The sequence below is a fragment of the Sphingomonas kyeonggiensis genome, from assembly GCF_014196745.1.
Lineage (GTDB): Bacteria > Pseudomonadota > Alphaproteobacteria > Sphingomonadales > Sphingomonadaceae > Sphingomonas > Sphingomonas kyeonggiensis.
Map to the genome: position 1 here is coordinate 1,150,909 of NZ_JACIEH010000002.1, position 57,671 is coordinate 1,208,579.

General features: G+C 67.6%; 40 protein-coding genes (2 of these 40 only partly in view). 32 read left to right on the forward strand and 8 right to left on the reverse strand.

The annotated features are described in order from the left end of the window. Positions 1 to 489, forward strand: the final stretch of a protein-coding gene (locus GGR46_RS13915; protein WP_183998532.1) for an HlyD family type I secretion periplasmic adaptor subunit. It extends 876 nt beyond the left edge of the window; the window shows 489 of its 1,365 coding nt (coding positions 877-1,365); the start codon falls outside the window, past its left edge; it ends in the stop codon at positions 487 to 489. 111 nt (positions 490 to 600) lie between these two features. Here the strand turns inward: GGR46_RS13915 and GGR46_RS13920 are convergent, their stop codons facing one another. Further along, positions 601 to 2,925 (reverse strand): Calx-beta domain-containing protein, encoded by a 2,325-nt coding sequence (locus tag GGR46_RS13920; RefSeq protein WP_183998533.1) that lies wholly within the window; start codon positions 2,923 to 2,925, stop codon positions 601 to 603. Positions 2,926 to 3,576: 651 nt separating this feature from the next. Between GGR46_RS13920 and GGR46_RS25445 the strand changes: the two genes are divergently transcribed. The 4 genes from GGR46_RS25445 (at position 3,577) to GGR46_RS13940 (ending at position 6,694) form a co-directional block, all read left to right on the forward strand. Next, positions 3,577 to 4,071: a TonB family protein gene (locus GGR46_RS25445; protein WP_343058162.1), complete on the forward strand. Its 495-nt coding sequence runs from the start codon at positions 3,577 to 3,579 to the stop codon at positions 4,069 to 4,071. Next, entirely contained in the window at positions 4,068 to 4,670 is a 603-nt protein-coding gene (locus tag GGR46_RS13930; protein WP_183998535.1) for a sigma-70 family RNA polymerase sigma factor, read from the forward strand. Before GGR46_RS25445 ends, GGR46_RS13930 begins: the two co-directional genes overlap by 4 nt. Positions 4,671 to 4,729: 59 nt before the next feature. Continuing rightward, positions 4,730 to 5,770 carry a FecR family protein gene (locus GGR46_RS13935; protein ID WP_183998536.1) on the forward strand — a complete coding sequence of 347 codons (1,041 nt, stop codon included), beginning with the start codon at positions 4,730 to 4,732 and terminating at the stop codon, positions 5,768 to 5,770. 105 nt (positions 5,771 to 5,875) lie between these two features. Beyond that, positions 5,876 to 6,694 (forward strand): helix-turn-helix transcriptional regulator, encoded by an 819-nt coding sequence (locus GGR46_RS13940; protein ID WP_183998537.1) that lies wholly within the window; start codon positions 5,876 to 5,878, stop codon positions 6,692 to 6,694. On the opposite strand, the gene kdsA is transcribed toward GGR46_RS13940, so the two are convergent. The 4 genes from kdsA to GGR46_RS13960 form a co-directional block, all read right to left on the reverse strand. After that, on the reverse strand, positions 6,691 to 7,536 hold the full coding sequence (gene kdsA, locus GGR46_RS13945; protein WP_183998538.1) for a 3-deoxy-8-phosphooctulonate synthase: 846 nt from the start codon (positions 7,534 to 7,536) through the stop codon (positions 6,691 to 6,693). The genes GGR46_RS13940 and kdsA overlap by 4 nt on opposite strands. A 16-nt stretch (positions 7,537 to 7,552) precedes the next feature. Then, positions 7,553 to 8,386, reverse strand: a complete 834-nt coding sequence (locus tag GGR46_RS13950; RefSeq protein ID WP_246426081.1) for a 3-deoxy-manno-octulosonate cytidylyltransferase — start codon at positions 8,384 to 8,386, stop codon at positions 7,553 to 7,555. Beyond that, positions 8,386 to 9,375 carry a KpsF/GutQ family sugar-phosphate isomerase gene (locus GGR46_RS13955; protein WP_246426082.1) on the reverse strand — a complete coding sequence of 330 codons (990 nt, stop codon included), beginning with the start codon at positions 9,373 to 9,375 and terminating at the stop codon, positions 8,386 to 8,388. Before GGR46_RS13955 ends, GGR46_RS13950 begins: the two co-directional genes overlap by 1 nt. A gap of 95 nt (positions 9,376 to 9,470) precedes the next feature. Beyond that, positions 9,471 to 10,133: a secretin and TonB N-terminal domain-containing protein gene (locus GGR46_RS13960; protein WP_183998539.1), complete on the reverse strand. Its 663-nt coding sequence runs from the start codon at positions 10,131 to 10,133 to the stop codon at positions 9,471 to 9,473. A gap of 475 nt (positions 10,134 to 10,608) precedes the next feature. Between GGR46_RS13960 and GGR46_RS13965 the strand changes: the two genes are divergently transcribed. The 9 genes from GGR46_RS13965 (at position 10,609) to GGR46_RS14005 (ending at position 34,596) form a co-directional block, all read left to right on the forward strand. Beyond that, entirely contained in the window at positions 10,609 to 11,412 is an 804-nt protein-coding gene (locus tag GGR46_RS13965; protein WP_183998540.1) for a helix-turn-helix transcriptional regulator, read from the forward strand. Between the two features lies 1 nt (position 11,413). Continuing rightward, the gene (locus GGR46_RS13970; protein WP_183998541.1) at positions 11,414 to 13,111 is read left to right on the forward strand and encodes a ShlB/FhaC/HecB family hemolysin secretion/activation protein; all 1,698 of its coding nucleotides are present in this window, start codon (positions 11,414 to 11,416) and stop codon (positions 13,109 to 13,111) included. Positions 13,112 to 13,137: 26 nt separating this feature from the next. Further along, a complete protein-coding gene (locus GGR46_RS13975) occupies positions 13,138 to 14,913 on the forward strand; it encodes a DUF2341 domain-containing protein (RefSeq protein WP_183998542.1) in 1,776 nt (591 codons plus the stop codon). Between the two features lie 22 nt (positions 14,914 to 14,935). Beyond that, the gene (locus tag GGR46_RS13980; protein ID WP_183998543.1) at positions 14,936 to 15,346 is read left to right on the forward strand and encodes an ExbD/TolR family protein; all 411 of its coding nucleotides are present in this window, start codon (positions 14,936 to 14,938) and stop codon (positions 15,344 to 15,346) included. Positions 15,347 to 15,361: 15 nt separating this feature from the next. After that, a complete protein-coding gene (locus GGR46_RS13985) occupies positions 15,362 to 16,102 on the forward strand; it encodes a hypothetical protein (protein WP_183998544.1) in 741 nt (246 codons plus the stop codon). Positions 16,103 to 16,198: 96 nt separating this feature from the next. Next, positions 16,199 to 18,025 (forward strand): putative porin, encoded by a 1,827-nt coding sequence (locus GGR46_RS13990; RefSeq protein ID WP_183998545.1) that lies wholly within the window; start codon positions 16,199 to 16,201, stop codon positions 18,023 to 18,025. 119 nt (positions 18,026 to 18,144) lie between these two features. Further along, positions 18,145 to 31,188 (forward strand): filamentous haemagglutinin family protein, encoded by a 13,044-nt coding sequence (locus tag GGR46_RS13995; protein WP_183998546.1) that lies wholly within the window; start codon positions 18,145 to 18,147, stop codon positions 31,186 to 31,188. Between the two features lie 42 nt (positions 31,189 to 31,230). Next, on the forward strand, positions 31,231 to 32,691 hold the full coding sequence (locus GGR46_RS14000) for a Hint domain-containing protein (RefSeq protein ID WP_183998547.1): 1,461 nt from the start codon (positions 31,231 to 31,233) through the stop codon (positions 32,689 to 32,691). 63 nt (positions 32,692 to 32,754) lie between these two features. Further along, entirely contained in the window at positions 32,755 to 34,596 is a 1,842-nt protein-coding gene (locus tag GGR46_RS14005) for a tetratricopeptide repeat-containing sulfotransferase family protein (RefSeq protein ID WP_343058187.1), read from the forward strand. Between the two features lie 65 nt (positions 34,597 to 34,661). On the opposite strand, the gene GGR46_RS14010 is transcribed toward GGR46_RS14005, so the two are convergent. Continuing rightward, positions 34,662 to 36,617, reverse strand: a complete 1,956-nt coding sequence (locus GGR46_RS14010) for a type 2 periplasmic-binding domain-containing protein (protein ID WP_183998549.1) — start codon at positions 36,615 to 36,617, stop codon at positions 34,662 to 34,664. A gap of 146 nt (positions 36,618 to 36,763) precedes the next feature. Beyond that, positions 36,764 to 38,755 carry a type 2 periplasmic-binding domain-containing protein gene (locus GGR46_RS14015; protein WP_183998550.1) on the reverse strand — a complete coding sequence of 664 codons (1,992 nt, stop codon included), beginning with the start codon at positions 38,753 to 38,755 and terminating at the stop codon, positions 36,764 to 36,766. Positions 38,756 to 39,362: 607 nt separating this feature from the next. Between GGR46_RS14015 and GGR46_RS14020 the strand changes: the two genes are divergently transcribed. The 12 genes from GGR46_RS14020 to GGR46_RS14075 are packed head-to-tail and all read left to right on the forward strand — an operon-like array spanning position 39,363 to position 51,506. Continuing rightward, positions 39,363 to 41,006, forward strand: coding sequence for a GspE/PulE family protein (locus tag GGR46_RS14020; protein WP_246426083.1), 1,644 nt, complete (start codon positions 39,363 to 39,365; stop codon positions 41,004 to 41,006). Then, on the forward strand, positions 41,006 to 42,217 hold the full coding sequence (locus tag GGR46_RS14025) for a type II secretion system F family protein (RefSeq protein ID WP_183998552.1): 1,212 nt from the start codon (positions 41,006 to 41,008) through the stop codon (positions 42,215 to 42,217). The genes GGR46_RS14020 and GGR46_RS14025 overlap by 1 nt, the downstream gene beginning before the upstream one ends. 17 nt (positions 42,218 to 42,234) lie before the next feature. Further along, positions 42,235 to 42,657, forward strand: coding sequence for a type II secretion system major pseudopilin GspG (gene gspG, locus GGR46_RS14030; RefSeq protein ID WP_221262733.1), 423 nt, complete (start codon positions 42,235 to 42,237; stop codon positions 42,655 to 42,657). Next, on the forward strand, positions 42,641 to 43,078 hold the full coding sequence (locus GGR46_RS14035) for a GspH/FimT family pseudopilin (RefSeq protein WP_246426084.1): 438 nt from the start codon (positions 42,641 to 42,643) through the stop codon (positions 43,076 to 43,078). Before gspG ends, GGR46_RS14035 begins: the two co-directional genes overlap by 17 nt. Further along, positions 43,075 to 43,458: a type II secretion system protein gene (locus GGR46_RS14040; protein ID WP_183998555.1), complete on the forward strand. Its 384-nt coding sequence runs from the start codon at positions 43,075 to 43,077 to the stop codon at positions 43,456 to 43,458. Before GGR46_RS14035 ends, GGR46_RS14040 begins: the two co-directional genes overlap by 4 nt. Before the next feature lie 3 nt (positions 43,459 to 43,461). Then, the gene (locus GGR46_RS14045) at positions 43,462 to 44,148 is read left to right on the forward strand and encodes a prepilin-type N-terminal cleavage/methylation domain-containing protein (RefSeq protein ID WP_183998556.1); all 687 of its coding nucleotides are present in this window, start codon (positions 43,462 to 43,464) and stop codon (positions 44,146 to 44,148) included. Beyond that, entirely contained in the window at positions 44,145 to 45,152 is a 1,008-nt protein-coding gene (locus GGR46_RS14050) for a PilN domain-containing protein (RefSeq protein WP_183998557.1), read from the forward strand. Before GGR46_RS14045 ends, GGR46_RS14050 begins: the two co-directional genes overlap by 4 nt. Continuing rightward, positions 45,152 to 45,703 (forward strand): type II secretion system protein GspM, encoded by a 552-nt coding sequence (gene gspM, locus GGR46_RS14055; protein ID WP_183998558.1) that lies wholly within the window; start codon positions 45,152 to 45,154, stop codon positions 45,701 to 45,703. Before GGR46_RS14050 ends, gspM begins: the two co-directional genes overlap by 1 nt. A gap of 7 nt (positions 45,704 to 45,710) precedes the next feature. Continuing rightward, a complete protein-coding gene (locus GGR46_RS14060) occupies positions 45,711 to 46,175 on the forward strand; it encodes a hypothetical protein (RefSeq protein WP_183998559.1) in 465 nt (154 codons plus the stop codon). Next, positions 46,175 to 48,226 carry a type II secretion system secretin GspD gene (gspD, locus tag GGR46_RS14065; protein WP_183998560.1) on the forward strand — a complete coding sequence of 684 codons (2,052 nt, stop codon included), beginning with the start codon at positions 46,175 to 46,177 and terminating at the stop codon, positions 48,224 to 48,226. The genes GGR46_RS14060 and gspD overlap by 1 nt, the downstream gene beginning before the upstream one ends. Continuing rightward, positions 48,223 to 49,068: a type II secretion system protein GspK gene (locus GGR46_RS14070; protein WP_183998561.1), complete on the forward strand. Its 846-nt coding sequence runs from the start codon at positions 48,223 to 48,225 to the stop codon at positions 49,066 to 49,068. The genes gspD and GGR46_RS14070 overlap by 4 nt, the downstream gene beginning before the upstream one ends. A gap of 26 nt (positions 49,069 to 49,094) precedes the next feature. Then, on the forward strand, positions 49,095 to 51,506 hold the full coding sequence (locus GGR46_RS14075; protein WP_183998562.1) for an O-linked N-acetylglucosamine transferase family protein: 2,412 nt from the start codon (positions 49,095 to 49,097) through the stop codon (positions 51,504 to 51,506). A 14-nt stretch (positions 51,507 to 51,520) separates the two neighbouring features. On the opposite strand, the gene GGR46_RS14080 is transcribed toward GGR46_RS14075, so the two are convergent. Continuing rightward, the gene (locus tag GGR46_RS14080) at positions 51,521 to 52,153 is read right to left on the reverse strand and encodes a cell wall hydrolase (protein ID WP_183998563.1); all 633 of its coding nucleotides are present in this window, start codon (positions 52,151 to 52,153) and stop codon (positions 51,521 to 51,523) included. Positions 52,154 to 52,528: 375 nt separating this feature from the next. Here GGR46_RS14080 and GGR46_RS14085 point away from each other — a divergent pair, with 375 nt between their 5' ends. From GGR46_RS14085 to GGR46_RS14110, 6 genes are all read left to right on the forward strand, one after another. Continuing rightward, positions 52,529 to 53,155, forward strand: a complete 627-nt coding sequence (locus GGR46_RS14085) for a hypothetical protein (RefSeq protein ID WP_183998564.1) — start codon at positions 52,529 to 52,531, stop codon at positions 53,153 to 53,155. Positions 53,156 to 53,538: 383 nt separating this feature from the next. Further along, the gene (locus GGR46_RS14090) at positions 53,539 to 54,009 is read left to right on the forward strand and encodes a helix-turn-helix transcriptional regulator (RefSeq protein WP_221262735.1); all 471 of its coding nucleotides are present in this window, start codon (positions 53,539 to 53,541) and stop codon (positions 54,007 to 54,009) included. A 149-nt stretch (positions 54,010 to 54,158) separates the two neighbouring features. Further along, positions 54,159 to 55,442, forward strand: coding sequence for a glycosyltransferase family 4 protein (locus tag GGR46_RS14095; RefSeq protein WP_183998566.1), 1,284 nt, complete (start codon positions 54,159 to 54,161; stop codon positions 55,440 to 55,442). Further along, positions 55,439 to 56,275, forward strand: coding sequence for an FkbM family methyltransferase (locus GGR46_RS14100; protein WP_183998567.1), 837 nt, complete (start codon positions 55,439 to 55,441; stop codon positions 56,273 to 56,275). The genes GGR46_RS14095 and GGR46_RS14100 overlap by 4 nt, the downstream gene beginning before the upstream one ends. Next, complete coding sequence (locus GGR46_RS14105; RefSeq protein WP_183998568.1) at positions 56,272 to 57,618, forward strand: glycosyltransferase family 4 protein; 1,347 nt, start codon at positions 56,272 to 56,274, stop codon at positions 57,616 to 57,618. Before GGR46_RS14100 ends, GGR46_RS14105 begins: the two co-directional genes overlap by 4 nt. Next, on the forward strand, positions 57,615 to 57,671 hold the 5' portion of the coding sequence (locus GGR46_RS14110) for a polysaccharide biosynthesis/export family protein (protein ID WP_183998569.1). 1,065 nt of this gene lie beyond the right edge of the window; the window shows 57 of its 1,122 coding nt (coding positions 1-57); it begins with the start codon at positions 57,615 to 57,617; its stop codon lies off the right edge, out of view. Before GGR46_RS14105 ends, GGR46_RS14110 begins: the two co-directional genes overlap by 4 nt.

A 57,671-nucleotide genomic window follows, 5' to 3' on the forward strand; every position in this document is an offset into this window, starting at 1 on the left:
CGCGACCAGCTCGAGCGCACCGCCATCCGTGCGCCCGCTACCGGTGCGGTGGTGGGCCTGTCGATCTTCACCCCGGGTGGGGTGATCTCGCCGGGGCAGAAGCTGATGGACATCGTGCCCGAGCATGCCGCGCTCCGCATCCAGGCCCGGATCGCCCCCGACGACGCCGATGACCTCGCGGTGGGGCAGAAGACGCTGGTGCGGTTCAGCGGCCTGCACGAGCGCCGCCTGCCGAGCCTCGAAGGCCGGCTAACCCGATTGTCGGCGGACAGCTTCATCGACGAGAAGACCGGCCAGAGCTTCTTCACCGGGGAAGTCACCGTGCCGCGCGACCAGCTCGGGCTGATCCAGGCGGTGCGGGGCAGCGATTTCGCGCTGCGTGCCGGAATGCCGGTCGAGGTGCTGATCCCGCTGCGCAAGCGGACTGCGCTCGACTATGCGCTCGAGCCGCTCATCGGCAGCTTCTGGTCCTCGTTCCGCGAGCATTGACCGGGATTGGGCCGGCGAAGGGCGCCGGTTTCGTCCGTTCCACCCGCCCCGGCGTGCAGGCGGAAAAGCGGCACCCCGGTCGAGCGCGTGCCCGACCGGGGTGCCAGCGCATCAGAAGCCGTGCGCGAGGTCGTTCGACGTCACGTGCTGAAGCGTGTCCGCAAGCGCACCATTCGCTTCGAGTGTGCCGGCCAGCGCCGACAGATGGTCGAAGATCGAATCGCCGGTGACGATATGGACCTGGCTGGCGTCGCTGACGCCGAGCAGGACCGCAGATCCGCCCAGGCTGAGCTTGAGGACGAGATCGTTGACGCCGTCATTGTTGACGTCCTTGACCTTGGTTTCGGTCACGGTGACGCCGTCGTCGAGAACGATCTGATCCTGGCTCGTGTTGAAGTCGTAAATCGTGTCCCGGCCGCCGAGCCAGCTGAAGTGGAAGCTGTCGTTGCCGGCGCCGCCCCACAGCTGGTCATTGCCGAGGCCGCCGTACAGTGCGTCGTTGCCGGCATCGCCATGGAGCTGGTCCTTGCCCAGACCGCCATACAGCGTGTCGTTCCCGTCACCGCCATTGAGCACGTCATTGCCCAGGCTGCCGTCGAGCAGGTCGTGTCCGCCCTGGCCATTGAGCGTGTCGTTGCCCAGGCCACCCCACAGCGTGTCCTCGCCCGAGGTGCCGTTGAGCGTGTCGTTGTGGATGGTGCCGATACGCACCACGCCGTCCGCAATGCCGGTCACCGTGACGGTCACCGTCGCCGTGCTGGTCAGGCCACCGGCATCGGTCACCGTATAGGTGAAGCTGTCCGTCGCAGTGGCGCCCGGCGCCAGCGCGTCGAACGCATCGGCGTCGGCCACATATTGCAGCGTCTGGTGCGCGGGATCGAACACCACATGGCCGAGCGTGCCGCTGGTGTTGATCGCGCTGATGGTGAGCGGCTGGCCCTCGGGATCGGCGTCGTTGCCGAGCAGCGTGGTCCACAGGTTCGCCGTCGTCGCATCCTCGTTGACCGACGCCGCGTCGGCATGCGCAACGGGCGCCTGGTTGGGATGGTCGTCATTGACGATCGTGCCCGTGGCGGTGTCGTTGTCGATGATCACATTGGCGCTGAGCGGGTAAAGGTGGACCGCCAGAGTCTCGTTGCCCTCGACGATGGTGTCGCCCTTGACCGCGATGGTGATCGTCTTGCTGGTCTCGCCCGCGGCGAAATCCACGACGCCCGCAAGAACCGCGCCCGAGGCGAGATCGCTGGCCGAGGCGGAACCGTCGAGCTCGACGCCGTACTCGATGCTCGCCGCATCGGTGCCGCCGGTGCGGGTAACGGTGAAGACGAGGTTGCTCGTGCCGCTATTGCCTTCGACGACGCTGGCGTCGCCGATGCTGATGTGGCTGGGGAGGACGTCGTCGTTGACGATGGTGCCGGTGGCGCTGTCGTCATCGACGATGACATTGGCGCTCAGCGGAAACAGATGGACCGAAAGCGTTTCGTTGCCCTCGACGACGGTGTCGCCCTTGACCGCGACGGTGATCGTCTTGCTGGTCTCGCCGGCGGCGAAATCCACGACGCCCGCGAGTACCGCGCCCGAGGCAAGGTCGCTGGCCGAGGCGGAGCCGTCGAGATCGACGCCATACTCGACGCTGGCGGCATCAGTGCCGCCAGTGCGGGTAACGGTGAAGACGAGGTTGCGGGTACCGCTGTCGCCCTCGACGACGCTGGCGTCGCCGATGCTGATGTGGCTGGGCAGGACATCGTCGTTGACGATGGTGCCGGTGGCCGAATCGTCATCGACGATCACGTTGGCGCTCAGCGGATAGAGGTGGACCGAAAGCGTTTCGTTGCCTTCGACGACGGTGTCGCCCTTGACCGCGACGGTGATCGTCTTGGTGGTCTCGCCGGCGGCGAAATCCACGACGCCCGCGAGAACCGCGCCCGAAGCGATATCGCTGGCCGAGGCGGAGCCGTCGAGATCGACGCCATACTCGACGCTGGCAGCGTCGGTACCGCCAGTGCGCGTGACGGTGAAGACGAGGTTGCGGGTACCGCTGTCGCCCTCGACGACGCTGGCGTCGCTGATGCTGACATGGCTGGGCAGGAAGTCATCGTTGACGATCGTGCCGGTGGCGGTGTCGTCGTCGAGGATGAAGTCACCGCTCAGCGGGTAGAGATGGACCGCGAGAGTCTCGTTCGCCTCGATCTGGGTATCGCCCTTGACCGCGACGGTGATCGTCTTGCTGGTTTCGCCGGCGGCGAAATCCACGACGCCCGCAAGGACTGCGCCCGAGGCGATGTCGCTCGCCGAGGCAGTGCCGTCGAGCTCGACGCCATATTCGAGGCTGATCGCGGCGCTCGCATCACCGGTGCGGGTGACGGTGAAGACGAGATTGCGGGTGCCGGAATCACCCTCGATGACGCTCGCATCGCTGATGCTGAGATGATCCATGGGATATTATTCCTTTAGCAAGTCTACGCATGCCGCGTAGAGAGGATGTGGTTACGCGAATCACAAACAAAGTGACGCATTGGGCTAGTCGTCGAGTATGACAGCGCCATTGCGGACCTTTATTTACTGAATTGTCAATTGTGATTCGGTTTTGTCTATTCTTGTCTATTTATTGTTCATTGTTGTGGTGATTTTGTACGATGTTGTGATTTGTGGATTGTGCGGGGTCATTGCGCGTGCGTGGCCGTGCATTGTTCAGCCAACGGCAGATGCGAGACTTGACCCAATCGGCGAAGGCGTTGGCGGCAGCGCCGTGGAGCGTGCGGTCACGCGTTGGTGCGGTGCGCCAGAAGACCCCGTGTTTCCCCTAGGTGAGCAAAACGCCGGATCATCCATGTCACACTAGCGTCCCAGAAAAGTGGTCTAAAAAGCGCACGGTGCTCCGACTCAATGCGAGTGTTCATGCCTGGTCCAAATCGGATCAATTTCCCGGGTCTATTCTGCTCGTGTGTCGGCCAGGCCGTCATACTGGGCGGGATCCTGTACGGACTCTCCGACAGCCGCCGGGAAAGGCTGGGGATTAAGGATGCACATGCCCCGCTGGTCCTGCAGTTCGAACCATTCAGTGCCGAAGGCGCGCCGAGCCGGTCGGTGAAGGCCGATCATGTGGCGACGGCCGTCACGCCCCTCGCCGACAGCAAGCGCCGCCTGGCCGAGCCCGTGAAGTCGAGCGATCCCGCGAGCGCCGAGGCCGTTCCCGCAGCGGATGAAGCGCCGGCAAAGACCCCGAGCGAGGCGCAGGGGGAGCATGCGGCGGTCAATCCTTCCCAGTTCAGCGACTATCAGCGGCGGCTCTACGAGGCGGTGGCGAATGGCAGCCGCTATCCGGCGGAGGCGCGGCGCCTCAACCTGTCGGGCGTCACGCGGCTGGCCTTCAAGGTCGATCGCGAAGGCAAGGTGCTCGACAGCTGGATCCAGGAGAGCTCGGGCTCGGAACTGCTCGACGATGCCGCGCTTGCGGCACTCGAGCGCGCCCAGCCGCTGCCGCCCATACCCGTGGGGCTGCCGTCGCGACTGAACTTCGTGATCGAGATCGACCTCTCGGTCATTCGGCAAGACGCAAGCCAGCAGGCCGGGCGGAAGTGACTCACTTCGAGGCGCGTGCGCAGAACCGGACCGACCGGGACGCCGCCGCGAGCCGGTCGGCGCGCGACGTGCTGATCGCGCTGCTCGTCTCCACCTATCCCGATCTCAAGAAGCGCCTCACCGCGCGATTGGGATCGGCAGAGACCGCCAACGAGGCCTTGCAGGACACCTATGTCCGGCTGCAGCGCACCGAGATCCAGGGCGAGCTGCGCAATCCGCGCGCCTATCTGATCACCATGGCCGTCAACATCGCGTCCAATCGCACGCGATCGGAGGCACGGCATCTGTCCGCCGCGGACATCGAGGAACTGCTCGACATCGCCGATGACAGCCCGGACCCGCTGCGCGTCGCCGAGGCGCGCTCGGAGCTCGAGGCGGTCGAGCGCGCGCTGCAGGGGTTGCCGTCGCGGCGGCGCGCGATGTTCCGCCGGTTCTGGGTCGAGAACGCCGACTATGGGAGAATTGCCTCGGATTTCAACGTGTCGGAGCGGACTGTTCGTCATGAGCTCCTTCTGGCGACGCGGCACCTGCACGCGGCGACAGAGGAAATATTTGTTGCGGACTTGCAAAAACGCCTGTCCCAAGTGTCTTCACAATAGAGATGCGCGATGATCAGGCAAAGCGCGTCCCTGGCGGAGCTATTGGACGGCCATTGGGAATGACGCACGGGAGCGGCTGGAAGGATTCTGACCTCGCGCGTTTGCGCCAGGAAGGTCTGGATCATCTCAATCGCCTCCAGTCGGGCGAGGCGACCGATCGCGACGCCGCCGCCCTGATCGCCTGGCGGAGCCAGAGCCGCGCGCATGAGGAAGCCTTTCGCGCGGCGCTGCGCCTTCGCATGCTCGTCCGCACGGTCGAGGGTGGGGCGGCTGCTCCGGTGGCGCCGGAGGCGGAGGAAATCGCTCCCCCGGCCGATATCGCCGATGCGGGACAGGGCGCCGAGATCCTGGAGTTCGAGCCGCGGGTGGCCCGCCGCCTGACGCGGCGCCACATGCTCGGCGGGGCGATTGCCGCGTCGGTGGCGGGCGGCGGCATATTGGTAGGCCGTGGCCTCGACCTGATCCCGAGCGCCGGGGAAGTCCTGGCCGATTATCGCACCGGCCCCGGCGAGCGTCGGGTGGTGCAACTGGCGGGCGGCGCGAGCGTCGATCTCAATACCCGCACCGCGATCGACCTGCGCACCGATCTGGGGATGCCGGCGATCGAACTGGTCTCCGGCGAGGCCGTGCTGTCGAGCGCCGGCAACGGGCGTGCGGCGCTGGTCGCGGGAGCGGGGACCAGTGTGGTCAGCGGTGGCCGGTTCAATGCCCGCCGCGAGGGCGATGCGGTCTGCGTCACCTGCCTGGCGGGCAGGGTCGAGGTGAACTGGGCGCGCGAGAAGCGGGTTCTCGGGCCGGCCGATGAAGTCCGTTACGCGGCATCCGGCATCGGCGCGGTCGCACGCGGGACGGATCCGGCGGTGCTCACCGCCTGGCAGTCCGGCACGCTGATCTTCCAGGGCATGCCGCTGCGCCAGGTGGTGGCTGAGATCAACCGCTATCGCAGCGGGCGCGTCTTCCTGACCAACAGCGCGCTGGGCGCCCGGCCGCTGAGCGGCACCTACTATGTCGATCGGCTGGACGATTTCTTCAGCCAGGCGGAACTGGCGCTGGGCGTCAATGTCGCGCGCTATCCGGGGAACATCGTCGTTCTCAGCTGAGCTGGTCGATTTCCCGTGAGTCACTGAACTGCAACAAAAAACTTCTGCCAGAAAGCTCGGGCCGGGGTGTCCTTTCTATTGGGGATCACCAGAGGGACGCACCCGATGCTTTCGAGTGGAGCTGCGCATGCAGAGCGCCTGCAGGACCAGGCGGATGCGGATGTCGCCCCTGCCAGGCCTGCCGCGCTCAAGAAAGTCGAACCGGGGCTCGCGCCGCTGGGGCAGTGCCTCTCCGCGCTCGATCTGCGCAACTGGCTGCTGAAATATGCGCGCAACCTCGGTTTCTATGGCGCGCGCTACATCCAGCTCGCCCGGCCCTGTTGGGGGCTGGAGGAGAGCGAGCCGGGCTTCGCCATCCGGTACCTGTCGACTTCGAGCCAGGCGGATCGCGAGGACGAGCACTGGATTGCGAGCGATCCGGCGATCGGGCGGATCCGCGGCGCCTATGTGCCCTTTTCCTGGTCGACGCGGAGTGGCGTGACGGTCAACCCCCGGCATCGTGCCTGGCTCGACGGAGAGCGCGCCCGGGGCGTCGATGCGGGCCTGGTCGTGCCGGTGCAGGACAGCGCGGGCTGCCCTGCCTATCTGAGCTTCTTCGGGTTCGACGAGGCGTCGATCCAGCGGCTGATCGATCAGTGCGCGCCGGAGATGTCCTTCCTCGCCGGCCAGTTCCACGCGCTGGCCAAGACACTCGTGCCGATCGCCGACTGGGTCGGCCGCGCGCCGCGCCTGTCCAATCGCGAGCTGGAATGCCTGCGCCTGGCGGCACTGGGCCAGACCGTCGATGAGAGCGGCCAGACGCTCGGCATCTCGGGGCGGACGGTGGAGTTCCACCTGCGCAACGCCCTGGAGAAGCTTGGTGCGCCGACCAAGCTCCGTGCGGTGGTACTGGCTTTCGGCGCCGGGGCCGCGGTCGCGATCTAGCGCTCGCTATCCGGCGCCTGCTTGACCAGTGCGTCGAGCGCGAGGAGCCGTTCGACCAGGGGCTCCAGCTGCGCCAGCGGCCAGCTATTGGGCCCGTCCGACAGGGCATTGTCCGGATCGGGATGCGTCTCGAGGAACAGGCCCGCGATACCGCAGGCGATCGCCGCGCGGCTGAGCAGCGGAACGAAGCGCCGCTCGCCGCCCGAGCGATCGCCTTGCCCGCCCGGTAGCTGGACCGAATGGGTCGCGTCGAACACCACCGGCGCGCCGGTATCGGCCATGATGGCGAGCCCGCGCATGTCGTTGACCAGATTGTTGTAGCCGAAGCTGGAGCCGCGCTCGCAGAGCAGGAACCGGTCCGCGTCGAGGCCTGCCTCGGTCGCGGCGCGCATGGCCTTGTCCAGCACCTGGCCCATGTCGCCCGGAGCCATGAACTGCCCCTTCTTGATGTTGACCGGTCGGCCCGACCGGGCGACCGCCGCGATCAGGTCGGTCTGGCGTGCGAGAAGGGCTGGAGTCTGCAGCACGTCCGCCACCTGGGCGACGGGCGCGACCTGCCAGGTTTCGTGGACGTCGGTCAGGACGGGCAAGCCGGTCTCCGCGCGGACCCTGGCGAGGATTCCCAGCCCCTCTTCGAGCCCGGGGCCGCGAAACGAGGCGCCGGAGGTGCGATTGGCCTTGTCGAACGACGCCTTGAAGATCACCAGGATGCCGAGCCGCTCGGCCATCGCCGCGAGTGCTTCCGCAACCTCCAGTGCGAGGCGTTCGGACTCGAGCACGCAGGGGCCGGCGATGAGGAACAGGCGCCGGTCGTTGCCGATTGGGTGGCCGAGAAGCTGCATGGCGTGATCCGTTCGGTCAGGCGAGGTGACGCTCGGCGAGCGCAGCCTCGACAAGGACGACGTCGCCGGGATTGTTGACTTCCCAGATGCCGCCGGCCGGATCGGGGATCTCGACCATCCGCACGCCGATGCCGCAATGGAGGAAGCGAAGCTGCTCCAGCCCCTCGACGACCTCGAGTGGCGACGGGGGCATCTGGACATATTCCCCAAGCGCGCCGCGCCGATAGGCATAGACGCCAAGATGGAAATAGACCGGCGCGTCCCGGCTGCGCTCGGGCACATGGGGTATCACGCGCTTCGAGAAATAGAGCGCGTCGGTGGCGGCATCGAAGACCACCGTCGTGCCGCCCACCCGGCCACGCCGGGCTTCCTCGGTCAGCCGGTCCAGCTGGAGCGGCGAGCAGCGGATCATCGGTGTCGCGACCCGTACCTGCGGCTCAACGCGCAGCGTCTCGACCAGCAGTTCGACGGCGAGCGGCGGGGTGAGGGGAGAGTCGCCCTGCAGGTTCACGATGATCTCCGCATCGATTCCCGCCTCGCAAAGCGCTGCCCAGCACCGCTCGGTGCCGTTGCGGCAGCCGCTCGGCGTCCGCACGACCTGCGCCCCGAAGCGGCGCGCCGAATCCGCGATCCGGTCATCGTCCGTCGCGATCCAGACCTCGGCGACGCCGCCTACCGCGCATGCGGCCTCCCAGCTGCGCTGGATGAGGCTCTTCTCCGCGCCGCCCACGCCGCGCAACGGGACGAGTGGCTTGCCGGGAAAGCGCGCCGACGCGAAGCGCGCGGGGATTATGATCGCCGCGCGCATGGGCTGCGCCGTCACGCCCGTTCCCCCGACCAGCTTGAGCATCAGCCGATCCCGAGCCGAAGCAGGTCGTGGATATGCACGAGGCCGCGGACCCGCCCGCCGAGCACGTCGCTGAGGACGAAGACCGCGGTGATCCGCGCCTCGGACATGATGGTCAGCGCGTCGCGCGCCATGGCGTCGCAGCCGAGCGTCCTCGGCCGTGCGGTCATCACCTGTTCGGCGGTGCGCGATCCGAGGTCGGCGCCACAGCGGCGGATGTCTCCGTCGGTGATCACGCCGACGAGCCGCTGGTGCCGGTCGACCACCCCGGCGATGCCGAAATTCCTGGCACTGATCAGGTCCAGGACCTCGCCCATCGGCGTCTCCGGCGAAGTGAGCGGAAGCGCGTCGCCCTCGTGCATGAAGCTGTCCACCGAGACCAGGTCGAGGCCCAGCCGGCCGCCGGGGTGCAGGGCGAGCAGGTCCGACGCCCTGATTCCGCGCAATTGCATCATCGTCACGGCGAGCGCATCGCCGAGTGCCAGCATCATTGCCGTGGAGGTGGTCGGAGACTTGCCGAAGGGGCAGATCTCGGAGCGTGGCGGGAGCAGCAAGGTTATCCCGGCGGCTGCGGCCACCGGGGACTGCGGATTGGATGTGATCGCGATGATCGGCACCGCGAGCGCTTCCGCCCGGCGCATGATCACGCCGAACTCGCGGGTGTCGCCCTGGTTCGAGAAGACGACGAGCGTGTCGCTGGCGCCCAGGATGCCGAGCTCGCCATGCACCGCTTCTCCGGCGTGGAGGAAGATCGCCGGTGATCCGGTCGATGCCAGGGTGGCGGCGACCTTGCGCGCTATCTGGCCGGACTTGCCGAGCCCGCACAGCACGGCACGGCCCGAGGTCGCCATCAACAGCGCCACCGCCTCGGCGAAGCTGGAGTCGAGCCCGTGCGCCAGCGACCACAAGGCCTCTGCTTCGGTCGCGATCGCCCGCCGGCCCATCGCAATGATCTCGCCGTCGTCGACGGCTCTCTCGGCAAGCGCATCCATGCCGCGCGCTCGGCTCCTTCCGTGCGCCGGGAATGACGCCGTTCGAGTCTAGTGCGGCCGGCGGAGCGCCTTGCTCGGGAAAACCACAGGCTCTTTCAATCCTGGGCGCCGTGCTTTCCCTTGAGCGCGACGATCAGCGGCTGGGCGATGCCGTCCGGCGGGGGTGTCACGACCTTGCCGGTGAGCACTTCGGTGATCAGCTGGCGGATGCGTGAATCCTGGCCCTGTTCGATCTGGACCCGCTCCAGCTTGCCGCCCGGCGCGATCTCGATCGAGGCACGGACGCTGAAGGTGAGGCGGTTGGTGCGCGGGTCGCTGCGCAGATGGGCCTGAAGCTCGCGCGCGAGCTGCCCGTAGAAGGCCAGGCGCTGGACCATGGTGAAGCGTGGCGGCGGCGCGACCTGCTCGCGCACGACGATGCGCCCCAGCGGAACCAGCGGCGCCGCCTCCCTCGCCTCCGGGCTGGTCAGGATCGCGGCGTTCGACCGGCTGTAGCGCGCGATGAGCCCGGTTCCGCGCAGGAGCAGGCGCAATGCCTCGCGCGGGGTGAAATTGCCGCGCACCTCTCCCGACCGGCGACCCGCGGTGAGCGCGCTGTCGTAGAGCAGCTGTACGCCGGTGGCGCGGAAATAGGCGGTGAGCGCCGCGTCGAGCGGCTGGGCGGGAATGTCGAAGGCGATGCGCTGGTCGCCGCCACTCGCCTGGGCGTGCGCCTCATCGGCGATCAGGGTCGTGGCGGACAGGGTGCCCAGGACCATGCACGCCGGGACAAGCCTGAAGAGGATCGGCGGCGCCATCGCGGGGCAGGATAGGGCAGTGCCGGGCCTGTTGCGAGGTGCGAATTGCAACCGCCTCGGTCCCGCACGGGCTCCTGTCGAACCAGACATCGTCATGCGTTGCACAAGTCGATCGGTCATGCGCGCCATGGTTGGCGGTACGCAACAGGGAATGTGGCGCGTGAGATCGGGCGGACATTCGAATATATATCAAGATTTGATCAAGAGAAAATTTTACATAATTGGCAAGATTCTCGAAAATAATTTCGAGATCGAGCATGTATTGATGTGAAATTTAAAATGACACCCTGATAATTATTTGAGTGTTATTTCAAGTAATGTCGAACTGTGCGCCGCTTGGGAAATTGCGTCATCAAACTGCAACAAAAAAGCTTTGCCAAAATGGAGCTAGCCCCGTGTCCACTTAGCAGGGAGCCAGATCGGCGGGGAAAGAGAAATGTTCGCGAGCAGCGCCTTTGGGCGCCATATCAGCCCCGTTGCACCCGACAGGCTGCGGCCTGCGGATCGCGTGGGACTGACCGCGCCGGCGTCGCTCGCTGCGCTCATAGGCGATCTGGCCCAGTGCGAGACCGCCGAGGCGCTGCGGCAGTGGCTGACCGATCACGCGGTGCGGCACGGGTTTCGCGGCGCGCGCTACATGCATCTCGGCCATCTGCACCTGGGCCAGCGCCTGCCGCACTGGAAGCTGCAGCGTTTCCTCTCGACGCATCCGGACAGCGCCAATCTCTGGATGACCGAGCAGGCCGGGGTCGAGACCATCCTGATGGCCTTCCTGCCCTTTGCCTGGCTGAGCGGGGAAGGCGAGGGGTTCACCGACGCGCAGCGTGACTGGTATGCGGCACAGCAATTCGAGGACCGGCCGGCGGGTGTCACGGTGCCGGTGCAGGATCATCCGGCCGGCCCCGCCTGCCTGATCCTGTTCGGCGGCACCGAAGAGGGCGCCATGCACCTCGTCGATACCCAGACGCCGTTGCTGGCGACCCTGGCGCTTGCGTTCCACCTGATGGCCAAGGCGATCCTGCCGCCGAGCAACAGCCTGGGGCCGGCGCTGTCCGACCGGGAGATCGCCTGCCTGCGTCTCGCCGCGCTCGGGGAAACGCTGGCCGAGGTCGCGAACAAGCTGGGGGTCTCGATCCGCACCGTCGAACTGCACGTGGCGCGCGCGAGCAAGAAGCTCAACGCCGTCAACAAGATCCACGCGGTCGCGCTGGCGATCGGCGCCGGCCTGATCGAGATCTGAGATGCGCGAGCCGCTCTTCCTCATGGCTTCCGCCGCTGCGCTGGCGGTCACGGGTGCAGTTCCCGTGGCACTTGCGCAGGACGCGCAGCCTTCCGAAGCGGGCGCCCGCGCGGCGCCGGCCAGCTTCATGATCGCCGCGATCGACGTCTCCGGGGCGACCCGGCTCAGCAATGCCGAGATCGAGACGCTGATCTATCCCTATCTCGGGCCCGGCCGGACCAATGACGATGTGGTCGCCGCGCAGAAGGCGCTCGAACGGGCCTATGCGGCCAAGGGGTTCGAGGCGGTCGAGGTCGAGGTTCCGATCCAGCCCAACGAGACCTTCAGCCAGGGCATCGTCCAGATCATCGTGCGCGAGGCGCCGCTCGGCCGCGTCCAGGTGGTCGACGCCAAGCATCATTCGGCCGAGGTCGCGCGTGCCCAGGTGCCGTCGCTGGTCGAGGGGCAGCCGATCAACGTCGCCGCGCTCCAGCGCGACGTCACCGAGGCCAATCGCTATCCCGACCGCGCGATCAACCCGAAGTTCAAGCCCGGCGCGGCGCCCGGTACCGTCGATGTCGACCTGGAGGTCGAGGACAAGCTGCCGCTGCACGCCAGCATCGAGCTCAACAACGACAGCAGCCCCAACACCCGCCCGCTGCGGCTGAGCAGCACGGTGCGCTACGCCGATCTCTGGGGCCAGGGCCATACGCTGACGGTCACCAGCGCGATCACGCCGCAGGACACCGACCAGAGCGCGGTGGTCTCGGCCTCGTACAATGTGCCGCTGATCGGGACGCCCTGGTCGTTCCTGCTCTATGGCTACAAGTCGAACAGCAATGTCGCGGCGCTGGGCGGCACCAACGTGCTGGGCAACGGCTATCAGATCGGTGCGCGCGCCACCTATCGCCTGCCGGGCGACAAGGTCTCGCAGCAGATAAGCTTCGGGCCCGATTTCAAGAGCTTCAAGGAAAACATCTCGCTGGCGGGCAAGCCCCTCCAGCCGACCCGCATCCGCTATGTGCCGTTCGTCACCGAATATTCGCTGAGCGGCGCGGACGAGACGAGCAGCTTCGGCCTCACCTTCGGGGCGACCGCGGGCCTGCGCGTCGTCAAGCGCGACGATTGCTTCGAAAGCCCGTTCGATACGCCTACGCCGCCCCCCGGGGTGCTCACCTGCAGGCTGGGCACCGGCGATATCGGCGTGGTCGCCGATCAGTTCACCGGGCGCGCGATCGATGCGAACGAGAATTTCGTCCATTTCAACCTGGACCTCAACTACACGCGCACCCTGATCGCGGACTATCAGCTCGCGCTGCGCGTCTCCGGCCAGTTCGCGGATACGAGCCTGGTCACCAACGAGCAGTTCTCGATCGGCGGCATGTCGAGCGTGCGTGGCTATTATGTTTCGGAAGCGGTGGGCGACGACGGCTTCGTCACGTCGATCGAGATGCGCACGCCGAGCCTGGCGCCTTCGCTCCCCAGCTTCGTCGACGAGCTGCGCCTCTTCACCTTTCTCGACGCCGGTTATGCGCGGCTGCGCGCGCCTTCCATCGGCCAGACCGACGAGTTCCGCATCGCCGGCATTGGCGGCGGCCTCCGGCTGCAGGTCTTCAAGCTGCTCAGCGGCGAGTTCGTGATCGGCGTGCCGCTGCGCACCGGGCCGACGAGCAGCCGCGGCGAGCCGCGATACAGTTTTTCGCTGAAGGGCGAATTCTAACTTCGGACAGCAATGGGGATCTGAACGTGGGCCGTAAATTTCTAGCATGGCTGATCGCGCTGATCGCGATCACCACCCCGGCCTTTGCCCAGACGAGTGGCGGCTGGTGGAACAAGGACTGGCCCTATCGTCGCCCGGTGACGGTCGACACCTCGCCTACGGGCGGCAACATCAGCGGTGCGATCGGCCGCACGGTGCTGCTGGTGCGGCTCCACGACGGCAATTTCACCTTTGGCGACGCGCTGGAGAATGGCGCGGACCTGCGGGTGCTCGATACCGACGGCAAGACCCCGTTGCCCTTCCATATCGAGCGCTACGACGCGGCCAACAGCATCGCGACCCTGTGGGTATCGGTGCCCAGCCTCAATGGCGGCGAGAAGCGCCAGCTCTGGCTCTATTACGGCAACAAGAACGCGTCGGCCGGCAGCAATGTCGCCCAGACCTATGATCCCGACACCGTCGCCGCCTATCATTTCAGCGAAGCCGCGGGGAAGCCGGCCGGCGACCTGACCGCGAACGCCAACAACGCGCAGAACGCGGTGCCGGCGATCGACGAGAATGGCGTGATAGCCCGGGCGGCGCGTTTCCAGGGGCAGGGCGAGCTGGTCATCCCGGCGACGCCGTCGCTGGCCATGCCCGCGGGCGCGCCGCTGACGCTGAGCACCTGGGTGAAGGCCGATCAGCCGGCGGGCGAGCAGGCGATCTTCACGCGCGGCCCGCTGATCGTCGGCATCGCCAATGGCGTGCCCTTCGCGCTGATCGGCACCCAGCGCATCCAGGCAGCCGCGGCGCTGAAGCCCGGCGAATGGACCCAGCTCGGCTTCGTCGCCGACGGGCAGAATCTCCGCCTCTATGTGAGCGGTGTCGAGGCCGCCGCCGCGGCGGGCGCGCTTCCTGCGCTCGATGGTTCGATCACGCTGGGCGGCGCGCCCGGCCGGCCGTTCACCGGCGAGCTCGACGAGGTCCGCCTGTCCAGGACGGCGCGTCCCGCCGCGATGCTGCTGGCGAGTGCGCAGGCGGAAGGGCCGAGCAACAAGCTGGTCACCGTCGCGGGCACCGCCGAGCGGCAGAGCTCGGGCGGCGGCACCTTCTTCTACGTGCTGAGCAAGGTCGAGCTGATCGACGCCTTCATCATCGGCCTGTGCCTGTTCATCCTGGTGCTGGCGGTGCTCGTGATGATCACCAAGTCGAACTACATCAACCGGTCGGTGCGGGCGAACCGCGTGTTCCTGCGGCGCTTCCGCAGCCTGCACGAGGATCTGGTCGGCATGAAGCAGGTCGAGGGCATGAGCCCGCGCGAGCTGGCGACGATCGAGCGGGCGCCGCTCGGCCGGATCTACGAGACCGGGATCGACGAGCTCGAGGTGCGCCGCGCGGTGCGGGGCAAGCGCCCGCTGTCGGGCGAGAGCGTCGAGGCGATGCGCGCCGCGGTCGATGCCGTGGTGGTCGAGGAGAACCAGAAGCTCGATCGCTGGCTGGTGCTGCTCACCATCGCGATCTCGGGTGGTCCGTTCATCGGCCTGCTCGGCACGGTGCTCGGCGTGATGAACACCTTTGCCGGCGTGGCGCAGGCAGGCGACGTCAACGTCAACGCGATCGCACCCGGCATCGCCGCGGCGCTGATGGCGACGATCGCGGGCCTCACCTGCGCGATCCCGTCGCTGTTCGGGTACAATTATCTGAACAGCCGGATCTCGTCGCTCTCGGACGAGATGCGTGTGTTCGTCGACCGGCTGATCACCCGCCTTGCCGAGATGCAGATCGAGGACGCCACGCCGCCCGTGCTCCAGGCGGCCGAGTGATTGCGGCGAGGGGAGACCAGCCATGCAGATCAACAAGGGCCGCAAGGCTTATGACGACATCAACATCACGCCGATGCTCGACCTGGCCTATGTGCTGCTCGTCATCTTCATCCTGATGGCGACCGCCTCGGTACAGGGGATCAAGGTCGACCTGCCCAAGGCGAGTGCGGCGCAGAGCCTGGTCCAGCCCAAGACGATTGCGATCACCGTCACCACCGACGGGCAGATCTTCATGGATGCCTTTCCGGTGACGATGGCCGATCTCGAGACGCGGCTGCGCAGCGCCAAGGCGAGCAACCCCGACGTGCCGATCGTGCTCAAGGGCGACCAGACCGCGCAGTACGGCAAGGTGACGCAGGTGCTCGACCTGTGCCGCCAGCTCGACCTCAACAAGGTGGGGCTGGTCACCGGCAAGCCCAGCACCGCCTCCTGAGACGGCGAGACGCACGTGACCACCCTGCAGCCCAAGGACTTCGAGGCTTTCGAGGATCGCGCACCGATCCGCGAGGCACTGCCCTATGTCATCGGGCTGGTGCTGCTCGGGGCACTGGCCTGGTTCGTCTACGGCCAGATCACCGCGGTGCGCGGGGTGCGCGTCAACGAGGACTCCAAGTCGGTGGTCGATGTGGTGCCCCTGCCGCCGCCTCCGCCACCACCGCCTCCACCGCCCGAGCCCAAGGAAAAGCCACCCGAGCCGACCGAGCAGCCCCAGCCTTCGCCGGCCGAGGCGCCCAAGACGCCGCAGCAGCCCCAGGCCGCACCGGTGACGATCGCGGCGCCGGCGCAGGCGGGAACCGACAGTTTCGGGATTGCGGCGGGCAGTGGCGGCGGGATCGGCGCGCCGGGAAGCGGCGGCACCTGTCTGGGCACCAATTGCGGCGCCAAGCCCGCGGGCGGCGGCGGGATGGGGGAGGGACTCTATCGCCGCTACCTCAGCTCCGAGCTCGAGGAGCGTGTGCGCGGTGACGACCGGCTGAGCCGGCTGGTCTTCTCGGCCGATCTTTCGCTGACCGTGACCGCGGATGGCCGGGTGGCCGGCGTGCGCCTGTTGGGGGTGCGCGGGAGCGGTGACGACGAAGGCATGAAGCGGCTGGCGTCGCTGCTCGCGGGCATTCGCGGGCTCAACGCGCCACCGCAATCGATGACGTTCCCGCAGCGGATCACCGTCCGCGGCCGGCGGGGGATTTGACGTGCGCGCGGCATCCGGCCCGCGGCGTGGCTCAGCAATTTGGCGTGTGACGGTCCCGGCCAAGGGGACGCGCGCGGAACTCGAAGGGGTGTGATGATGTTCGTGGGATTCAAGCTCCGGCGTTCGCGCCACGCCATGGCGCATGGCGCCGCGGCGGTGGCGCTGCTCTGGACCGTACCGGCATTCGCACAGCAGGCCGCCGCGCCGGCCCAGCCTTCGGACAGCGCGATGGTCAATCTGGTCCGGCTCCTGATCGAGCAGGGCGTGCTCACCCCTGAAAAGGGCAAGGCGCTGATGGACCAGGCCCAGGCCGAGGCCGTGCAGGCGCGTGCCGCGCTGGCCCAGGTGCCGGCGGCGCCGGTCCAACAGGCAGCCGCTGAGTTGCCGCCACCGCCTGCTGGTACGGTGCGGGTGCCCTATGTCCCCGAGACGGTGCGCAACCAGATCAAGGAAGGGCTGCGCCAGGAAGTGCTGGCCCAGGCCAAGGCCGAGGGCTGGGCGGCGCCGGGCAAGGCCGCGCCCGACTGGGTCGACAATATCCGGATCCATGGCGACCTGCGCTTCCGCTCGGCCTCGAGCTTCTACGCCAAGGACAATTCGCCCGACTATATCGACGTGTCCGAGTTCAACGCGATGGGGCCGATCGACCTCACCCGGCAGCTCGCGCCGCGGATCAACACGACGCGCGACAAGCGGAACAACATGGAGATCCGCGCGCGGATCGGGCTGGAGGCGACCGTCGCCAACCGGTTCACGCTCGGCTTCCAGCTCGCGACCGGCGAGAATGCCGGTCCGATCTCGACCAATGCCACGCTCGGCGGTGGCTTCCGCAAGCGCGACCTGTGGCTGCAGAACGCCTATGTGAAGGGGGAACTCGTTCCCGGCGTCACGGCAATGGTCGGCCGGTTCGACAATCCGCTCCGTACCACCGACCTGATGTTCGATCCCGATCTGGCGCTCGACGGGCTCTATGGCGAAGCGAACCTCGCCAGGATCGTGGGCGAAGACGGCTTTACCCTGGCGGTGCGCGGCGGCGCGTTCCCGGTGATGTTCGAGGATACCGACTATCCCTCGACCTCGTCGGAGAAGCGCAACTGGCGCGACCGCTATCTGTTCAGCGGGCAGGTCGAGCTGGCGAAGAAGTTCGGCAACGGCGTCGAGGCGCATCTCGCGGGCGCCTATCACAACTTCACTTATCTGCGCGGGCACGTCTCGGCGCCGTGCGACATCTATTCGGTCGAGAATGTCGAATGCTCGACCGACGCGCTGCGTCCGCTCTTCGCGACCAAGGGGAACACGCTGATGTTCCTGCGGCGGTTCGACACGACTGCCAATCCGAACCCCAACGATCCGCGCCAGCCGCAATATCTGGGCCTGAAATTCGCCTATCGCGTGCTCGACCTCAGCGGATCGGTGAGCGTGCCGATCTCGGATCGCGTCGTCGCCCGGCTGACCGGCAATTATCTCTACAATTTCGGCTTCAATCCCAAGGGCATCTGCGCCGAGGGGGCGGACGGGGCGCCGCTCAACAATGTCGTGCTCTCCGATCCCGCCAACAATCCGCTCCAGGGCGCCTGTGATGTGACCAATCCGGCGCGCTTCGTAGGTGGCAATCAGGGCTATGGCGGATATTTCTCTATCGGCGATCCGAATCTGTTCAGTGTCAATCCGCGCCGCGCACAGCGGGGCGCCTGGGCGGTCAACCTCGCCTACAAATATCTCGAGAGCGACGCCGTTCCCGACAGCTTCACCGATTCCGACTTCCACCTCGGCGGCACCAATGCGCGCGGCTTCGTCATCGGCGGCGCCTGGGCACCCTATGACGGCATCGCGATCGGCGCGCGTTGGCTGAGCGCGAACCAGATCGTCGACGCGCCCTTGGCGATCGACGTGCTGCACCTCGACCTCGGCGTCGCCTTCTGATGCTCCGCCCCGCCGCCTCGTCATGCTGGCGCGATCGCGCTGGCCCTCGACGGCGGCGCGGCTCCCCTGTCCCCGACCCCCTTCGCGTTCCTGAACGACCTTCAGGCTGGAGTACCGCAATGACCGTTCGTCGCTCGTCCTCGCCCTTTGACGCCCGGCGTCATCTGCTGCTGCTCGGCGCGAGCGCTGCGACGCTGGCGCTCGGCCTGACCAGCACGCCGGCCGCGGCCCAGACGATGGGCAGCCTGCTCCGCCAGCAGGCCGGCGCGCCGCGACCACAGGCACAGCAGCCGAGCGCGGTGCCGGTGCGCTCGCCGACGATGCAGGCCGCGCTGTCGCGCCAGCGCTCCACCCAGTCACGGATCGCGCAGATCCGCGCCTATGCGAGTTCGCTGCGCCAGGCCGCGACGCGCACCGGCGTGACCGACGGCCTGTCGTCGGGCGGCCTCGATCCAACCGAGGCGATCCGGGAAGCGATCGCCGCGACCAAGGCGGGTGACACCGAGCGCGCCAACCAGCTCCTCGTCAGCGCGGGTGCCGCCAATGACCCGACGGGGCTCAAGACCTGGCAGGGCGCGGGCCTGCCGCGCCAGACACTGGTCGATGGGCGCGTCGTCGTCACGATCGACCAGACCCAGGAACGGGCGCTGCTGTCCTGGAACCGCTTCGACATCGGTTCCAACACCACCCTCCAGTTCAACCAGAAGGAAAATGGGGTCGCGAAGCCCGGCTGGGTCGCGGTCAACCGCGTGACCAACGCGACCGATCCGAGCCTGATCCTCGGCAACCTAAAGGCCGATGGCACCGTGGTGGTGCTCAACCGCTCGGGCATCATCTTCGGCAAGAACAGCCAGGTGAACACCCATTCGCTGCTGGCGAGCACGCTCGACCTCGGCGCCGCGATGGTGGGCATCGGACCGAACGCCCGCGCCACGACGATCAGGGACCGCAACACCGCCTATCTGGAGGGCGGGCTGTTCCGGGACGCGCCGACCAACGATCCGCTGTCCGCGGTCGTCCTGGTTTCCGGTGTTGCCGGGCAGGGCGGCAACGAGGGTGCCGTCACCGTCGACAGCGGGGCCCAGTTGAGCTCTGGCACCGGCGGCTTCCTGATCCTCGCGGCACCCAATATCACCAGCTCGGGCACGCTGCGCGCGGTCGAGGGGCAGGTCAGCCTTCAGGCGGGCCGCGAAGTGGCTTTCGTCGAGTCCACCGGCGGCAAGGGCAGCGCGGATCCGGATGTCCGCGGCTATATCCTGACGAGCGGAGGGGCCGATGCCGACCTTGCCGGCAACGTCCTCGTCGATGGCCTGATCGAATCGCGCCGCGGGTACCTGTCGCTCGGCACGGGGATGCTCGGCAAGATCACGCAGAACGGTCTGCTGTCGAGCAGCACCAGCGTCTCGCGCAACGGCAAGATCTCGCTGACCGGTGGCACGATCGTGCTCGGCGGCAGCAGCGATCCCGCGCGGGCGGCCGGCCTGGAAATCATCGCCGATCCCAATGGCGAGGGTATCCCGCAGGGAACGGCGAATGAGCCAGCCGTCTTCAAGGCTTCGCAGATCGAGATCGGAACACGGGTGACGCTGAAGGCGACGAGCGATCAGCCTGCGCCCTTCGCGATGCTGCCGACCGACTTCACTATGGGCGAGAATGCGCTGATCTACGCGCCCGGCGCGAACGTGGTGGTCGGCGCGACCAAGGATGTTGGCGGATTGATCGGCGGGACCCAGGCCCAGTTCCCCGGCCATGTCGAGATCGGTCGCGGTGCGACCATCGACGTCAGCGGCTACAAGGACGTCCAGCTCGACGCGTCGCGCAATTCGATCGAGATCACCCCGGTGAAGCGCAACGAGCTGCGCGACACACCCAATTATCGCGAAGTGGCGCTCGACGGCAATTTCACCCTCAACGGCGCGACCCTGTTCGTCGATCCGCGCCTGTCGGGCGTGCGTGCCGACGGCGTCGCCTGGGTCGGCTCACCGCTGATCGAGGCCGGTAGCCTTGCCGGCCAGATCGGCGTGACCGCGCAGGAGCTCATGACCAAGGGCGGCAGCGTCAGCCTGTTGACGTCGCAGCTGGGCGGCAGCGCTACGAACCCGGCTAGCGTGCATATCGCGCAGGGCGCGACGATCGACTTTTCGGGGGGCTGGGTCAGCTATGCCGGTGGCACGGTGCGGACCAGCCGGCTGGTCACCAAGGACGGGCGGATCGTCGATATCGGCAAGGCCGATCCGAACGACGTCTATGTCGGGGTGGTCGACGGCTTCACCGAGGTTCAGCCGCGCTTCGGCGTGCTGCGCACCTATCTGAGCGCCTCGGGACAGGGGCTGCGCGTTGATGCCGCCTATGACGAAGGGCGCGATGCGGGCAGGCTGACGATCGGCGATCCAGCCGTCATCAACGCGCCGACCGTGACGATCGACGGGACATTCTACGGCAATGCCTTTGCCGGCGCCCGCCAGATCGCCGCCGGCGACAGGCCGAGCCTGGCGAGCACGGTTGCCGGGGATGGTCGGAAGCTCCAGCGCGACGCTTTCGAACTGCCCTCGGGGGGGGCGGTGTCGATCCGGTCTGCGGGGGATATTCTGGTCTATCGTGGCGAGCGCGGCGCGGCCGAGGCGAACCGGGGCGAGCTGCTGCTGCGCGACGGGATGCTGAACGACGCCGGCCTTTCGGCACTGTCGCTCACCACGCTTGGCGCGGTCACCTTCGCGGGCGCCAACCCGTTCACGCTGCAGACGCCGGACGCGCTGCGGATCACGGGCGCGTCGGATCTCGTCCTGGCCCCCGGGGGCGCCTTGACCGTCACCGCCGGGCGCACGATCCGCTTCGACGGCAGGGTGACGGCGAATTCGGGCTCGATCGACGCGCGGACGGTGAATCTGGCCGGGCCCGGCCAAGCCTCGCCGGGATCGGCCTATCGCGTCGGTGCCTATGGCAGCGGCAATGGCGACGACCTCGGCACGGGCGGCCTCCTGCTGTACGCCGCCGACCCCGGCGCACTCCACCCGTTCGATGTGATCGTCACCGGAACGCTCTCGACCGCCGGACTGTGGGTCAACGACTATGCCGAGCAGGGCGCGCCGCGGGGCGGGGCGTTCAGCGACGGTGGCAGCATCACCCTTTCGGCCGCCCGCAACGTCTTTGCCGCGATCGGCACCAGCCTGGAGACCGCGACGCAGGCGGTCGACCTGAGCGGCAGCGTGCGGGTCAGCGGGACGCTCAACGTGATGTCGGGCGGCTATGTCAGCACGACGGGGAGCCTGGTGCTCGACGGCAAGGGTGGCAACGTATCGCTGTCGGCTGCAACCACTTACGCGGCGGCCGGGCTGACCAACAGCGGTCGCATCGTGGCCGAATCCAATCCGCTTGCCGACAAGCCGCTGGGAGGCACCAGCCAATCGGTCGATTTCACGCCGCTCCCGGTCGGCGGGCTGCCATTCCCGGGCACGCCGGTGTTGCCGCAGCTCGTGCCCGATCCACGCGCGACGGTGGACATCGGCAGCGCGACGATCCTCGGCTATGGCTTCGCCGGCGGCGGCACCTTCTCGCTGGTCGCTCCCGACATCAGCTTCGGTTCGGACAATCGGGCCGGCGCGACGCATATCGGCTTGGATTTCTTCCGCACCACCGGTTTCGGCACGCTCGACCTGAGCAGCTACCGTTCGCGGATCGTCGACGACGTCTTCACCAATGCCCGTAGCGGCAAGTCGGCATTCCTGGAGACCAGCCAGTTCGTCGTGAAGGCGGGCGAGACACTCGACCTCACCCAATGGCTGCTCCCCTCGGTGCTGAGCGCCGACCAGGCGAGCGCGCTGCGCGGGCTGGCGAGCGGCACGGACCTGCACGGGCAGTCGTTCCTCACGCCCTCGCGGATGGAGGCGCCATGGGATCGCAAGGCTGCCCATCTGGTGCTTGGCGGGCTTACCGAACTCGATGTGCTCGCGGGCGGCACGATCACCGGCGCACCCGGGGCGAGCCTTACCGTCAGCAAGCTCTACAATGGCGGCACGATCGCGCTGCACGGCGGCACGATCACCCAGCGCAACGATCTGCCCAATGATCTCGTCATCGGCGGCCTCGGCGTGCGGGGTGCCGATATGGGCGGCCACGGGCTGGCAGATGCATTCGGCGGCGCGACCGACGGGCTGGGGCGGTTCGACGAGAATGCGCTCAACGCCGCCGGAGTCCGGGACCATGCCGATCCCAACCGGGTCATCACCAATCGCGAGCTGGTCTCGCGCGAAGGCTCGGACCGGCTGATCTACTTCCTGGGCAAGCTGGATGCCGGGCAGGGGATACTGCTCGACGATGGCAGCGTCACCGATCTGTCGGGCATCGCTATCTTCAACCCGCGCGCGCCGTTCCAGCCTGGCGGAGCGCAGGTCCGGGTTGGGCGCGTGCTCGACGGCGGCAGCATCGCGCTGCTGGCCGGCAAGGAAGCCAGCCGGCGCGGCTCCTCCGCGGTCGTGCTCTCGCAATCGACCCTGACGCGGCGCGACGGCGCAGCGTTGGATATCAGCGGCACCAGCGCCTATGTCGACCTGGCGACCGGCCTGGGCAATTTCACGCCTTACCTGGAATGGAGCGCGGCGGGCTCGATTTCGGCACTGGGCGGCGGCTCGCTCGGCACCACGGCGATCGACGCGCATGGCGGCACGGCGCAGGCCGAAGGCGGCAGGCTCGAATGGCTGCTGCCGACCCTGGGCGCAAATGCCGCGGGCGGCTCCGACTATCTCTATGCAGGGATGATCGCGGCGAGCGGCTTCGACAGCCTGATCGCCCGCAACACGCTGACCCTGGACGGCGACTTCTCGCTCTCGCTGCGCAAGTCGCTGATGGTCCTCTCACAGGCTCCTACCGCTGTCGGGGCGAAGTTCGGCAGCGAGGTTCATGTCTCGGCGACGTCGGGCACCGACGCGTCGATCAAGGCGGGCTATATCCGCTTCGGCAGCGATCGTGCCGCTGCACTGCCCGGCGGGACTACCGGTGACGCACGGGTCGATCTCCTGGCCGGAGGGCAGGGCATCGACGTGGTGGGGGGCGTTGCCTTCGACCGCGGCATAGCCTCTGTCGGGTTGCGCAGCTCCGGCGATGTCCGGCTGACCGGCGTGAACGACCTCGGCGTCGGGCAGTTTGCCTATAGCGGCCGGCTTGTCACCGCCGGCGACCTGCTGATCGATGCGCGCCGCACCTATGCAACGACCGGCACCGGCAACCTGCAGGCGCTGCTCGAAGGCAAGACCACCAATATCGATCCCTTCGACATCGCCGCGCTCGGCGATCACAGCATCACCTTCGGCAACACCTATCTCGATGCGAAGGCACCCCCGCCGCTGTCGGCGGGCACCCATCTGCGCGTCCTTGCCGCGCGGATCGCGCAGAACGGCTATCTCGCCGCGCCGCTGGGCCTGCTCGAGCTCGGTTCGAACACCGCCGTGAACTTCAGCGCCTCGGCGACCGCGCTGGCCACTACCACCCTGACCTTCGGCGCGGGCAGCGTCACCACGGTCTCGGGCGCAGGCCTCAACGTGCCCTATGGCAGCACCTCCGACCTGATCGAATATTATTTCCCGACGATCCCGACGCCGATCACGCGCCTGCCGACCGGGCAGCTCAACCTGGCCGCGGCCTCGATCGTAGAGGAAGCCGGGGCGCGGGTGGACGGGCGCGGCGGCGGCGATGTCTTCGCCTATGAGTTCCAGTCCGGCGTGGGCGGATCGCGCGACGTGCTCGACCGGTTCAACCGGGATCCTTTCAGCAGCAGCGGCTTCGATCCGCTCACCGGGCGCGGCTATCAGTTCGCCGACCAGCGGCAGGTCTTCGCGCTGGTGCCGGTCAGCGAGGCCAACAAGATCGCGCCCTTCGATCCGCTCTATTCGGCCGATTACGGCCGCGACGGCCCGGTCGACCTTTATGGGAGTAGCGCCGGACGGACGGTGAAGCTCGACGGCGCGCCGGGCGTGCCGGCCGGCGAATATCTACTGGTGCCAGCCAAATATGCGATGGCGATCCCGGGAGCGCTGCGCCTGGTGGAGAACACCGGCACCGGCGCACCGCTTCCCGGCCAGAACACGACCCTGCTCGACGGCAGCGTGATCGTCGGCGGCACCTATGGTTTTGCCGAGAACGCCATCGCGGAATCGACCCGCCGCGGCTTCACCGTCCAGACGCGCGATACCTTCCTGAAATACTCGAAGATCGTCACCACCAGCGGTTCGGGCACGCTCGTCAAGAACGCGGCGGACAAGGGGCTGGCCCGGCCGCGCCTGCCGCTCGACGCTGCGCGGGTGATCCTCAGCCCGCTCACCGCGCTGCGCATCGCGGGCACCTTCGATACCAGCCCGGCCGAAGGCGGGCAGGGCGGCCAGTTCGACCTGCTCGGCGCCAATGTCATCATCGCCGCGGACGACAGCCAGCAGACCGCCGGCGCGCTCACCGTGAGCGCCGCGACGCTAGGCCGGCTCGGCGCGACCAGCCTGCTGATCGGAGGCCAGCGCGCCGACAACGCCAACGGCACCACGGCGATCAACGCCAGCGCCAGCTCGCTCGTGATCCGCAGCGGCGTGACGCTGGACGCGCCGGAGTTGCTGCTCGCGGTGGGCGGGATCGGCTCGACGCTCACCATCGAGGATGGCGTGACGCTCAAGGCGAGCGGCGCGCTCGGGACCCAGCCGGCGACCGACTATACCGCCACGACGGCCGGATCGCTGGTGCGCCTCGCCAATGGCGCCGAGCGGCTGGTCTCCCGCACCGGCACCGGGGCCTCGACGCTGAAGATCGGCGCGGTGAACCTCAACGGCGGTGCGCTCGCGCTCGACACGAGCGGCAGCTTCGTGGTCGCCGACGCGGCTGCTCTCGCGGCGCAGAAGATCGCGATCAGCGGCAGCGCGATCCAGTTCAACGCGAGCGCCGATGTTGCCGGCCAGGCTGGCGTGATCGGTGCCGGGCTCGAGGCCAAGCTCGCCGCGGCACAGCAGCTGACGGTGCGTTCGCCGGGCGCGATCCGCTTCTCGCAGGGCAGCCATCGCTTCAACGACCTGGTGCTCGACACGGCGACCCTGGCGGCAAGCCTGGGTGGCGCCGCCGATGGCGGGATCACCATCGATGCGGGCGCCGTCCGCCTGCTCAACGCGGGTGGGGCGACCGACGGGTGCGTGACCGCCGGCCTGTGCGGCCAGGCGGCGAACCTGACGATCAATGCGACGACCCTCAGCCTGGGCACGAACGCGGTGCGGACCTCGGGCATCACCGCCGGGGTGACGCTCGGTGCGCGCGACGGCATCTATGTCGAAGGCAAGGGATCCTTCTCGACGGGCAATGCCGCGCTCACCCTCCGGGCGCCGTTCCTCGCCGATCGGGCGGCGGTCGCCGATCCGCGCGCGCAGAAGGTGCGGCCGGAATATAGCTTCCTCACCAATGCCGGCTTCACCCTGACGGCGCCGGCAGGAGCGGCGGCCCAGTCGCCCATCGGCAACGCCGCGCCGGGCGCGAGCATCAGCATCGGCACCAAGGACGCGCCGGTACTCTCGGCGACCATCGTCGGCAGCCTGATCCGGGCATCGGCCGGCATCATCGACGTGGAATCGCGCGGCGACATCACCCTGTCGGGCGCGACGCTGTCGACGCCGGGCTATGAGAAGACGTTCGGCGACAGCGTCGATGCGGTGACCGTTTCGGCCGGCGGCGGCACGATCAACCTCCTGTCGAAGACGGGCAATCTGCGCGCCGATGCGGCGAGCACGCTGATCGTCGACAATGGCGTGGGCACCGCCGGTACGCTCAACCTGCTCGCTGGCAACGGCACCATCACGCTCGATGCGACGCTGAATCCGGGCGTGCAGGGGAACCGCCAGAGCTCGATCGCCTTCGATTCCGGCCGATCGGCGTTCGACCTGGGCGGCTTCGTGGCGCGCTATGGCCGCCTGTTCGGCGGCGATGTCGCGGTGCGCAGCGGTGCGGGCGACCTGGCGCTGGCCGCGGGGCAGGTGCTGAAGGCGAAGAGCATCAGCCTCACCGCGGATGGCGGCGCGATCACCATCGGCGGGACGCTCGACACCTCGGGCATGAGCATCGCCGGGATGACCGCGGATCAGGCGCGCAACGCCGCCGTCGATGGCGGGGACATCGCGCTGTGGGGACGCACCGGGGTGACGCTCGCCGCCACGGCGAAGCTCGACACCCATACCAGCGGCTATGCCGACACCGACAGCCGCGTCGCCTCCGCCGGCGACGTGACGATCGGGATCGAGTCGCCGGATGCGGCGATCACCATTGCCAGGGGCGCGATCATCGATGTCGGCGCCCGCCGGACCCAGGCCGCCCAGGCTGCCGGCGAGACCGGCGCGCGGCTGGTGCCGCAGGTGATCACCGATGCGGTTACCGGCAATCCGATCACCGTCTATCGCTATGCGGCGGCCGACGAGGGCGGGATCGTACGCTTCCGCGCGCCCGTGCTCGGCACCAATGAGGATAAGGTCGCGGTCAGCCTCCACGGTACGGTGCTGGGCGCGAGCGAGATCCAGCTCGAGGCGTTCAAGCGCTACGATCTCGATGCGCTGGCGAACAGCGGGCTCTATTCGGGGATCACCCGCGCCGCGGACGGAACGCTGCTGCTCGACATGGCCGCGAGCAGCGCGGCCGGGGGCAAGTTCAATCCGTTCACCGAGAATTTCGCGCTCGCCGATGGTGGTTCGTCGCTGGTGCGGTTCATCCAGGGCTTCGGCGTCACCACGGTGGACGGCAGCAGCCTGGACGGGATCCGCCTGCGGCCGGGCGTGGAGCTCGCCGCCGACGGCAGCATCCGGACCACGACCCAGTGGAACCTCGGCGCGGCGACCTTCTCGCCCGCGCAGCTCCAGGCGGCGGTGGCCGCCGGCGTGATCGAAGTCATCCCCGAGCTGAGCACCGGTGGGCAGGCCCAGTATCGCGTGGTGCCGGGCAAGGAAGGCGCGCTGCTCGACCGCTTCGCCACCTTCCTCTACCGCACCGGCGGATCGGCACGCGGCGAGGCGCCGGTGGTGACGATGCGGGCCGGCGGCAGCCTGACGATCAACCGCAGCATCAGCGACGGCTTCTTCACCTTCCACGACAAGTCGAACGCCAGCTATATCAACTGGCAGCTCGGCGGCGGCGACCGGAGCTATTCGCCGGCGATCCAGTTCTCGTGCGGCGGCGCCGCGGGATCCTGCGGAAACATCCCGAGCTATGCCTCGGGCGCGGCCAACAATCCGGGAGCTTCGGGCACACTGGTCATCGGGCTCGGCTCGCAGGCCGCGCAGGGCGATCTCAATTCGGGCTCTGCCTATGTGAATTCGCCGCTGGCGCTCGCCGGCAATGGTGCGGCGGGCGGTGGCGACGCGGGGGATTCGCTGGGCTTTGCCGAGCTCTTCCCGCTGCTCGACGGCAACACCGCGATGCACTCGTCCGATCTGCGCCTCGTCGCGGGGGCGGGCGAGACCCTGTCGGTCAATCCGCTGGTGGTCGATCGCGCGCTCGATGCCGACATGATCGTGGCGGGCCAGTACAGCTACCGCCTCACCGCGACCGGCACGGTGAGCTTCAACGGCCCGCTCCAGTTCCAGCTACTCCAGTCCGCGGGATCGAATGCAGTCAATTTCGACCTGGGCGACACGCTAGACCTGACCAATGCGACCGGCGGGCTCAACCAGCTGCGCGACGATGCCTATACCCAGCTCAACTGGGGCAACTCCGCGGGGCTCGGTGCCGATGCGCGGGCGGCGGCGCGGATCTATTTCGCCGGCAAGGGGTACAGCTTCATCGGTTCGGCGACGCAGCCGACCGGGATCACGGCGCCGCTTTCGGAGGTCCTCGGTTTCCTGAAGAGCTTCGAGACGACCTATATGGCCGGGCTGACCAGCGGGCGGACGGGCTATACGGGGAACCGTACGCCGACGATCATCCGCTACGGCACCGCCGGCCAGCAGAACAGCCCGACCGCGCCCAACCAGGCCTGGGTGCGCTCCTATGTGCGGACCGGCGACGGCGCGATCAACGTCGCGGCGGCGCGGGACATCGACCTGCGCGGCGCGGCCAATCTGAACGATCGCAACGCGGTCACCTATCGCAAGGCGGACGGGACGTCGACGACGGCCGCGGACTATGGCAGCAGCATCAATGCGTCGTTCGATTTCTCGGCGGCGGCGATCTACACGGCGGGCGTCCGCGTGGCGCCGGTGGATGTCACGGCCCGTATCGCCGGGGGTGGCCTGGTCACCGTCCGGCCCGACAGCCCCTATCTCGATGCAGCGCCCGAGAAGCTGAACTTCATTCCTTCGCCGCTCGGGCTGGCCGAAGCCCCGCCGGTGCTGGCATATGGCGGCGGCGACATCGACCTCATGGCGGGGAGGGACGTGCTCGGCACGCGCGACGTGTGGAGCGAGCGGGTCCTCGGCCTGGCCAACGGAACCCCGCTCGATCCGACGATCGGCGAGGCCAGCCAACGCTGGCGCGTTGTTTCCGGCCAGATCGGGGTCGATACCGAATTCGCCCTTTCGCCGCGCTATTTCACCTCTGGCGTCGGCGCGCTGGCCGGGGGCGACGTGACGATCGACGCCGGGCGTGACGTCGTCGAGCTGACCGTGGCGCTGACCAACGGCGTGTCGACCACGTCCGGTGCCGCCGGACCGGTGATGCTGAGCTTCGGCAACGGCAATCTCTCGATCGATGCCGGCCGCGACATCCTGGCGGGGCGCTTCGACGTCGCTTCGGGTGCAGGACGCATCCATGCCGAGCGCGACATCGGCGCCTTCGGCCTCGAGCCGTACACCGCCGCCCTCATCGGCAACAAAGTGCCCCCGCAATATGGACGAGTCCGTCTGGCCGACGCGGTGGTGGACATCTCGGCCAAGGGATCGGTTACGCTAGCCAGCGTATCGGCGCTCGGCGTGAACAGCTCTACCCAGACGCCCGGGGCGATCGGCTTCTTCAGCCCGGCTGCCGCGATCGGAATTTCGGCCAATGAGAAGATCGAGCTCGCACCGCGGTTCTTCACGCTGCAATCCGGCCCCGATTACGGGCTGGCGGACAGTATCCAGGTTCTTCCGCCGACGGTCGCGCTGACCTCGCTTGCCGGCAGCGTGGTGTTGCCGGCAGGGACGCCGCATTTGCTCTATCCGTCGCCCATCGGGCAATTGCGCCTGCTCAGCGACGGCAGCATCAAGGACCTGTCGATCGCGATGAGCGACGCGGATCCGGGCTTCACCGCAGGCGCTTTCATCACGCCCAATCCCAATGCCTTCGCGATCCCCGCAGTCGTTTCGAGCACCACCAATGCGCAGCTCCGCAGGCAGCATAATCAGCGTCTCACCCATGCGGGCGATATCGAGCCGGTGCGGATCTACAGCGGTGGCGACATCGTCAACTCGGCGATCTTCCTGCCCAAGCAGGGGCGGATCACCGCGGGCGGCGATATCGTCGACATGTTCTTCAATGGGCAGAACCTGACTGCGTTCGACGTGACGCGCATCCGCGCGGGCGGGGACATTACCGGAACCATAGCCTCCACACCGGACCTCTTGCCCTATGTCCGGTCGAACAATTTCATTCTGGGCGGGCCCGGTACCCTGATCGTCGAGGCGGGCGGCGACATCGGGCCCTTCGTCACTTCCGCCAACATAACCTCCCCGAATGGCCAGCAGTCGGCAAGCTTCGGCGGCGGCATCCGGACGATCGGCAATGACTATAATCCCTGGCTGGCCGAAACGGGTGCGGATCTCCAGGTCCGCTTCGGCATGGCCGCCGGTGCCGACTATACGGCATTGCGAGAGACCTATCTCAACCCGGCGAACTTCGCGAAGCTGGACGGCGATCTGTTCGAGCAGGTCACCGATACCTTTGGCAACCAGCGGCCCGATCGCAGCAGGCAGATCTATGCGCCTCTCCTCGCCGAATGGCTGCGCGACAATGCGCCTGAAGCATTTGCCGCGATCTTCGGTGGCCAGGGGTTCGCCGACGCGGCGGCACTGAGCCAGGCGGCCTATGGCCGTGCCGATGCGCTCTATCAGGCCTTCGCCAAGGTCGATCCGCTGCGCCAGCAGGACTTCCTGATCAACCGGCTCTATTTCAACGAGATCGAGGCTGTCGGCGTCAGGAACGGCCCCTCGTTCCAGCAATATGTCCGCGGCTACCGGGCGATCCAGACGCTGTTTCCGGCGAACCTCGGCTATACCGACAATCTCGCGCCTTACGCGCTCGATCCGTCGACGATCTCCCCGGATCACCCGCTCGGCGAGCCGGTGCGCAACATCGTCAATGGCCAGCCGCAAAAGGCCGAGCGGATCGTTACCGGCAATGTCGACCTGCGGCTTGCCACGATCCAGACCGCACGCGGTGGCGACGTCACGATCCTGGGGCCCGGCGGCGACGTCATCGCCGGTTCGATCGTCCGTACGGCGGATCAGGCGACGCGTCGGGCAACGGCATTCCAGTTGCAGACGTCTTTCCTGGAGCGGGGTCTGGTGAATCAGATCATCGGCGCGCAGTTCGCGTCCATACCGCTCGGCTATGAGGGTGTGCTGACGCTGCGCGGCGGCGAGATCCGGTCCTTCACCGACGGGGATTTCATCCTCAACCAGAGCCGCGTGTTCACCCAGCAGGGCGGCGGTATCGTCATGTGGTCGTCGAACGGCGACCTCAATGCCGGCCAGGGGCCGAAGAGCGCCTCGAACTTCCCGCCGGTCACGATCCGCTTCGATGAGGACGGGCTGGCGGACGTCAACAGCGTCGGCAGCGTCTCGGGCGCCGGTATCGGCACTTTCAAGCGGACACCGGAGGATCCGGCGTCGGACGTGATCCTGATCGCGCCGGTGGGCGAAGTCGATGCCGGCGACGCGGGCGTGCGCGCCTCGGGCAATGTCGTGGTCGCGGCGGCACGGGTGGCGAACGCGGACAATTTCAAGGCAGCGGGAGACGTCACCGGCGTACCGAGCCAGGGCGTCGCCAATGTGAACGTGACCCCCAACGGCGCCAATGAAGTCCAGGCCCAGCTGCGCGACGCCACGCGGAGCGCGCAGCCGCCGGTCGATCGTCGCTCGATCATCACCGTCGACGTCCTCGGGCCAGCGCGCGACGGCCGCTGCGAGGATCGCAACGCGGGCGACGATCCCGACTGCGCGCCGGGCGGCGATCGACAGCAATGACGTGCGTTTTCCAGCGTTTTTCTATTTCATCGGAGATTTGAAATGGCGGGTGATCCCAGCAATCCGTTCAATGACAAGCTTGTTCAGCTCAACGGGGTGGATTTCGGTCCAGTTAAGGCTCTTGTGCGATCGGGGCCGGACGATTTGAATGCCGTAGGCGATAATATCACCGCAACCAGCGGCGGATCTAATACTCTGGTTAATACATTGAATGTCGTGAGCTACGGCTATACGGCGGGATTCAATGACGGAGTGGCTTACAGGCCACCGGTATTCGGTATCATCACCTTCTCCAATCTCCCGAATACCGGTATCGATGTGCCGGGTCCCTATCAGCAATATGCGATCATCGGATTTTCTTCGAATGGTCTTCTGCTGTATCGTATGCTCTACAGCGATATGAGATATGCCCGGGTCGATTATATGGACGCGGGTTTTGGCGGTGCGATTTTCTCTGAAACTGGTTTCGATACTGGAGACGTCACCTTTCCCGTGACGTTCAGTTACAACCCCAGCACCTATACGGCCTGTTTCGCCGAAGGTACGCCACTGCTCACGCCGTCGGGACCGCGCCTGGTCGAGGAGTTGGCAGCGGGGGATATGATCCTGACCGCGGGAGGCGCGCAGCGCCCGATCAAATGGGTCGGCTGGTCGAGCATGCGCCCCGCGCGCCATCCGCATCCGGACGAGGTCAATCCGGTGCGCGTCAAGGCTCATGCCTTCGCGCCGAACGTGCCCGAGCATGACGTGCGCCTCTCGCCGGGCCATGCCCTCCATGTCGACGGGGTGCTGGTGCCTGCCGGCCGCCTGATCAATGGTGCGACGATCGTCCAGGAAGCAGTCGAGACGATCCGCTACTTCCACGTCGAACTCGATACGCACGACCTTCTGGTCGCAGCGGGCCTGCCCTGCGAGAGCTATCTGGACGACGGCAATCGCGCCAGCTTCGTCAATTCGGGCGAAGCGGTAGCGCTGCATGGCCGGCTCGACCCGAAGAGCTGGGACGATGCCTGCGCGCCGATGGTCGCGGCGGGGCCGCAGCTCGTGGAGATCCAGCAGCGCCTCCACGCGCGCGCCGAGGCGCTCGGTTGGGTGCGGAGCGAGGATGCCGGCCTGGCGATCGTCGCCGACGGCGTCGAGTTGGCGCCGCTCCATGTCGCGGGCGATCGCTATTGGTTCGCGCTGCCGGTGGCGGACGAGATCGTCCTCCACTCCAATCACGGCATGTTGTCGCAGCTGGTTCCGGGGCTCGCCGATCACCGGCAGCTCGGTGTCGCGGTGTCGCAGCTCCGGCTCGATGGGGAAGCTATCGGCCTCGACAGCCACGTCCTGGCGTCCGGCTTCCATGCGCTCGAGCAGAGCGAACAGCTCTGCTGGCGCTGGACCGACGGCAATGCGACGCTCGCGCTCAAGCCGGCCGCGCCGGCCATGCTCGAAATCGAGCTCGTCATGATCGCGCCGTCCTGGACCAGCCCGATGCCGGCGCTTCGCATCGTTGCCTGACATTGGCGAGGGCCCGGCCGTTAGCCGGGCCCTCGCTCCAAGGGAGTTTGCCTTTTGCTCGACGTGATCGAGAAGCAGGATGCCAATCAGGGGCCGGCCCAGGGTTCGGCATGTGCGTGCCAATCGGGCCTCAGCCGGGACAAGTGCTGCGAGCTGGATCTCAGCCGGACTGAGCGTGTCCCGCCGGAGAGGCACGCGGAGGCGCTGACCGACCTGACTCGTGCCTTTCATGCGGGCGACCGGGAGACTGCGCGCCGCCTGGCAATCGAAGTGCTCGAGGTCTCACCCGGCCAGCGCGATGCGCTGGGCGCGCTCTTCAACCTGCTGCGTGAGGCCCGGCAATCGCAGGCGGCGGCCTCGGTGGTCAATCGGATGGCCCATCTCGATCCCAACGACGCGACCATCAGGTCGGTGGCGGCGAACTTCTTCCTGGAGCACAACGACATACCGCATGCGAACATGCATGGGCGCATGCTGGTCCGACTGGCACCGGAGGAATCGGTCGCGCATTTCGCAATGGGCCGCATCTTCCTGGCGAGCGGCAAGGCGCAGGCTGCGGAGGTACATCTCCAGCTCGCCGAGCAACTCGCCGATCCGGCCAAGCGGAACGCGCCTGATCTTCTGGCGGCACGCGCCCTCGCGCTGCGGGAACAGGGCAAGTTCGCCGCGGCACGCGCGATCTACGAACGCCTCTCCGAACAGAACGGCCTGAGCCTCCAGATGATGCTCGACTGGGCCACGCTCGAGGAATCCGCGCGCGATTTCCCCGCTGCCTTCGCGCTGCTCGATCGTGCGGACGCGATGCCCGGAACCGACATGCGTGCTGCGGTGATGCGCGCCGGCCTCCATCGCCGCGTCAAGGAACCCCAGCGCGCGCTAGAGGCGATCGGTGCGCCGGGCGAGGAGGTCGAAGGGAGCGGGGCGCTGCTGGCCCGGGGCCAGATCCTCGACTCGCTGGGCCGCCATGACGAGGCGTTCGCCTGCTTCGCCGCGTACAAGGCACGCGTCCGCGAGGGGGGCGGGGTCTATATGGCCGAGGAGGCGAGCCAGCTGGTCCGTGCGCTGGAGGATTTCTTCACCGAGGGCCGGACTCGGCTCCTGCCCCGCGCCGCGGTTCGCGAGGCGAGCCCGCAACCCATCTTCATCGTCGGCTTCCCGCGCTCGGGAACCACGCTCGTCGAGCAGACGCTCAGTTCGCATCCGGAAATCTCGGCGGGTGACGAACTCCCGATCATCCATTCGATCGCGCAGCGCACGCAACTCCTGCTCGGCAGCCCTGGCGCCTACCCGATCGCGCTGAGCGAGCTCTGGCTGGGCGATCGGCGCGGCCATGTCGATACGTTGCGCGACCTCTACCTCAACGAGGCGCGGGAAATGGGTGCGGTAGCGCCGGACAAGCGATGGTTCACCGACAAGATGCCGCTCAATGAGACGCATCTCGGCCTGATCGGCCTGTTGTTCCCGAGGTCGCCGATCATCCACCTCGTCCGGCATCCGCTCGACGTGGTGCTCTCGGTCTTCTCGAACGGCCTGACCCACGGCTTCTATTGTGCCAGCGCGCTGGAGACCGCCGCTACGCACTACGCCCTGATCGCCGACCTGATCGCGCATTACCGGTCGGCGATGCCGCTTCATTATCATGCGGTGCGCTATGAGGATCTGGTCACCGACCAGGAGCGCGAAGTGCGCGCGATGCTCGACTTCATCGGCGAGCCATTCGATCCGGGGGTACTCGCCTTTCACGAGAATGCCCGCCACGCCCGTACCGCCAGCTATGCCCAGGTGACCGAGAAGCTCTACACGCGATCGCGATTCCGCTATCGCAACTATCTGAAGCATCTCGAACCGGTGATCCCGATCCTGATGCCGGCGATCGAGCGGCTCGGCTATACGGTCGAGCGGTAGCGAGGACTATCGGCAGGAAACGGCCCCGGATTTTCTCGGGGCCGTCCTTGCCCTGTCGCCAGTGCCTAGATGCCCGCCTTGCCCGAGCAGGTGCTGTTGGCGGACGCGGGGGTGCCCATGAACAGGTTGTACCCGCCGAGCGTGCCGCTGACGCTCGAAGGCTCCACCGAGTTCTTCAGGAAAGTCTCGCGCACTGCGTGCTTCCACGGAGTCGGAAGCGCGCCGATGTTCGAGCGGATGAGCAGGCCCGAACTGACAAACGTGGCGGCGACGCGGGTGAAGATGCCCGTGCGGTTGGTGCCCGTGCCATCAAAGGTAGGGACATAGTCGGTGTTGAAATTGAGGAAGTTGACCATTGCGGTGCCATTCGAACCGCTGGCATCGGTCGCGTAGCAGGTATAGCCCAGGAACTGGGTCGTGCCGGTGATCGGATAGCCGGCCGAGGGGTTCTGAAGGCCCGTTCCTGCATAGATCACGTCGTACCAGGCGAGCGGGTTGGTGCGCTTGGCATTGCCCTTCACGCCCGGGGTGCCGCCCTGATAGCTCGGGATACGGACCTGGCGGGTATCGGCGCTTGCGTCGTTGAGCGTGCCATCGCTGGTCGACTGCGGCGGGAGGATCGTGCCGAAGGCAGTCGTGGCGTTCTGCGCGCTCGGCATGTGCCACAGGCCGGTCGTGGCGTTCTGCAATGCCATCGCCTTCAGTCCGCCGGGCGCGCTCGGCGAACCGTCGATGAAGGCTGCGCCGATATAGCCGATCTTGCCGTTGAGCTTCACGGTGTTGTCCGAAGGCGAGACATAGTCGGGCGCGAACTTGATCGCGCTGGCAATGTTGTGATCACCCAGGGTGACGAGGAACAGGCCAGTGCCGTTCGAGACCGTGGGGGAGGGCTGCGAGCTCACCTTGCCGGCGTTGGTGGCTGGGGTGACGATCGCGCTGCCGCTCCAATATTCGGCACCGACCACCGTGGCGCCCGAGAAGTTCGGGCTGCCCGGGACGCCGGCGTCGTTCGGCGAGGTGTTGCCGGCTTCCGGCGCCGTGCTGCCGGTCCGTAGGCCGGTATCGATGCTGACGCTGTCGAACACCGGACGCACCGCGGCGGTCACCGTGCGGTTGTACGGCAGCGTATCGGCGTTGGTGGCGTATTTGTTGCCGCTGGCAACCGTGCCGCACTGGGCGGCGAGGGCGCGGGTGAAGATGTCGGTCGTGCCCGAACGGTCGAGACGGCCGACCAGGCGGACCGGAACGCCGTCCGCATTCCAGCGGGCCGCGGCATCGGCCGAGTCGCGCAGGCTCGTGCCGCCATTGTCGGCGGTGAAGGCAGCGTTGTTGAAGTTGACGATGGTGCCGTTGAAGACGCCGCAGAGCGTCGACTGGCTCAGGCGCAGGCCGCCGGCATTGGTGCCCAGGATGGTCTGCGGGTTCGATAGGTTGAAGAAATAGTCGGTGGTGACGCCGCCGACCGTCTTGCGGCCGTAGTTCGGGCTGTAGGCGATCGCGATTGGAAGCACGAACTTCGGGAACATGATCGGCGCGCCGCCATTGGTCTGCGCGGCGCCGCTGGTGTAGCTGGTCAGGTCGCCGTCCGTGACCGACGAATCGGCGAAGGCGAACTGGACCTTGTTCCAGGTGCCGAAGGGGTTCGGATTTATTGTGTTGATCACGAAGGCGGGAACCGAGGTGAGCGAGCCCGGTGCGATCCAGGCGTTGCGTGCGTTACCCGAACCCGAGCTGAGATAGCGGCCGAGGAAGCCGGGCCAGAGGTCCGTGGTCGCGCAGCTGATGAGCAGGTTCGTCGGCTCGGGGATTGCAATGAAGCCGTTGCCGAGCACGCCGAGGTTCGAATAGCCGCCGTTGCAGTTGAGCTCCTGTACGAGCGCGCCCTGGATCGAGCTTGCGCCGGTGCCGTGCAGTGCACGCTCCCCGTCGTTGCTCGCGGTGGTCTGGGCCTGCGCGGAGGCGCAGGCGATGGCTCCGGAGGCGATCGCCGCCAGAATCAGGGTCTTGCTGGAATATTGCATCGAAAGTCTCCCGGTTGGTATTGCGGACCGATGCGAACCTTCGGGGATTTCGTTCTCTGGGGGCCTTTCCAGGTCCTGGTGCGGTAACGAAAACGGCGGCCCCGGATTGCTCCAAGGCCGCCGCAGTTTCTGGTTATCCTATGTACTTACAGGCCGGTCTTGCCCGAGCAGGTGCTGTTGGTCGACGTGGGGGTGCCCATGAACAGGTTGTACCCGCCGAGCGTGCTGCTGACGCTCGAAGCTTCCGTCGAGTTCTTCAGGAAGGTCTCGCGCACCGCGTGCTTCCACGCCTGCGGAAGGCCGCCGATGTTCGAGCGGACGAGCAGGCCCGAGTTGCTGAACAGCGCGCCCACGCGGGTGAAGATGCCCGTGCGGTTGGTGCCGGCACCGTCGAAGGTGTTCACATAGTCGGTGTTGAAGTTGAGGAAGTTGACCATCGCCGTGGCGTTCGAGCCGCTGGCGTCGGTCGCGTAGCAGGTATAGCCCAGGAACTGGGTCGTGCCGGTGATCGGATAGCCTGCGGTCGGGTTCTGAAGGCCCGTGCCTGCATAGATCACGTCGTACCAGGCGAGCGGGTTGGTGCGCTTGGCATTGCCCTTCACGCCCGGGGTGCCGCCCTGATAGCTCGGGATACGGACCTGGCGGGTATCGGCGCTCGCGTCGCTGAGCGTGCCATCGCTGGCCGACTGCGGCGGGAGGATCGTGCCGAACGCAGTCGTGGCGTTCTGCGCGCTCGGCATGTGCCACAGGCCGGTCGTGGCGTTCTGCAGCGCAGCAGCGTGCAGGCCGCCCGGGGCGCTCGGCGAGCCGTCGATGAAGTCGGCGCCGATATAGCCGATCTTGCCGTTGAGCTTCACGGTGTTGTCCGAAGGCGAGACATAGTCTGGCGCGAACTTGATCGCGCTGGAGACGCGGCCGCTACCGTCGGCGACGAGGAACAGGCCGGTGCCGTTCGAGACCGAAGCGGAAGGCTGCGAGCTCACCTTGCCGGCATTGGCAGCCGGGGTGACGATCGCGCTGCCGCTCCAATATTCGGCACCGACCACCGTGGCGCCCGAGAAGTTCGGAGTGCCCGGTACGCTGGCGTCGTTCGGCGAGGTGTTGCCGGCTTCCGGCGCGGTGCTGCTGGTCTGCAGGCCCGTGTCGGCACGGACGGCGTCGAACACCGGACGCACCGCGGCGGTCACCGTGCGGTTGTACGGCAGCGTTTCGGCGTTGGTGGCGTACTTGTTGCCGCTGGCGACCGTGCCGCACTGGGCGGCGAGGGCGCGGGTGAAGATGTCGGTCGTGCCCGAACGGTCGAGACGGCCGACCAGACGGACCGGAACGCCGTCGGCATTCCAGCGGGCCGTGGCGTCGGCCGAGTCACGCAGGCTCGTGCCGCCATTGTCGGCGGTGAAGGCGGCATCGTTGAAGTTGACGATGGTGCCGTTGAAGACGCCGCAGAGCGTCGACTGGCTCAGGCGCAGACCGCCGGCGTTGTTGCCGAGGATCGTCTGCGGGCTCGAGATGGCGAAATTGTAGTTGGTGACGACGCCGCTGACGGTCTTGTTGCCATAGTTGGGGCTATAGGCGACCGCGACCGGAAGCACGAACTTCGGGAACATGATCGGCGCGCCGCCATTGGTCTGCGCGGCACCGCCGGTGTAGCTGGTCAGGTCGCCGTCCGTGACCGACGAATCGGCGAAGGCGAACTGGATCTTGTTCCAGGTGCCGAAGGGGTTCGGATTGGCGGTGCCGATCGCGAAGGTCGAGGTCGAGGTCATCGTGCCAGCCGCGACCCAGGCCGTGCGGCCGCCGCCCGAGCCCGAACCGACATAGCGGCCGAGGAAGCCCGAGTTGAGATCCGTGGTCGCGCAGTTGAAGGCAGGCGCCGGCGCCGGCGAGAACAGGTTGGTCGGCTCGATCGAGGTCGACGAGGTGCCGGCAACCGACGAGGTGCCGATCGCGCCGAGGTTCGAGTAGCCGCCGTTGCAGTTGAGTTCCTGCACCAGGACGCCCTGGATCGAGGTTGCGCCGGTGCCGTGCAGGGCGGTCTCACCGTCGTTGTTCGCGGTGGTCTGGGCCTGGGCGAAGGACGAGGCGAGAGCGCTGGTGGCGACGGTCGCCAGGAACAGCGCGTTCTTGAAACGCTTCATGGGTATTCTCCTGTTTGGGACATGCCTTAAGAAATGTCGGTTAGTTCCAGTCGAATTCGGTCGTTCAAGATATCTCTGCGATATCCTGTTTTGATCGAAGTAAGTTCTTAAGGTCACGCAAAGTCCATCCGCGCATTCATGAGAATGTCGGCGAACCCTCGTTCTAGGGTTATTCGATCTATGCAGCCATTGATTAGATGAATTGCGTAGATGGAAATCATTCAAACAAGAATATTGTCATATATCGGCTTCGACTCGATTCTGAACCGACGATTGATCTCTTACGCAGATCAAATGACATTTTTGTTATCGAGAAGCTGTCGCAAATATAATCTGCACTAAAATGGCAGTATTTGCAAAAATGCACGGTTAATGACTTCTGAAATATGAAGTCATATCTAAAGTATAGTGCAATTTAGTTGTAGCATTATCCGGATATGAGCTTTTCTTGGCGGGCTCATCCAGGGCTTGCCTCGACCGGGAGGCTCGGGCCGGAAGGTGGTACATGATCGGCGATAGCACGGCGCCCGAGCCAAATATTGAAGGTTCCTGGGACAAATTGCCGGGTGGACCGGCTGTCGCGCCCGATGGAGATGGGCTTGCGGCGATGCTGCAGGATCGCGGGCTGCTGGCGGAGGAGGCGCTCCAGCGCGCGTTGCTGATCGAGCGCGAATCGGGCGAGCGGCTCGAGGCGGTGGTGACGCGCCTGGGCATGATCTCGGAGGACCGGCTCGCCGCGGAACTGGCGCGCTTCTCGGAACTGGCCGAGATCGCTGCCGATGGCTTCCCTGCGGCACCGGTCGAAGGGCCGGAGCTCTCGATCGCCTTTCTGCGCGACATGCGGGCAGTTCCGATCGCGATCGATGGCGCCGCGGTGCGCATCGCGGTGTCGAACCCGTTCGATCCCTTCGCGGTCCAGGCCTTCGGCTTCATGTTCCAGCGTCGCGTCGAGCGGGTGATCGGCCGGGCCAGCGACATCGATGTCGCGATCGAGCGGCTCTATCATGGCCAGCCGCAGAGCGCGGACGCGATCGACGACGCCGTCGATGACGATGATCTCGAACGGCTGAAGGATCTGGTCAGCGACGCGCCGGTGATCCGCGCGGTCAACCGGCTGATCGCCAGCGCGGTCGACCAGCGCGCCTCGGACATCCATATCGAGCCGGGCGACGATGGCCTGGCGATCCGCTTCCGCATCGACGGCATGCTGCGCGACGCCGGGCGGCTCCCGGTGGCGATGCGTGCCCCGCTGGCGTCGCGCATCAAGGTGATGGCGCAGCTCAACATCGCCGAGCGCCGGCTGCCGCAGGACGGGCGGATGCGCATCTCGGTGCGGGGGCACGAGATCGACCTGCGCGTGGCGACTGCACCTTCGATCCATGGCGAGAGCGTCGTCATGCGTATCCTCGACCGCTCCAGGTTGGCGCTCGACTTCGTCGCGCTCGGCTTCGATCCGGACCTTGCCGGCCGCCTGCGCGATGCGATCATGTGCCCGCACGGGATCGTGCTGGTCACCGGCCCCACCGGCAGCGGCAAGACCACTACGCTCTACGCCGCGCTTTCCGAGCTCAATGCGCCCGAGCGCAAGCTGCTCACCGTCGAGGACCCGATCGAATACCGGCTGCCGGGTGTCGTCCAGACCCAGGTCAATCCGGCGATCGGCTTCACCTTCGGATCGGCGCTTCGTTCCTTTCTGCGCCAGGATCCCGATGTGATGATGGTCGGCGAAATCCGCGACACCGAGACCGCGCAGATCGCGGTCCAGGCGGCGCTGACCGGCCACATGATCCTGTCGACGCTGCACACCAACACCGCCGCCGGAGCTGTCTCGCGGCTGCTCGACATGGGCGTCGAGCCGTTCCTGCTCGGGTCGGTGCTGACCGGCGTGCTGGCTCAGCGGCTGGTCCGCCGGCTCTGCCCCGAATGCCGCCAGCCCTTCGATGCGCGAGAAGCGGGGCCCGAGGCGCTGCGGCCGTTGCTCGCGCGGCAGGGTGTCGACCGGCTCTACCACGCGGTGGGCTGCGCGCGGTGCGGCGGCAGCGGCTATTCGGGGCGCATCGCGCTGCTCGAGTTCCTGCGGGTGGACAGCACGGTGGAGCGGCTGATCCTCAAGCGGGCCGATACGCGGGAGATCCTTGTCGCCGCCGAACAGGGCGGGATGCGCAGCCTGGCGGCGGACGGCGTCGCCAAGGCGGCGGCGGGACTGACCACGATCGAGGAAGTCCTCCGCGTCGCGAGCGGGGAAGCCTGATGGCGACCTGGCGCTACCGTGCGATCCGCCGCGACGGCTCCGCGCTGGCCGGTGAGGTCGACGCGGCCGATCGCGAGGATGCGGTCGCCAGCCTCAGGCGGAGCGGCGCCACGCCGCTCGAGCTCGTCGTGGTGCCGCCGCGCGCACCGGGGCGGCCGCGGCGTGCCGGGGCCAAGGCGAAGGCGGCCGCCACCACCTGCATCGGCGAGTTGGCGGTGCTGATCGGCGCCGGGCTGCAGCTCGATCGGGCACTCGCGCTCGCGATCGAGAATGTCGAGGACAAGAGGGTCGGGGAGAGCCTGGGCGAGATATTGCGCGACGTCCGGGAGGGGGCGCCGCTTTCGCGCGCGATCGCGCAGAAGCCCGAGCTGTTCTCGCCCACCGCGATGGCGATGATCGAGGCGGGCGAGGCCAATGGCCGGCTCGGCGAGGCGCTGTCCCGGCTTGCGGCGACGCTGGAGCAGGAGGCCGAGCTTCGCCGCCTGGTCGGATCGTCGATGATCTACCCGATCGCGCTGCTGGTGATCGCCCTCGGCGTGGTGCTGCTGATGCTGCTCTTCGTCGTCCCGCAGTTCGAAAGCATGTTCGCGAGTGCCGCCGGCAAGCTCCCCACCGCCACGGTCGTGGTGATGACCGCGAGCCGGCTGTTGCGCGGCTATGGCCTGGCGATGCTGCTCGGCATCGCGGTCGCCGGCGTGGGTGGGGCATTGCTGCTCCGCCGCCCGGCGGTGCGTCTCGTCCGCGACCGGTTGGTGCTCGCACTGCCGCTGCTCGGCGAGCTGGTCCGGCGGGTCGAAACCGCCCGGTTCGCCCGCACGCTCGGCGCGCTGATCGACGGCGAGGTGCCGCTCCCCGCCGCGCTCGGCCTCGCGCGCCGGACGATCTCGAACCAGGTACTGGGCGACACCATCGCCCGCGTCGCCAATGGCGTGAAGGAGGGCGGGGGGCTCACCGCGCCGCTCGCCGCCTCCGGCGCGCTGCCGCGGCTGGCGATCGGCTTCCTGCGCACCGGCGAGGAGACCTCGCAGCTCGGCATGATGCTCGGCCGCCTCGCCGACGTGCTCGATCGCGACATCCGCCTGCGCATCGAGCGGCTGATCGGCATCCTCACCCCGGTGATCACCGTCGTGCTGGGCGCCACCGTCGCATCGATCATCGCCGCGATCATGTCGGCGATCCTCGGCTTCAACGATCTCGCCCTGACATCATGAACAAGGACAGGACCGCCATGCGGAAAGACAATGGACGCGACGCCGGCTTCACGCTGCTCGAACTGCTCGTGGTGCTCGCGATCCTGGGGCTGCTGGCGGCGATCGTCGGGCCGCAGGTGATGAAATATCTCGACAGCTCCAAGTCGCAATCGGCACGGGTGCAGGCCAAGAACGTCGCCGCCGCGCTCAACCTGTTCAAGCTCGACGCCTCGCGCTTCCCCACTGCAGAAGAGGGCGTCGCCGCGCTGATCAAGCAGCCGGCCAACGTGCCCAACTGGAACGGTCCCTATCTGCCCGAGCAGTCGGCGATCCTCGATCCCTGGGGGCGGCCCTATCTGCTGAAGATCCCCGGCGAGCATGGCGATATCGACGTCTATTCGCTCGGTTCGGACGGGCAGCCCGGCGGCACCGGCGAGGCGCGGGATGTCGGCAATTATTGATCCGCATCGCGGGGATGATGGCGGAACCTGTGGATTCACGCTGGTCGAGGTCCTGGTGATCCTGGCTATCCTCGCGCTCATGGCGGGAATCGTCTTTCCTTCGGTCGAGAAGGCGATGCGGCGTCAGGGCTTCATCGAGGCGGCGAAGCGTGTGGAGCTGGGGCTTCGCACCGCCCGGGCGGCGGCAGTGACCAGCGGCGAACCGGTCCGCTTCGCGGCCGCGTTCGATGGCCAAGGTTTCCGCTTCGCCGATCGCGACGATCGCTTGCCCGAGGGGGTGACGATCGCGATGCCCGGCCGCGGAATCCGGTTCTTCGCCGATGGCAGCGCAACGGGCGGCGATATCGAGATATCGGACGGGCAGCTTCGCCGGCGGATCGCCATCGGCAAAGTGCTGGGCACGATCGAGGCCCGGCAATGAGAGGCCCGGCGCCAGCGGACGCGTCCGAAGGGTTCAGCCTGGTCGAGACGCTGGTCGCGCTCTCCGTGATCGCGATGATGTCCGGGCTGTTCTTCGATTCGATCAGTGCCAATGCGAAGCTCGCGCGCAACGTTGCCGCGCGCCGTGAAGCGATGCTGCTCGCCCAGTCGCTGCTCGCCGCGGCCACGGCACCGAGCGACGCGCGCGATGTCGCTGACAGCGGCAGCAGCCGGAACCTGCGCTGGAGGATCGTGCGCGCACCGCGTGGCGGTGGCGCACGGGATGGCGGCATTCCGCTCGAGGAGGTGCGCGTCGAGGTGGTCGACCGTGAGACCGGCCGACGGCTCACCAGTGTCCGCACGCTCCGGCTTGCGCGTTGAGCGATGCGTGTCCCCGCTTCCTCGGCAAGCCGTGCGGGCGCATCGGGCTTCACGCTGATCGAGCTGCTCGTCGCGCTCGCGTTGATGGGCATGGCGGCGTCGCTGCTTCTTGCCGGACTGCGCATGGCCGGGCTGGTGACGCTGCGCGAACGGGCGAGCAATGCGGGGCTGGACCAGGTGATTGCGGCGCAGCGCATCCTGCGCACGGGGATCACCCGGCTCCGGCCCGTCGCACGCTTCGACACGTCCCGGCCGATCCTCGAGTTTCGTGGGGACGATGGGGTGCTGAGCTTTGTGGCGCCGCCCTTCGATCGCGACGCGCCGGACGCGCTCCAGCGTTTCCGGCTCACTCGCACCGCGACTGGCGACCTCGTCCTTCATACCGTGAGCACGCGCAAGGCCGGGGTCGATCAGCGCGGCTATGACCTGACCGGCTGGACCTCGACGACGCTGCTGCGCGGCATCACCCGCCTTTCGATCAACTATCGCGGTGTTCCGGAATCGGGCGGCGACCGGGCCTGGCTCAACCGGTGGTGGGACCGGACCAGCCCGCCCGAGCTCATCCGTATCCATGTCGAGTTCGCGCCGGCCGATCCGCGGCAATGGCCGGACCTGCTGATCCGGCCGCAGGTCGCGACCAGCACCTGCCTGGGCGATCGACCGGGCGGCGGCTGCGGAGCCGAGCGATGAACCCCCGCGCCCTGCTCGACGCCGATATGCGCACGATCGGCCAATGGCTGCTCCAGGCCTGGCAATGGTGGGTCGATGAGCTGAGCGGGCTGGTGCCGGCTCGGTTGCGGCGTGGGCGGACCAGCGAGGCGCCGCGCTTCGCCGTGCGGCGCGATATGCTCGTGCCGGTGTCGGTCGGGGTTCGCGGTGCGGCGCCGGGCATGCGGGTCACGCTGGTCGTGTCCGCCGCCGATTGCCTGGTGCGGACGATCATCCGTCCCGCGCTCGGCGAGCGCGACATGCAGCGCATGATCGCGTTCGAGGCGGATACGCTGCTGCCGCTTCCTTCGGGCTCGGCGCTGCTGGCGGCGCGGATCGCAGGCCCGTCGGAAGAACCGGGCACGATCCGTATCCTGATCGCCGGCCTGCCGATCGAAACGGCGCGCGCCATGCTCCAGGTCGCCGACGCCGCAGGCGTCGTGCCCGTCGCGGTGGTTCTCGAAGAGTTGCAGACGGTGTCGCTCGACTTCGCCCCGGCGATGCGTGCCGCGGGCCTGCTGGCGCGCAAACGGAGCGCCGCACCCCTGCTCTGGGGGCTGGTGGTCATGCTATTGCTACTCAATATCGCTGCGGCGATCTGGAGGGATGCGGCGCATGTCGCCCGGTTCGAGCAGATCGTCGCGGAGCAGCAGCCGGCGGTCGGCATCGCCCAGGCGATAGCCAGGCGGGGTGAGCAGGACCGCAGCCTGGCTACGCGTTCGCTCGCGTTGCGCCGCACGCACGACCCGCTGCACGTGATCGCGGCGGTGAGCGATGCGCTGCCCGAGGGGGCCTGGCTCCAGCGCCTCGTCTGGGATGGCGAGACGGTGCGCCTGACCGGCTATCGTCCGGCGCGTGCCGATGTCGCCACGGCGCTGCGCCGCTCGGGCCGCTTCTCCGGCGTTCGTGCCATTGGGGAGAGCAGCGAGGCGGCGGTGCCTGCCGGTGAGCCGTTCGATCTCTCCGCCAGGGCAGGCGCACGATGATGCGTCCGGTATCCGCCCGCGAAAGGCGCCTGGTGGCGCTGCTGATCCTCTTCGGGATCGTCGCTGCGATCCATTTCCTGGTCGTCGGCCCGATCCTGGCGAATTTCCAGATGCGCGCGGATCGGTCGGACCGGTTGGCGCTGACCTATACGCACAATGTCCGGACCATCGCGACGATCCCGCGGCTGCGGCGCCAGGCGGAGGCCGCGCGTGCCGCGACCGCGTCCTTCGTGGCTGCCGTGCCCAATGTCGATGCGGGCCGCGAATGGCTCAAGGAACGGCTGCAAGCTGCGGTCGAAGGAGCAGGCGGCACCTTCCGTGAGGGAGGGGACGCCGAAGGCCGCCCGGGCTGGGCGCGCGCGCGGGCGGCGGCCCGGATGACCCTGCCGCAACTCACCGCCGCCCTTGCCCGGCTCCAGAACCAGCCGCCCTGGCTCGTCGTCGAGACGGTCAGCCTCAGTGCGGGCAACACGATCGTGCCCGGCCAGTCTCCAGTCATGGATGTGGAAATTGAAGCTTCGATCCCCATTCGCCCTGCCGCCGCTCGATAGGTCGTCGATGCTGCCGTTGGCGCTAGCGCTGCTGCTCGGCGCGGCGCTGGCGTTCCAGGCGCTCGCCGGCGACGAGCTAGACCTGCCCCTGGCAGGGCCGGTGCGTGGCGGTGCGGCAGTGGACGATCGCGCGGCGATCCAGCCGCCGGTTGCGATCATCGACCCGGGCATCGCCCGTCGATCGATGTTTATGCCGGTCTTCGTCGAGACGAAGGAAGCGGCGGCGGCGCAGGGGCCGCTTGGCGGCTATTCGGTGGTCGGTGTCGTCCAGGTCGGTGCGGCCATCTACGCGATCGTGCAGGGGCCGGGCGAGCAGACGTTCCGCGCCGTGCCGGGCCAGCGGGTCGGCGACTGGCAGCTGCGGAGCGTGACGCGCGATCAGGTCGCGCTGTCGCGGGGCAGTGAGCGCATGCAAGTCCGTTTCGGTCCCGGCGGGCCGGTCACCACGGCAGCCGGCAAGGGAGAACAATGATGGACGCGCGTCGCAAGTTTCGATCGGGAACGGCGGGGCTGTCGCTCGCGCTGGCCGGCTGCGCCGGCAGCCCGCCGCCCCAGCCGATCGCCGTGCCGCAGGCGCCATCGATCGTGGCCGGGGCCGAGCAGGCAGCACCCGAGGTCCGCACGACGATCGTCGGCGGCGAAAGCCCGCCGCCGGGCCCAGTCGCGCCGCGGCCTCGCCAGGTTCGGCCGGGCACCATCAGCATCAACCTGCCGCGTGCCGATGTGCGCGCCGTTGCGGTGTCGGTCCAGGAAGCAACGGGGATCGCGATCGCGGTCGAGCCGGGCGTGACCGGCCAGGTCTCGCTGGTCACGCCGGGAACCGTCGCCCGGTCCGAGGTCGTCCCGCTGTTCGAGGGCGCGCTGCGTGCCGCCAGCCTCGCGCTCGTGCCTGCCGGCAACGGCTATGTCGTGCGCACCCTGGCGGCGGCCCAGGCGCCGGTCGCGCCCGATGCGATCGGCTTCGGCACCGAGATCGTCACGCTCGAGTTCATCAATGCCGAGGAAGTGAAGAAGGTGATCGACGGCGCCTTGCCCGGCGTGGTCGCCGGTGTCGATGCGGCGGGCCGTCGGATCACCATTGCGGGCACGACCGGCCAACGCGCCAGCGCGCGTGACCTGATCAAGCAGTTCGATGTCAACTGGCTGCGCAACATGAGCTTCGCGCTGTTCGTCCCGGAGCGCACCGATGCGCGGCTGATCGTCCCCGAGGTCGACAAGCTGATCAACGCCGCCGACGCGCCGACGCGTGGGCTGGTCCGGCTGATCACCATGGAGCGGCTGAACGGCATCCTGGCGGTAAGTACCCAGCGCCAGTATCTCGACGATGTCCGCCGCTGGATCGAGGTGCTCGATCGCGAGGGCGAGAACAATGAGCGCCGGATCTTCGTCTATCGCGTCCAGAATGGCCGCGCCCGCGATCTTGCGCGCACGCTCAACCGCGCCTTTGGCGGGGGCGGCGGTGACGAGGATAGCGGCAACGACGATCCCTTCGCACCCAGTGACCAGTCCGCGGGCAAGACCGCATCGCCGGCGCAGAAACCCGATGCCGCGCGCCCCGCGGGCGGCGGCGCGAATGCCGCCGATCAGGGGGCGGCCGGGCGCGATGCGCAGGGTTCGGGCGGCAAGATCACGGCGGACGAGGTCAACAACGCCGTCGTCGTCTATGGCACCCCGCGCGACTATGCGATGATCGAGGATGCGCTGCGCCGGCTCGATCTGCCGCCCCAGCAGGTGATGATCGAGGCGGCGATCACCGAAGTGTCGCTCACCGACACGCTGCGCTACGGCGTCCAGTGGAACTGGCTGACCGGCGACAGCAATTTCCGCGTTACCGACGGTGCTGCCATGCCCACCGGGCCGACCCAGGCCGGCTTCTCCTATTTCCTTGCCGGGGGCAGCATCACTGCGGCGCTCAACGCGCTCGAGCAGCGCACCAACATCAAGGTGGTCTCGGCACCCAAGCTGGTTACGCTCAACAACCAGACCGCGGCGCTGCAGGTGGGCGACCAGGTGCCGGTCTCGTCGGGAAGCGCGGTCAGCGTCGACAATCCCAATGCGCCGATCGTCAACTCGATCAGCTACCGCGATACCGGCGTGATCCTGAAGGTGACCCCACGAGTCAATGCCGGCGGACTGGTGCTGCTCGACATCTCGCAGGAGGTGAGCGACGTCAACGTCAACGCGCCCAATGCGAGCGGCGACAAGACCCCGGCCTCGCCGACCATCTCGACCCGCCGCATCTCGACTTCGGTCGCGGTGCAGGACGGACAGGTTATCGCGCTGGGCGGGCTGTTCCGCGACTCCAAGAGCCTGGGCAAGAACGGCATCCCGATCCTGTCGCGCATCCCGATCATCGGGGGCCTGTTCGGCAGCCACAACAATGTGCAGAACCGCACCGAGCTGATCGTGCTGCTCAAGCCGCATGTGATCCGCACCCCCGATGACGGCCGCGCCGTCACCGAGGAGCTGCGCGCCAAGCTGCGCACGCTGGAGCCGTTCCGTACCCAGGGACGGATCCCGTGAACCGCGCGGGCGAGGAGGGCTATGCCCTTGTCGCGGCGGTGGCGAGCATCGCCGTGTTCGCCACCGTGGCGCTCGGGCTGCTCGAGGCGGCCCGCATGGGACTGGCGGATGCCGGGGCGGAGCAGGCGCAGATGCAGGCGGTGGCGGCCGCCGATGCGGGGATCGCGCTGGGCCTGAGCAAGGTCCTGGGCGATGACCCCACCCAGCGCTGGTCGGCGGACGGCACGGTCCATGCCCTGCGCTTCGGCGAGGCCGATCTCCGGATCGCGGTGCGTGACGAGCGCGGCAAGGTGCCGCTCGGGCTGCTCGACGAAGCCCAGGCGACCCGGTTGCTCGAACAGGCGGGCCTGGGGGGCGAACGGCTGCTGATCGCGCGCGATTCCCTGCTCGACTGGATCGACGACGACGAGCTCAAGCGCCCCTTCGGCGCCGAGGATGGCTACTATGCGGCCGCGGGCATCCGTCCGCCGGGCGCGCGTATCGCTTCGGTCGATGAGCTCGCGCTGGTGCGCGGCCTGGATCCGGTGACCGTCGCCCGCATCCGGCCCTATGTCACCACCTATACGCTGCGCAGCGGCTTCGACGCGCAATATGCCGATCCGCGCGCGCTGGCCGTGATGGAAGCCGGTGGCGAGGATGGCCCGGCGGCTATCGAGCGCGCCCGTGAACTTGGCGGGCAGCGGACCGCGCTGGCCTTTGCCAGCACGCCTTCGCTCGTCGATCGGCCGGTCTCGATCGAGGTGCTGGCCACGCTTCCCGGTGGCGGCCGTGCCGCGCGGATGCTGGTCGCCGAGATCACCGGCATTCCCGAACGGCCCTATGTCGTGCGGTCCTACGAATGAAGCGCTCCAGAAGAGGTGAGGCTATGGTGGGTTCGAATCCCCCGACGACCGGCCGGCAAAACCAGGTACAGGCGTTGCTCGCGCGCGGCGCCATGTTCCTTGCCAAGGGCAAGCCGGCCAATGCGTTGCGCGCGCTCGACGACGCGGTCGCGCTCGACCCCGCCAATGCCGAAACCTTCTGCCGGCGCGGCGATGCGCTCGCCGGTCTCGGGGAGCTCGCCGCGGCGATTGCCAGTTACGATCATGCACTTGCGCTCGATCCGCGATGTGCCGGGGCACATGATCGCAAGGGTGTCGCGCTCGCGGCCTCGGGCGCGCTCGAGCCGGCGCTGCAGAGCATCGAACGTGCCCTGCTGATCGCGCCGGACAATCTCGACACGCTCCACAATCGCGCCAACCTGCTTCGGCAGCTCGGTCGGCTCGGGGAAGCGCTGGAGGCGTTCGACGATGTGATCGCGCGCATGCCGGACCGCGCTTCGGCGCATGACCTGCGTGCGCGGACGCTCGCCGCGCTGGGGCATCACCATGAGGCGCTGCGGGGGTTCGAGAACGCGCTGGCGATCGAGCCGAACAATATCGAGACACTCTGTAACCGGGGAACCGCGCTGTCCCTTCTCGATCGCCAGGAAGAAGCGATCGAAATGTTCGAGAAAGGGCTGGCGATCGATCCCGGGCAGGTCGAACTGCTGACCAATCTCGGCGCATCGCTGTTCCGGCTGGAGCGCTTCGACGAGGCGGAGCGCTGCTTCCGTCGTGCCCTCGATCGCGAGCCCGATCGGGTCGCCACCTTGCAGCGCTACGCCACCCTGCTCACGCAACGCCGCCGCTTCGACGAGGCGGGGCGCTGCTATCAGCGCATCCTGACGATCGAGCTCGACAATGTGCCGGCGCTCCGCGGCCTCGCCCGGGCGCTGGAGGAACTGGGCCAGCACCAGAGCGCGCTGATCTGCTACGATCATCTGCTGTCGGTCGACCCGGGCAATGCCGCCGCGCACCAGCAGCGCGGCTTCCTGCTGGTCGGGCGCGCGGAGCATGCCGAGGCGCTGCGCGCTTTCGACCGGGCCAAGGCGCTCGACCCCTGGATGGAGCAATCGGCGGTCCGGCTCCATGCGGCGATGCACCTGTCGCAATGGGAGGATTTCGACGGGCAGCTCGCCGCGATCCGGCGTGCCGCGGCCGTTGGCAGCCAGGGAGCCTTGTCCTTCCCGGTACTGGCGCTGGCCGATGATCCCGCGCTCCAGCTGCAATGCTCGCGCATCCTCGCGAACAGCCATCCGCGCGTGCCGGCGGTGCCGCTCGCCGGGCGCTACCCACGTCGAGATCGGATCCGCATCGGCTATTTCTCGGCGGACTTCCATCATCACGCGACGATGCAGCTGCTCATGGAGACGCTCGAGGCGCACGATCGCGACCGTTTCGAGCTCACCGCCTTCTGGTTCGGCGACGGCAGGGGCGACGCGTGGCGCGCGCGGATCGAAAAGGCGTTCGACGCCTTTGTCGATGTCCGGCTGAAGGAAGATGCCGCCGTTGCCCAGGTCGCCCGCGAGCGCGGGATCGACATCGCGATCGACCTGAAGGGCTATACCCAGAATTGCCGCTTCGGCATCTTCGCCGAGCGGGCAGCGCCGGTGCAGGCAGGCTATCTCGGTTATCCGGGCACCTCGGGCTCGCCCGTGATCGACTATCTCATTGCCGACGAAGTCGTGGTGGATCCCGAGACACGCGACGCCCTCTCCGAGAGGATCGCCTATCTGCCCGGCAGCTATCAGGCGAACGGGAGCCTGAAGCCGGTGTCGCGGCGGATCACCCGGCTCGAAGCCGGATTGCCCGAACAAGGCTTCGTGTTCTGCTGCTTCAACCAGAACTACAAGATCACGCCGGAGGTCTTCGCACGCTGGATGGCGATCCTGCGCGGGGTGGAGACGAGCCTCCTCTGGCTCTGGGTCAGCCATGCGGGCGCGCGCGAAAACCTGGCGCGCAGTGCCGCCCAGGCCGGGGTCGATCCCGCCAGGATCGTGTTCGCGAGCACCGAACCCAGCGAGCGCCATCTCGATCGGCTGCAACTCGCCGATCTCTTCCTCGATACCCTGCCGTGCAATGCGCACACCACGGCGAGCGATGCGCTCCGCGTCGGCCTGCCGATCCTCACCTGCGCGGGGCGGAGCTTCGCCGCGCGCGTTGCCGCCAGCCTGCTGATGGCAATGGATGCGCCGGAACTGATCGTGCGCGACCTTGCCGAATATGAGGAGCGCGCCGTCGCGCTCGCCAGGGATCCGGCGCGGCTGGCGGAGATCCGCACCCGCCTGCTGGTGAACCGGGGGCCATCGCAACTCTTCGATCCCGTCGCCATGGCCCGCAAGCTCGAGGCGGCCTATGTCGCGATGTACGAGCGCCACCATGCGGGCGAGGCCCCCGCGGACTTCCGCGTGTCCGCGTGATCCGGGGCGATCGACTATGGCTGTGGCGATGCCGCGGGAGATTGCGGGGCGAGGCCCCAGGGGGCGAAGGCGGGCGGTGGCGCCGGGGTCGCCGTGGCAATGGCGGGAGGCGCCGGCATCGCGCCGGCGAAGCGCAGTGCGGTGATCGCCGGAGTCACGCCCCCTCGGCGGCGATAGAAGATATGCGCGCCGATCTTGGTCACGCGATCCAGGCTAGGTGCCCAATAGGGCGAGACATAGTCGGCGTGATAGTTGAGCGCGTCGGCGACCAGCGGCGTCAGGCGGCCGTCGATCGCCTGCTCGGCAACGGCGCGGGCCTGCGTCATCACCTTGTCGGTCAGGCGCCGCCGCAGCGATCCGTCGCAAGTGAAGGTGAACTGGCATCCCGTCTTCAGCCTCGAGCCGGCAAAGACGACGCCGCACACCGATTTCGGGAACGCGGGGTGGCGAACGCGGTTGAGGACGACCTCGGCGACGGCCTGCTGGCCCTCCGGGCTCTCATACCCCGCCTCATAGGCGATCGCGAGCGTCAGGCATTCCGTGGCCTGGGCGCGATCCTCGAGCGGGGAGGGGGCGTTCTGGGCCCTGGCTTGCGAAGCGCCCAGCAGGGACATCGCAGTGAAGAAGATGGCAGCGATCAGCCACATCGATCCGGCATGTCCTCCGCCGGGTCCGAATGCCGAAAGGCAATGGTGGAACGCGTGGAATCGGCGTGTGAGCCAAGGCGTTGGGCCGTTGGCTATTGCGTTGCGCCCTTGCCGAATCTTCGCCGGTATCACGCTATTATCCCTGACACTTTAAGGATATCTCGCAAACGATGCGTATTACCTGAAAGTAATTTTAGCAGATTGTGGAATATTATTACCGATCTGGTCTTTGTAATATTATCGAAAAATTGCTTGGCCAAGCTCAGGTAGCGCGGGCGTCTTACAGTGCCGAGAAGGTCATCGCGCCATTTCCGCTTAAATTTGTCATTTCCTGTCACAAAATTCGAACTGTCGCCTTGAGCATGGAGCTGTGAGATGATTGGCAAGATCGCTGCGCTGGGCCTGGTTTCCCTCCTGGGTCTGTCCGCTTTGGCCTGGCGTCAGCCGGCACCGGCTACCTCTACGCCGGCGGCTTCGCCCTCGGCGACGAACCCGGCTGGCGCCGCGCCGGTTCGCGCTAAGGCCGCTTCCCTGGTCGCCGAAGGTGCCATGTTGCCCGAGCGCCTGCTCGAGTGCCGGCTCAGCCGCATCACCAACTTCAATCCCGCGCGCGAGCAGGCGCCTTCCGAATTCACCTATGAAGGCGATCACCGCTTCGCGCTGCTCCTGCCGTCGATCCCGGTGCGAACCACCGAGCCTCCCCTGTCGACCCTGCCGCCGGAGCCGGTTGATCCGCGCACGCGCATCGTCGCCGACCCCGACGGGATTTCGGGAGGCGCGGCTGCCAAGCCGTTCGAGCGCGTGGTCGATTATTGGCCGGAGCGCGTGGAGATGACCACGCCAATCGGGAACGGGTCGGTGAACCTGATCATCCTCCAGCGTTCGCAGGCCAAGCCGGGGCTGATCGACCTGTTCATGACCAGAGCGACCGACGCGGTGAGCTGGGACGAGAAGCATATCTATTCGGGCCATTGCAAGCCGAGTGAAAAGAGGGCTGGCTGATACCTCTTATCGGTTTCCAGGCGGGACATCGGAAGCATTGATGATGGTGTTGCAAGAATTACGATAGGGTAATCGGTAAATAACTCGCCGATAATGGAAGCTGCTCATGGAAATGTGCGGACTATATTGCGAGTTCGTTTCCGTGCCTGTGTCGGATTTCGGCGACGCATATCGGTAAATATTGTGACGATGCCGAAATTTATCGTCTTCCTCTGCCAAAAGCGCTCGGCCGAGGTGTCTACAGGATAGGAAACACGAGTTTCCGGTTCCTTGGGAACCCCGGGGGCGAGACTTTCCTGCGACGTGCCTGCGCGCGCCGCGGGATGTTCCCTGCGCCCGGATCCCATCCTTGCTCCAAGGAGGTCGCAATGGAGGAATCCTTTTTGATCGCAGCATCCGTAGCTGCGGATCAGGAATATCCTTCGGGTTCGTTCGATCATCACCTGATCGCCGAGGGCCGTACGGAAGCGCCGCCGCTTCCGCCCAGACCCAGGACGCGCGCGCATCTCGCGGCATGGCAGGTCAAGCTCGCGCGCGACATGATGCTCGCGCAGATGGCTGGTGGACTTGCCCTGGCGGATGTCGCCCGCCGGCTCGACATGTCGGTCAGCCATTTCATCAAGGGTTTTCGCGAGAGCGAGGGCGTGTCGCCCTATCACTGGTTCATGCAGCGCCGGATCGCCCAGGCGACGACGCTGCTCCGCGATGAGACGATCCCGCTGTCCAAGGTCGCCGACGAATGCGGCTTTGCCGACCAGAGCCATTTCACCAAGGCATTCACTCGGCTGCTCGGTATCTCGCCCGGCCGGTGGCGTCGAAACCTGCGGAGCAGCGCGCTCGGCCTGGGCGCCTGATTTGTCGATAATGGTGCGTACCTGTGGAAACGACTAGGTCGGGGCGGGGCCGATCCCGATAGTCCGGAGCGGCGGAATCGCCGCACGGCCTCCAGCCCCGTCGAGACAATGCGACCAGCAGATTCCAGCGTGATCGAAACCGGCGATGGTTGCCGCGGCGCATCGTCGGCCGGTCCGTGTCGCGAGGATCGGCGATGAACCCGGGCGGGCCGGGCATCGAGCGGCTTCGGCAACTCTATGATCCCAACTACGTCCGACGGGTGGATACGCTCGGAGACGCCCCGGTCCAGGTCTGCCTCGAGACGCGGATGCTGGGCGCAAGCGCGGGAACGGGTGTCGCGACCTATGCGCGGACGTTGGCGGCGTGCCTGCCGGCGGCAGGCGCATCGCTGCTGCTGCTGGGTGACCGGGACGGAGACCAGGCGCCGCGCTCCACCCGGTTCGGCCGCTGGCTCGCCGCCGCGCGTCCCGGCGCGCGGATCGCCGCCGCGCAGCACCCGGGCGACGAGGAAATGCCGGTGCAATGGGCGGCTTGCGACCTGTTCCGCGAGGCGCATGTCTTCTTCAATCTTCACCGCCGGTTGCTGCCGGTCGAATTCACCCGGCCGCCCCAGGTCATGCACTGGACCTACCCGCTGCCGCTCTATGTGCGCGGTGCCAGGAACCTCTACACGCTGCACGACCTGATCCCGCTCACCCATCCCGAGCTGACTTCGATTTCGCCGGTGCGCCACACCGCCGTGCTCGGCGAGATCGCGCGCCACGCACACCGGTTGGTCACCGTGTCCGAGGCCGTTCGTCGCCAAGCCATCGAACGGCTGGCACTGGACGAAGAGGGAGTGGTGAACACCTGGCAGGCGGTCGATGCGCCGCTCCAGGTGGACCCACCCTTGCCCGCGGGCCTGCGCTCGGGGCGCTATTTCCTGTTCTGCGGCCGGGTCGAGGCACGCAAGAATCTCGATCGGCTCGCCGCGGCCCATGCGGCGAGCGGAACGGCGTTGCCGCTCGTGATCGTCGGCCCGGAAGTGCCCGGCGAAGCCCGCCTGGAGGCGCATTTGCGCGCGTGCCCTGCGGTTATCCGTCTGCCCTGGGTGCCGCGTCCGGAATTGCTCGGCATGCTGCGCCGCGCCCGCGCGCTGTTGTTCCCTTCGCTGGCAGAAGGTTTTGGACTGCCCATTGTCGAGGCCATGGCGCTGGGATGCCCGGTGCTCGTTTCGGATATCGAGACGGCGGTGGAAGTGGCCGGCGATGCCGCGTTGCTGGTCGATCCGCATGCGGCCGAGGAGATCGAGGCGGGCATCCGGCGCCTGGACGGGGACGACATCCTCTGCGCCCGCTTGCGTGCCGATGGGTTCGCGCGCAGCCGGATGTTCACCCCGGAACTCTACGCCCGCCGGCTCGGCGCGCTCTATGCGGATGCGCTCGCCGCATGACCCGGCTTCCCACCCTGTTCCGACGCAGGCCGCGTCCGGGCAGCCGCACTGCGAACGAGGCCTCCATCCGGAGCCTGTGCGCCACTGCCTATCTGGGAGACAACCGCGCCCTGGTCCGGGTGCTGGGCCGCTACAAGATGTTCGTCGATACGCGCGACGTCGATATCGGCGCGCATCTCCTGCTTGACGGCTTCTGGGAGATGTGGGTCACCGAGCTGTTGCCGCAGCTGATCCGGCCCGGCGCGGTCTGCATCGATGTCGGCGCGCATGTCGGCTATTTCACCTTGCAGATGGCCGAGCTCGCCGGCCCTTCCGGCAGGGTCCATGCCTTCGAACCCAACTCGGCGCTGCGCCGGATGCTCGATGATTCCGTGCGCGTGAACGGGTTTGCCGAGCAGGTGCGGTCCCATGGCGATCCGGTGTTCGATGCGGCCGGCCTCGCTGCCGAGCTCGTCGGCACGGTGACGCAGCCGAGCGGTGCCCATGTCCGCATCCTGCCCGAAGGCGATCCGGCGGCCACGCTGCGGACCTGCCGGCTCGACGGCATTGCCGGGCTCGATCGGGCCGACTTCGTCAAGATCGATGCCGAGGCATCGGAAGAGGCGATCTGGCGCGGCATGCGGGGCCTGCTCGACCAGGGGCGGCCGATGACGGTGCTGCTCGAATTCGCGGCGATACGCTATGCCGATCCCGGCGGCTTCCTTGGGGCGATCACCGGCGAAGGCTTCGCCCTGCATCGAATCGATCCCGACCAGGGACTGTGCCGGGCGGATGTGGCCGGGATCCTGCGCGCGCCGCCGGCGCGCGAGCAGATGCTGGCGCTGATCCGATGAGCGACTTCGGCTTTCCCCAATCGGATCACGGTTTCCGGATCGGCATCGACGGGCTCAATCTCGCGATGCCGCGCGGTACCGGGGTCGCCACCTATGCCCGGACGCTGGCACGCACGGTCGCCGAACTGGGCACGCCGCCGGACCTGATCTTCGGGCTGCCGGTCCACCCGCGGGCCCCGCGCGACCTGCGCGAGACGCTGTTCTTCGCCGAGCTCGGCCGCGACGAACCGGTGGGCGAGGGGAGCGGTGCGCCGAAGCGGGAACGGCTGTTCCTGTCCCCGCTGGCGCGGCGGCTGGTCGAGGTGCCGGTCGAGGGGCGCGTGCGAGCCGAAGCCTTTGCCGAGCGCATGCCGCCCTTCTCGCGGCTGTACAGCTTCGGTTCGCTCTGGTCGGTCGCGGCGCGGCATTTCCGGCGCTATCGCCGCTTCCTCACGGTGACGATGCCCGATCCGCCGGCGATCATGCACTGGACCTATCCGCTGCCGATCCATCTGGCGGGGGCCGCCAACCTCTACACGATCCACGACCTGGTGCCGCTGCGGCTGCCGCACACCAGCCTGGAGAACAAGCGGCTGCACGATCGCCTGCTGCGCGGCTGCGTGGCGCGGGGGGCGGGGATCTGCACCGTCTCCGAAGCGTCCCGGCGCGACATCATCGACATGCTCGGCGCCGATGCGGGGCGGGTGGTCAATTGCTACCAGTCGATCGATCCGGTGCCGGAGATCGCCGCCGACGAGCTGGCCGCTCGGCTGCGTGCGCTGTTCGACCTCGAGGCCCGGGGCTATTTCCTCTATTTCGGCGCGATCGAGCCCAAGAAGAATGTCGGCCGGCTGATCGAGGCCTATCTGGCGAGCGAGGTCGCGACGCCGCTGGTCATCGTCGGCGGGCGGGCCTGGCGCTCCGAGAACGAGCTGCGCCTGCTCGGCATGTCCGCGGCGCAGGGGCTTTCCGGCGCGGCGCGTATCCGCAAGCTCGACTATCTGCCGCGACGGATGCTCGACCTGCTGATCGCAGGCGCGCGCGGCGTGCTCTTCCCCTCGCTCTACGAAGGCTTCGGCCTGCCCGTGGTGGAGGCGCTGGCGCGCGGTGTGCCGGTCATGGCCTCGACCGGCGGCTCGCTGCCCGAAGTGGCGGGCGGGGCGGCCCTGCTGGTCGATCCCTATGACGTGGGCGACATGGTCGCGGCGATCCGCCGTCTCGACGGGGATGCCGAGCTTCGCCACCGCCTGTCCGTCGCCGGCCCCCTCCAGGCCGTCCGCTTCGCGCCGGCAGCCTTCCGCGCCAACCTGTCCGCGCTCTACCGCTCGCTCGCCCCTTCGCCTTCCGGGACCGCCACCGCATGACCCTGCCTTCCTCGTTCCGCGTCCTCCCCGTCGCGCTGGCGCTCCTCGCCGGC

Coding starts and splice junctions, on each gene's coding strand:
- GGR46_RS13950 (WP_246426081.1), bottom strand. CDS start 8,386: ATGCTCAAGCTGGTCGGGGGAACGGGCGTGACGGCGCAGCCCATGCGC.
- GGR46_RS14105 (WP_183998568.1), top strand. CDS start 56,272: ATGAGCGACTTCGGCTTTCCCCAATCGGATCACGGTTTCCGGATCGGC.
- GGR46_RS13960 (WP_183998539.1), bottom strand. CDS start 10,133: ATGGTCCTGGGCACCCTGTCCGCCACGACCCTGATCGCCGATGAGGCG.
- GGR46_RS13955 (WP_246426082.1), bottom strand. CDS start 9,375: ATGGATGCGCTTGCCGAGAGAGCCGTCGACGACGGCGAGATCATTGCG.
- GGR46_RS13970 (WP_183998541.1), top strand. CDS start 11,414: ATGCGCGAGCCGCTCTTCCTCATGGCTTCCGCCGCTGCGCTGGCGGTC.
- GGR46_RS14025 (WP_183998552.1), top strand. CDS start 41,006: ATGGCGACCTGGCGCTACCGTGCGATCCGCCGCGACGGCTCCGCGCTG.
- GGR46_RS13980 (WP_183998543.1), top strand. CDS start 14,936: ATGCAGATCAACAAGGGCCGCAAGGCTTATGACGACATCAACATCACG.
- GGR46_RS13920 (WP_183998533.1), bottom strand. CDS start 2,925: ATGGATCATCTCAGCATCAGCGATGCGAGCGTCATCGAGGGTGATTCC.
- GGR46_RS13995 (WP_183998546.1), top strand. CDS start 18,145: ATGACCGTTCGTCGCTCGTCCTCGCCCTTTGACGCCCGGCGTCATCTG.
- GGR46_RS14045 (WP_183998556.1), top strand. CDS start 43,462: ATGCGTGTCCCCGCTTCCTCGGCAAGCCGTGCGGGCGCATCGGGCTTC.
- GGR46_RS13965 (WP_183998540.1), top strand. CDS start 10,609: ATGTTCGCGAGCAGCGCCTTTGGGCGCCATATCAGCCCCGTTGCACCC.
- GGR46_RS14100 (WP_183998567.1), top strand. CDS start 55,439: ATGACCCGGCTTCCCACCCTGTTCCGACGCAGGCCGCGTCCGGGCAGC.
- GGR46_RS13935 (WP_183998536.1), top strand. CDS start 4,730: ATGACGCACGGGAGCGGCTGGAAGGATTCTGACCTCGCGCGTTTGCGC.
- kdsA (WP_183998538.1), bottom strand. CDS start 7,536: ATGCAGCTTCTCGGCCACCCAATCGGCAACGACCGGCGCCTGTTCCTC.
- GGR46_RS14040 (WP_183998555.1), top strand. CDS start 43,075: ATGAGAGGCCCGGCGCCAGCGGACGCGTCCGAAGGGTTCAGCCTGGTC.
- GGR46_RS14085 (WP_183998564.1), top strand. CDS start 52,529: ATGATTGGCAAGATCGCTGCGCTGGGCCTGGTTTCCCTCCTGGGTCTG.
- GGR46_RS14035 (WP_246426084.1), top strand. CDS start 42,641: ATGTCGGCAATTATTGATCCGCATCGCGGGGATGATGGCGGAACCTGT.
- GGR46_RS14080 (WP_183998563.1), bottom strand. CDS start 52,153: ATGTGGCTGATCGCTGCCATCTTCTTCACTGCGATGTCCCTGCTGGGC.
- gspM (WP_183998558.1), top strand. CDS start 45,152: ATGCGTCCGGTATCCGCCCGCGAAAGGCGCCTGGTGGCGCTGCTGATC.
- GGR46_RS13940 (WP_183998537.1), top strand. CDS start 5,876: ATGCTTTCGAGTGGAGCTGCGCATGCAGAGCGCCTGCAGGACCAGGCG.
- gspG (WP_221262733.1), top strand. CDS start 42,235: ATGCGGAAAGACAATGGACGCGACGCCGGCTTCACGCTGCTCGAACTG.
- GGR46_RS14015 (WP_183998550.1), bottom strand. CDS start 38,755: ATGAAGCGTTTCAAGAACGCGCTGTTCCTGGCGACCGTCGCCACCAGC.
- GGR46_RS13990 (WP_183998545.1), top strand. CDS start 16,199: ATGTTCGTGGGATTCAAGCTCCGGCGTTCGCGCCACGCCATGGCGCAT.
- GGR46_RS14010 (WP_183998549.1), bottom strand. CDS start 36,617: ATGCAATATTCCAGCAAGACCCTGATTCTGGCGGCGATCGCCTCCGGA.
- GGR46_RS14000 (WP_183998547.1), top strand. CDS start 31,231: ATGGCGGGTGATCCCAGCAATCCGTTCAATGACAAGCTTGTTCAGCTC.
- GGR46_RS14020 (WP_246426083.1), top strand. CDS start 39,363: ATGCTGCAGGATCGCGGGCTGCTGGCGGAGGAGGCGCTCCAGCGCGCG.
- gspD (WP_183998560.1), top strand. CDS start 46,175: ATGGACGCGCGTCGCAAGTTTCGATCGGGAACGGCGGGGCTGTCGCTC.
- GGR46_RS14050 (WP_183998557.1), top strand. CDS start 44,145: ATGAACCCCCGCGCCCTGCTCGACGCCGATATGCGCACGATCGGCCAA.
- GGR46_RS14060 (WP_183998559.1), top strand. CDS start 45,711: ATGCTGCCGTTGGCGCTAGCGCTGCTGCTCGGCGCGGCGCTGGCGTTC.